Origin of the sequence: Streptomyces sp. F001 (genome assembly GCF_004187715.1) — a bacterium.
GTDB lineage: Bacteria > Actinomycetota > Actinomycetes > Streptomycetales > Streptomycetaceae > Streptomyces > Streptomyces flavusporus.
In genome coordinates this window covers 57,672-115,342 of record NZ_QZWF01000018.1, presented here as the reverse complement: position 1 = coordinate 115,342, position 57,671 = coordinate 57,672, and the positions used below count along the sequence as shown (strand labels likewise).

At 70.6% G+C, this 57,671-nt stretch carries 48 protein-coding genes, 2 tRNA genes and 3 pseudogenes (2 of these 53 cut by a window edge); 15 read left to right on the top strand and 38 right to left on the bottom strand.

Translation table 11 applies throughout. The features are described from left to right. The 6 genes and pseudogenes from StrepF001_RS36000 to leuS all read right to left on the bottom strand — a co-directional run. On the bottom strand, positions 1 to 547 hold the 5' portion of the coding sequence (locus StrepF001_RS36000; protein WP_129802367.1) for an arylamine N-acetyltransferase. It extends 302 nt beyond the left edge of the window; 547 of the gene's 849 nt are visible here — the first part of the coding sequence; it begins with the start codon at positions 545 to 547; the stop codon falls past the left edge of the window. A gap of 4 nt (positions 548 to 551) precedes the next feature. Then, a pseudogene (locus StrepF001_RS35995) lies at positions 552 to 3,043 on the bottom strand (ComEC/Rec2 family competence protein). A 92-nt stretch (positions 3,044 to 3,135) separates the two neighbouring features. Then, positions 3,136 to 3,870, bottom strand: a complete 735-nt coding sequence (locus tag StrepF001_RS35990; RefSeq protein ID WP_240797823.1) for a ComEA family DNA-binding protein — start codon at positions 3,868 to 3,870, stop codon at positions 3,136 to 3,138. 415 nt (positions 3,871 to 4,285) lie between these two features. Continuing rightward, the gene (locus StrepF001_RS35985) at positions 4,286 to 5,131 is read right to left on the bottom strand and encodes a DegV family protein (RefSeq protein WP_129802366.1); all 846 of its coding nucleotides are present in this window, start codon (positions 5,129 to 5,131) and stop codon (positions 4,286 to 4,288) included. Positions 5,132 to 5,236: 105 nt separating this feature from the next. Continuing rightward, positions 5,237 to 5,970: pseudogene (locus tag StrepF001_RS35980) on the bottom strand (hypothetical protein). A gap of 191 nt (positions 5,971 to 6,161) precedes the next feature. Continuing rightward, a complete protein-coding gene (leuS, locus tag StrepF001_RS35975) occupies positions 6,162 to 9,026 on the bottom strand; it encodes a leucine--tRNA ligase (protein ID WP_129802365.1) in 2,865 nt (954 codons plus the stop codon). A 507-nt stretch (positions 9,027 to 9,533) separates the two neighbouring features. On the opposite strand from leuS, the pseudogene StrepF001_RS35970 reads away from it, so the two are divergent. Then, a pseudogene (locus tag StrepF001_RS35970) lies at positions 9,534 to 10,773 on the top strand (cytochrome b/b6 domain-containing protein). Further along, positions 10,770 to 12,383, top strand: coding sequence for an NADH-quinone oxidoreductase subunit NuoF family protein (locus tag StrepF001_RS35965; protein WP_165396473.1), 1,614 nt, complete (start codon positions 10,770 to 10,772; stop codon positions 12,381 to 12,383). The pseudogene StrepF001_RS35970 and the gene StrepF001_RS35965 overlap by 4 nt, the downstream one beginning before the upstream one ends. 207 nt (positions 12,384 to 12,590) lie before the next feature. On the opposite strand, the gene StrepF001_RS35960 is transcribed toward StrepF001_RS35965, so the two are convergent. Then, positions 12,591 to 12,663: transfer RNA gene (locus StrepF001_RS35960), tRNA-Ala, on the bottom strand. Between the two features lie 113 nt (positions 12,664 to 12,776). Here StrepF001_RS35960 and StrepF001_RS35955 point away from each other — a divergent pair. Then, a complete protein-coding gene (locus StrepF001_RS35955; RefSeq protein ID WP_240797822.1) occupies positions 12,777 to 13,985 on the top strand; it encodes a glycosyltransferase 87 family protein in 1,209 nt (402 codons plus the stop codon). On the opposite strand, the gene StrepF001_RS35950 is transcribed toward StrepF001_RS35955, so the two are convergent. The 9 genes from StrepF001_RS35950 to StrepF001_RS45895 form a co-directional block, all read right to left on the bottom strand. Continuing rightward, the gene (locus StrepF001_RS35950; protein ID WP_003976229.1) at positions 13,954 to 14,187 is read right to left on the bottom strand and encodes a hypothetical protein; all 234 of its coding nucleotides are present in this window, start codon (positions 14,185 to 14,187) and stop codon (positions 13,954 to 13,956) included. The two genes, StrepF001_RS35955 and StrepF001_RS35950, sit on opposite strands and share 32 nt — an antisense overlap. A 3-nt stretch (positions 14,188 to 14,190) precedes the next feature. After that, a complete protein-coding gene (locus StrepF001_RS35945; RefSeq protein WP_129802364.1) occupies positions 14,191 to 14,367 on the bottom strand; it encodes a hypothetical protein in 177 nt (58 codons plus the stop codon). A gap of 206 nt (positions 14,368 to 14,573) precedes the next feature. Next, positions 14,574 to 14,646: transfer RNA gene (locus tag StrepF001_RS35940), tRNA-Ala, on the bottom strand. A 117-nt stretch (positions 14,647 to 14,763) separates the two neighbouring features. Beyond that, positions 14,764 to 15,441, bottom strand: coding sequence for a histidine phosphatase family protein (locus StrepF001_RS35935; protein ID WP_206307039.1), 678 nt, complete (start codon positions 15,439 to 15,441; stop codon positions 14,764 to 14,766). Beyond that, positions 15,432 to 15,878, bottom strand: a complete 447-nt coding sequence (rsfS, locus tag StrepF001_RS35930; RefSeq protein WP_129802362.1) for a ribosome silencing factor — start codon at positions 15,876 to 15,878, stop codon at positions 15,432 to 15,434. Before rsfS ends, StrepF001_RS35935 begins: the two co-directional genes overlap by 10 nt. Positions 15,879 to 15,947: 69 nt before the next feature. After that, entirely contained in the window at positions 15,948 to 17,612 is a 1,665-nt protein-coding gene (locus StrepF001_RS35925) for an LCP family protein (RefSeq protein ID WP_129802361.1), read from the bottom strand. A gap of 16 nt (positions 17,613 to 17,628) precedes the next feature. Next, positions 17,629 to 18,264, bottom strand: a complete 636-nt coding sequence (gene nadD, locus StrepF001_RS35920) for a nicotinate-nucleotide adenylyltransferase (RefSeq protein WP_129802360.1) — start codon at positions 18,262 to 18,264, stop codon at positions 17,629 to 17,631. 32 nt (positions 18,265 to 18,296) lie between these two features. Continuing rightward, positions 18,297 to 18,461, bottom strand: coding sequence for a hypothetical protein (locus StrepF001_RS45900; RefSeq protein WP_165396472.1), 165 nt, complete (start codon positions 18,459 to 18,461; stop codon positions 18,297 to 18,299). Positions 18,462 to 18,569: 108 nt separating this feature from the next. Beyond that, positions 18,570 to 18,731 carry a hypothetical protein gene (locus StrepF001_RS45895; protein WP_165396471.1) on the bottom strand — a complete coding sequence of 54 codons (162 nt, stop codon included), beginning with the start codon at positions 18,729 to 18,731 and terminating at the stop codon, positions 18,570 to 18,572. Positions 18,732 to 18,871: 140 nt separating this feature from the next. Between StrepF001_RS45895 and StrepF001_RS35915 the strand changes: the two genes are divergently transcribed. After that, on the top strand, positions 18,872 to 19,969 hold the full coding sequence (locus StrepF001_RS35915) for a M48 family metallopeptidase (RefSeq protein ID WP_165396470.1): 1,098 nt from the start codon (positions 18,872 to 18,874) through the stop codon (positions 19,967 to 19,969). Here StrepF001_RS35915 and StrepF001_RS35910 read toward each other — a convergent pair. The 5 genes from StrepF001_RS35910 to proB all read right to left on the bottom strand — a co-directional run bounded on the left by StrepF001_RS35910 (position 19,966) and on the right by proB (position 24,999). Beyond that, on the bottom strand, positions 19,966 to 21,039 hold the full coding sequence (locus StrepF001_RS35910; RefSeq protein WP_129802359.1) for a hypothetical protein: 1,074 nt from the start codon (positions 21,037 to 21,039) through the stop codon (positions 19,966 to 19,968). The two genes, StrepF001_RS35915 and StrepF001_RS35910, sit on opposite strands and share 4 nt — an antisense overlap. 100 nt (positions 21,040 to 21,139) lie before the next feature. Continuing rightward, positions 21,140 to 21,739, bottom strand: coding sequence for a hypothetical protein (locus StrepF001_RS35905; protein WP_129802358.1), 600 nt, complete (start codon positions 21,737 to 21,739; stop codon positions 21,140 to 21,142). Positions 21,740 to 21,845: 106 nt separating this feature from the next. Further along, positions 21,846 to 23,132 (bottom strand): glutamate-5-semialdehyde dehydrogenase, encoded by a 1,287-nt coding sequence (locus tag StrepF001_RS35900; protein ID WP_129802357.1) that lies wholly within the window; start codon positions 23,130 to 23,132, stop codon positions 21,846 to 21,848. A 71-nt stretch (positions 23,133 to 23,203) separates the two neighbouring features. Further along, a complete protein-coding gene (locus StrepF001_RS35895) occupies positions 23,204 to 23,686 on the bottom strand; it encodes a hypothetical protein (RefSeq protein WP_129802356.1) in 483 nt (160 codons plus the stop codon). Between the two features lie 206 nt (positions 23,687 to 23,892). Further along, positions 23,893 to 24,999: a glutamate 5-kinase gene (gene proB / locus StrepF001_RS35890; protein WP_129802375.1), complete on the bottom strand. Its 1,107-nt coding sequence runs from the start codon at positions 24,997 to 24,999 to the stop codon at positions 23,893 to 23,895. Between the two features lie 243 nt (positions 25,000 to 25,242). Between proB and StrepF001_RS35885 the strand changes: the two genes are divergently transcribed. Beyond that, positions 25,243 to 26,763 carry a polysaccharide pyruvyl transferase family protein gene (locus StrepF001_RS35885; RefSeq protein ID WP_129802355.1) on the top strand — a complete coding sequence of 507 codons (1,521 nt, stop codon included), beginning with the start codon at positions 25,243 to 25,245 and terminating at the stop codon, positions 26,761 to 26,763. Between the two features lie 54 nt (positions 26,764 to 26,817). Here the strand turns inward: StrepF001_RS35885 and StrepF001_RS35880 are convergent, their stop codons facing one another. From StrepF001_RS35880 to StrepF001_RS35830, 10 genes are all read right to left on the bottom strand, one after another. Continuing rightward, positions 26,818 to 28,041, bottom strand: a complete 1,224-nt coding sequence (locus StrepF001_RS35880) for a glycosyltransferase family 2 protein (protein ID WP_129802354.1) — start codon at positions 28,039 to 28,041, stop codon at positions 26,818 to 26,820. A gap of 194 nt (positions 28,042 to 28,235) precedes the next feature. After that, positions 28,236 to 30,332 carry a CDP-glycerol glycerophosphotransferase family protein gene (locus tag StrepF001_RS35875; RefSeq protein WP_240797821.1) on the bottom strand — a complete coding sequence of 699 codons (2,097 nt, stop codon included), beginning with the start codon at positions 30,330 to 30,332 and terminating at the stop codon, positions 28,236 to 28,238. 123 nt (positions 30,333 to 30,455) lie between these two features. Next, the gene (locus StrepF001_RS35870) at positions 30,456 to 31,952 is read right to left on the bottom strand and encodes a bifunctional cytidylyltransferase/SDR family oxidoreductase (protein WP_129802353.1); all 1,497 of its coding nucleotides are present in this window, start codon (positions 31,950 to 31,952) and stop codon (positions 30,456 to 30,458) included. Between the two features lie 525 nt (positions 31,953 to 32,477). After that, on the bottom strand, positions 32,478 to 34,028 hold the full coding sequence (locus StrepF001_RS35860) for an alkaline phosphatase D family protein (RefSeq protein ID WP_129802352.1): 1,551 nt from the start codon (positions 34,026 to 34,028) through the stop codon (positions 32,478 to 32,480). Between the two features lie 213 nt (positions 34,029 to 34,241). After that, positions 34,242 to 35,678, bottom strand: coding sequence for a GTPase ObgE (obgE, locus tag StrepF001_RS35855; RefSeq protein ID WP_129802351.1), 1,437 nt, complete (start codon positions 35,676 to 35,678; stop codon positions 34,242 to 34,244). Positions 35,679 to 35,809: 131 nt separating this feature from the next. Continuing rightward, complete coding sequence (rpmA, locus tag StrepF001_RS35850) at positions 35,810 to 36,064, bottom strand: 50S ribosomal protein L27 (RefSeq protein WP_004988181.1); 255 nt, start codon at positions 36,062 to 36,064, stop codon at positions 35,810 to 35,812. Positions 36,065 to 36,078: 14 nt separating this feature from the next. Further along, entirely contained in the window at positions 36,079 to 36,399 is a 321-nt protein-coding gene (gene rplU / locus StrepF001_RS35845; RefSeq protein WP_004931419.1) for a 50S ribosomal protein L21, read from the bottom strand. Between the two features lie 229 nt (positions 36,400 to 36,628). After that, the gene (locus StrepF001_RS35840) at positions 36,629 to 40,747 is read right to left on the bottom strand and encodes an Rne/Rng family ribonuclease (RefSeq protein ID WP_129802350.1); all 4,119 of its coding nucleotides are present in this window, start codon (positions 40,745 to 40,747) and stop codon (positions 36,629 to 36,631) included. A 265-nt stretch (positions 40,748 to 41,012) separates the two neighbouring features. Next, the gene (locus StrepF001_RS35835) at positions 41,013 to 41,807 is read right to left on the bottom strand and encodes a TIGR03936 family radical SAM-associated protein (RefSeq protein ID WP_129802349.1); all 795 of its coding nucleotides are present in this window, start codon (positions 41,805 to 41,807) and stop codon (positions 41,013 to 41,015) included. Positions 41,808 to 41,855: 48 nt separating this feature from the next. Continuing rightward, positions 41,856 to 42,965: a hypothetical protein gene (locus StrepF001_RS35830; RefSeq protein ID WP_129802373.1), complete on the bottom strand. Its 1,110-nt coding sequence runs from the start codon at positions 42,963 to 42,965 to the stop codon at positions 41,856 to 41,858. A 151-nt stretch (positions 42,966 to 43,116) separates the two neighbouring features. Here StrepF001_RS35830 and StrepF001_RS35825 point away from each other — a divergent pair, with 151 nt between their 5' ends. The 10 genes from StrepF001_RS35825 to StrepF001_RS35780 are packed head-to-tail and all read left to right on the top strand — an operon-like array spanning position 43,117 to position 48,695. After that, on the top strand, positions 43,117 to 43,410 hold the full coding sequence (locus StrepF001_RS35825; RefSeq protein WP_129802348.1) for a gas vesicle protein: 294 nt from the start codon (positions 43,117 to 43,119) through the stop codon (positions 43,408 to 43,410). A gap of 32 nt (positions 43,411 to 43,442) precedes the next feature. Next, a complete protein-coding gene (locus tag StrepF001_RS35820; protein WP_129802347.1) occupies positions 43,443 to 43,913 on the top strand; it encodes a gas vesicle structural protein GvpA in 471 nt (156 codons plus the stop codon). A 3-nt stretch (positions 43,914 to 43,916) separates the two neighbouring features. Next, positions 43,917 to 44,630 (top strand): GvpL/GvpF family gas vesicle protein, encoded by a 714-nt coding sequence (locus StrepF001_RS35815; protein WP_129802346.1) that lies wholly within the window; start codon positions 43,917 to 43,919, stop codon positions 44,628 to 44,630. A 45-nt stretch (positions 44,631 to 44,675) separates the two neighbouring features. Further along, on the top strand, positions 44,676 to 44,930 hold the full coding sequence (locus tag StrepF001_RS35810) for a gas vesicle protein GvpG (protein ID WP_129802345.1): 255 nt from the start codon (positions 44,676 to 44,678) through the stop codon (positions 44,928 to 44,930). Positions 44,931 to 44,967: 37 nt separating this feature from the next. Next, the gene (locus tag StrepF001_RS35805; protein ID WP_129802344.1) at positions 44,968 to 45,456 is read left to right on the top strand and encodes a hypothetical protein; all 489 of its coding nucleotides are present in this window, start codon (positions 44,968 to 44,970) and stop codon (positions 45,454 to 45,456) included. Further along, entirely contained in the window at positions 45,449 to 46,690 is a 1,242-nt protein-coding gene (locus tag StrepF001_RS35800; RefSeq protein WP_129802343.1) for an SRPBCC family protein, read from the top strand. Before StrepF001_RS35805 ends, StrepF001_RS35800 begins: the two co-directional genes overlap by 8 nt. A 42-nt stretch (positions 46,691 to 46,732) precedes the next feature. Next, a complete protein-coding gene (gene gvpJ / locus StrepF001_RS49735) occupies positions 46,733 to 47,233 on the top strand; it encodes a gas vesicle protein (protein ID WP_129802342.1) in 501 nt (166 codons plus the stop codon). Positions 47,234 to 47,237: 4 nt separating this feature from the next. Then, the gene (locus tag StrepF001_RS35790; protein WP_129802341.1) at positions 47,238 to 48,047 is read left to right on the top strand and encodes a GvpL/GvpF family gas vesicle protein; all 810 of its coding nucleotides are present in this window, start codon (positions 47,238 to 47,240) and stop codon (positions 48,045 to 48,047) included. Next, the gene (locus StrepF001_RS35785) at positions 48,044 to 48,301 is read left to right on the top strand and encodes a gas vesicle protein (RefSeq protein ID WP_129802340.1); all 258 of its coding nucleotides are present in this window, start codon (positions 48,044 to 48,046) and stop codon (positions 48,299 to 48,301) included. Before StrepF001_RS35790 ends, StrepF001_RS35785 begins: the two co-directional genes overlap by 4 nt. Next, positions 48,285 to 48,695, top strand: a complete 411-nt coding sequence (locus StrepF001_RS35780) for a gas vesicle protein K (protein WP_129802339.1) — start codon at positions 48,285 to 48,287, stop codon at positions 48,693 to 48,695. Before StrepF001_RS35785 ends, StrepF001_RS35780 begins: the two co-directional genes overlap by 17 nt. Before the next feature lies 1 nt (position 48,696). Here StrepF001_RS35780 and StrepF001_RS35775 read toward each other — a convergent pair whose 3' ends face one another. The 7 genes from StrepF001_RS35775 to StrepF001_RS35745 form a co-directional block, all read right to left on the bottom strand. Further along, entirely contained in the window at positions 48,697 to 50,643 is a 1,947-nt protein-coding gene (locus StrepF001_RS35775; RefSeq protein WP_129802338.1) for a TIGR03960 family B12-binding radical SAM protein, read from the bottom strand. A gap of 69 nt (positions 50,644 to 50,712) precedes the next feature. Then, a complete protein-coding gene (locus tag StrepF001_RS35770; RefSeq protein WP_129802337.1) occupies positions 50,713 to 52,215 on the bottom strand; it encodes a CYTH and CHAD domain-containing protein in 1,503 nt (500 codons plus the stop codon). 66 nt (positions 52,216 to 52,281) lie between these two features. Further along, positions 52,282 to 53,481 carry a rod shape-determining protein RodA gene (gene rodA, locus StrepF001_RS35765; protein ID WP_129802336.1) on the bottom strand — a complete coding sequence of 400 codons (1,200 nt, stop codon included), beginning with the start codon at positions 53,479 to 53,481 and terminating at the stop codon, positions 52,282 to 52,284. After that, positions 53,478 to 55,733, bottom strand: coding sequence for a penicillin-binding protein 2 (gene mrdA, locus StrepF001_RS35760; RefSeq protein ID WP_129802335.1), 2,256 nt, complete (start codon positions 55,731 to 55,733; stop codon positions 53,478 to 53,480). Before mrdA ends, rodA begins: the two co-directional genes overlap by 4 nt. Positions 55,734 to 55,815: 82 nt before the next feature. Then, complete coding sequence (gene mreD, locus StrepF001_RS35755; protein WP_129802334.1) at positions 55,816 to 56,493, bottom strand: rod shape-determining protein MreD; 678 nt, start codon at positions 56,491 to 56,493, stop codon at positions 55,816 to 55,818. A 14-nt stretch (positions 56,494 to 56,507) separates the two neighbouring features. Beyond that, a complete protein-coding gene (gene mreC, locus StrepF001_RS35750) occupies positions 56,508 to 57,470 on the bottom strand; it encodes a rod shape-determining protein MreC (RefSeq protein ID WP_129802333.1) in 963 nt (320 codons plus the stop codon). Between the two features lie 164 nt (positions 57,471 to 57,634). Continuing rightward, on the bottom strand, positions 57,635 to 57,671 hold the 3' portion of the coding sequence (locus tag StrepF001_RS35745) for a rod shape-determining protein (protein WP_129802332.1). Its footprint extends 983 nt past the window's final position; the window shows 37 of its 1,020 coding nt (coding positions 984-1,020); its start codon lies beyond the right edge, outside the window; the stop codon is at positions 57,635 to 57,637.

Below are 57,671 nucleotides of genomic sequence, written 5' to 3'. Positions count from 1 at the left end.
CGTCCCTGACAACGTCCAGGTCGGCCGCCCCGGCCGCACCCGCAGCGCCCGGGCCGCCCAGTACGCCCGCCGCGTCCGGCCCCGCCTCGACGATCCGGAAGATCCCACCGGGATCCGTCTGTTCGCGAGTCTCCTCGAAGGCCAGCGGATAGTGGAAGTGCGCACCGAACCCGACGTCGGCGAGCCACTCGCCCGCATCGACCGTCCGCACCCGCAGCGCGAGGTGGTCGTACGGGATCCCGAGCCGTCTCCCCTCCCCGTACACGCGTCCCGCCAGCAGCGTCACGTCGTACCCCAGCGCGCCGAGCAGCGCGCCGAACGCCCCGTTCAGTTCGTAGCAGAACCCGCCGCGCCGCGCCCCCACCACCTTGTCCAGCAGCCGCTTCTCCTCCAGCACGATCTCCTCGCCGAGGTGGATCGACAGGTTCTCGAAGGGCACGGTCTGCAGATGGCGCAGATGCAGCTCGCGCAGCACGTCAACGGTGGGCCAGGCCGGGTTTGCGACCCCCAGGCGGCGGAGGTAGGCATCAACCTGTGCGGAGTTCATGCCTTCAGTCTCGCGCCACGCGCAACTCCGCGCCCGCACCGACGACCGCCATCGCCCCGTCCAGATCCGTCCGCAGCACCGCCGCGCCCCCGTCCCGCAGCGCAGCGACCGTGCTGGGAGCGGGATGTCCGTAGGCGTTGTCCGCACCGCAGGAGATCAGCGCCAGTCGCGGGGCCGCCCGGCGTATCAGGTCCGGGTCCTGGTAGGCGGAGCCGTGGTGGGCCACCTTGAGCACGTCCACGCCGCCCAGCACCGCGGCCGCCGGTGACCGCAACAAGGCCTGCTGGGCCGGGGGTTCGAGGTCCCCGAGCAGCAGCATCCGCAGCCCTCCCGACCGTACGAGCAGGGCGACACTGGCATCGTTCGGACCGTCCGGGGCCGGTGCCGGACGCGGCGGCCACAGCACCTGCCAGGACAGGTCCCCGGTGCGCCGCTGCTCCCCCGCGAGGGCGTGCCGGACCGGAATCCCCCGGGCAGCCGCCTGTCTTCTGACGAACTCCACCTGGTCCGAGGGTTCTTCGAACTCCGTCGTCTCGACCGCCCCCACCGCACGCCCCCGCAGAACGCCGGGCAGCCCGGCCACATGGTCGGCGTGGAAGTGGGTGAGGACCACCAGGGGGATCCTGGTGATGCCGAGGTCGCGCAGACACCGGTCGACCAGCCTCGGGTCCGGGCCCGCATCCACGACGACCCCGGTTCCCTCGCCCGCCGCGAGCACCGTCGCGTCGCCCTGCCCCACGTCGCACATCGCCAGCCGCCAGCCCGGAGGCGGCCAGCCCGTGATCACCCTGGTCAGCGGCGGCGGCTGCACCACGGCCAGCGCCAGCAGCGCCGCGCAGGCCGCGCACAGCCACGGGTGCCTCAGCAGCCGCCGGCCGGCCACCACGACGCCCACCGTGACCAGGGCGAGCAGTGCCGCCCCGGCCCAGCTGCCCGGCCAGTCCACTCCGGCGCCGGGCAGCGCCGCCCCGGTCCGGGCGACGTCCGCGATCCACCCGGCAGGCCAACTCGCGCCCCACGCCAGCGCCTTGGCCACCGGCATCGCCACGGGCGCTGCCGCGAGTGCCGCGAAGCCCAGTACCGTGGCCGGCGCGATCGCGAACTCCGCGAGCAGGTTGCAGGGCACCGCCACCAGGCTCACCCGCGCCGACAACACCGCGACGACCGGCGCACAGAGCGCCTGCGCTGCGCCCGCCGCGGCCAGCGCCTCGGCGAGCCTGGGCGGCACCCGGCGCCGTTGCAGCGCGGCGCTCCAGCGAGGCGCGAGGGTGAGCAGGGCGCCGGTGGCCAGGACCGACAGCAGGAAGCCGTAACTGCGGGCCAGCCAAGGGTCGTACAGCACCAGCAGCAGCACTGCCGCGGCCAGTGCCGGGATCAGCGATCTGCGGCGACCGGTCGCCAGGGCGAGCAGTGCTACGGCTCCGCATGCCGCGGCCCGCAGCACGCTCGGGTCGGGTCTGCACACGACCACGAAGCCCAGCGTGAGCGCTCCGCCGAGCACCGCGGTCGCCCGGAGCGGGATGCCGAGCCGGGGTGCGAGGCCACGGCGCTCACTGCGCTGCGCCAGGCCGGGCGGCCCCAGGAGCAGGGCGAGAATGATCGTGAGGTTGCTCCCGGACACGGCGAGTGTGTGCGCGAGGTCGGTCTCCTTGAAGGCCTCGTCCAGCTCCGGTGTGATCCGCGAGGTGTCCCCGACGACCAGCCCCGGCAGCAGCGCACGCGCGTCCGCCGGCAGCCCGTCGGTGGCCTCCCGCAGCCCTTGTCGCAACCGCCCCGCGAACCGTTGTGCCCCCGACGGCTCCCCACCTCGGGCACCGGTTGATCCCGGACCCGCAGCACCGCCGCGATCCGGTCGCCGCCCACCGCAGCGGGCGCCAGCCGCCCCGTCACCCTGACCCGCGTGGAGGGCAGCAGTTCGAGCCACTCGCGCCCGGCACCCTGCTCGGCGTCGACGATCACCAGTACCGGTGTCCGCGTCACCGTCGTCGTCCCTGGCGTCACCTCCACGCCTCGCACCTGCACGTTCAGCAGCACGGAGGCCGGAGCCAGGCGATTCCCCGTGACGCGGGGCCGGGTCATCCGGGGATCGGAGATGACCTCCACCTCGGCGGACACCCAGGCGAACTGCCGCGCCAGCCCCGGCACCGGCCCCCGGCGCAGGTCCGCCCCGTGCAGCCCGGCCGCCGCTGCGGCCGCGGCGACACAGAGCAGCACGGCGGCGACCGGGACACGCGGCCGCAGCCGCTCGACCGCCGGACGTCGGTCTCTTGCGCCCCATCGGCCTCTTTCACCCCTTCCGAGCCGCCGCCGGAGCAGCAGCCCACCGGCCACGACCAGGCAGGTGGCCACGACCCCCGTGAGCAGTCCCGGCGCGGCATGCAGCGCCAGCGCCGCGGTCGCCCACGCCGCGAGGGCGGGCGGTACGAGGCGGAGGTCCGTCGGGCCCTCCTGCCGCGGGTGGGCGGCTCCCAGCCGCTTGCCAGAGGCGGCGTGCACGGCTCGGCGGGCGACGAGAGGAACGCCCTGGCCTTGCTCCTGCTCCTGCTCCTGCTCCTGCTCCTGCTCCTGCTCCTGCTCCTGCTCCTGCCTCATGGCCGTACCAGATCCCGCAGGTCGGCGAACCGTCGCTCGCCGATGCCGTTGACCTCCCGCAGTTCGTCCACCGAGCGGAAGCCGCCGGCTTGCGTGCGGTAGTCGATGATGTGCTGCGCGAGCACGGGGCCGACGCCGGGCAGCGTGTCGAGCTGTTCCACCGTGGCGGTGTTCAGGGAGACGGGTCCCGCCGGGATCCCGGGTGCTGCTCCCGCGGGTGCTCCGGCGGGGGCACCCGGTGCCGGGACGGGTGGGGGGCCGCCGACGACCACCTGCTCACCGTCCACGAGGAGGCGTGCGCGGTTGAGGCCGTCGATGTCCGTGCCGGGACGCACCCCACCGGCCGCGCGCAGTGCGTCGGCGACCCGCGAACCGGCCGGCAGCCGGTGAATCCCGGGTTCGCGCACCTTTCCGCCGACGTCCACCACGATCTCGGCGACGGGCGTGCCGGTGGCGCCGGCCGAGCCTGGCGGTGAGCTCGACGCGGCAGGCTCGGCCTCCTGAACTCCGTACGGAGCCGCCGCCTTGACCACCTCGGGCACCTGCACGGACTGCTGCGTCCGCCCCGTCCAGAAGTGCTGCACGGCGAAGCCGGCGGCGACGACGAGCACCACGGTGAGCGCGAGCACGCTCCGCCGCTCCAGGCCACACCTCGCCTGCAACCACAGCGGCATCCGCTCCCGCACGGCAAGCCCGGCCCGCTCCGCCAGGACCCGCCCCTGCCCCGACAAGGCGAGTCGACGTCTCTGTCACCGGGGTTCGCCTCCGGTCCACTGGCTTCCCCAGAACCTGACCGCCCTCAACCGGAGGCCCCGCCCCCGACTCCCGCCATTTCCCGGCCCGTTCGGCGAAGAGCACCTCGGCCCGTCGACGGAGTTCCTCTGCAGACGCATGCCGACTGCGGGCCCGGGCCCGTGCCGGTGGACGGCGATGGTGATGGCGATGGAGGGTGCGGCCGTCGGAGGCGGGACCTCGGCCCGGTCCGCTGGTGACGGATGCTGCGCGAGTGCGTGATCGAAGTGCCATGCGAGGAGGATCCGGCATTGCCGCACCCTCGCGATGATCTTGCTCAATTCCCGGGGACTACCGCCCGGTTGTGGAAAACCTCGCCACCCACACGAGTGAACACAGCGTGCCGACACACCCTCACCGCGGCGACACCACAACGCCCAGCAACCCGGGCCCCGTATGCGCCCCGATCACCGCCCCCACCTCACTCACATGCAGGTCGGCCAGCTCCGGAACCCGCGCCCGCAAGCGGTCCGCCAGGGCCGACGCGCGATCGGCCGCGGCGAGATGGTGGACGGCGATGTCGACCTGTGCATCGCTCGCCCGCTCGGCCGCGATCTCCTCCAGCCGGGCGATCGCCTTCGACGCCGTGCGGACCTTTTCCAGGGGCTCGATACGGCCGCCGTTCAGCTGGAGCAGCGGCTTCACGGCGAGCGCGGAGCCGAAGAGCGCCTGCGCGGTGCCGATCCGGCCGCCGCGGCGCAGATAGTCGAGGGTGTCGACATAGAAGTAGGCGGACGTCCCCGCGGCCCGTTTCTCCGCGGCCGTGACCGCCTCGTCCACCGTGCCACCCGCGTCCGCCGCCTCGGCCGCGGCCAGCGCGCAGAAGCCCAGCGCCATCGCGATCATCCCGGTGTCCACCACACGCACCGGCACCGGAGCCTCCCGCGCCGCCAGGACCGCCGCGTCGTAGGTGCCGGACAGTTCGGCGGACAGGTGCAGGGAGACGATCCCGGTGGCGCCGGCCTCGGCGACCTTGCGGTAGGTCTCGGCGAAGAGCCGGGGGCTGGGGCGTGAGGTGGTGACGGGGCGTCGCTTCTGGAGCGCCTGGGCCAGGGAGCGGGTCGAGATCTCGGTGCCCTCCTCGAGGGCCCGGTCACCGAGGACCACGGTCAGGGGCACCGCGGTGATGCCATGGCGCTCCATCGTCCGTGGCGGCAGGTAGGCCGTTGAATCGGTGACGATCGCGACATGGCGGGACATGAGCTGGAGGTTACCTGGCGTAGCGCCCGGGCGGCAGCCCGGCCCTCTCACCTGTGCCGGGGCCGGCCTCGGCGCGTTGCGGAAAGGCAGACGGGAGCGGGAGCTTCAGGTCGTGCTCTCGGGGCGGGGCTTCTTCTGCCAGGGATAGGTGGGGCGCGGGCCGGCGGGGTGATGGCGGGGCGCGTCGGTTCCTCGGCCGTGTTCGGCTGCGGGGTTTCCGGCCAGGTCTGCTGGGGCGCCGCCGCGTCGGCCGCCGGTGCCTCCGGCCACGGGGGCGGCGTCGCCGAGGTGTCGGAGGTGGTCCAGTGCCGCAGGGCGCCGGCCTCGACGTCGATCTGTGTGCTCAGGGAGTCCAGGTCGTCGTCCGCGAAGCGGTGGGCCCGGTCGCGGGCGGCCCAGCGCAGTGAGTCGGCCGACCGTGTGATGCGCTCGGTGCGCTCGCGCAGCGTGGGCAGCCGCTCGGCGAGTGTCGCCCGGTCCGGTTCCGACTCCAGGCGCCTGAGCTCGTCGTCCAGTTCGTGTCCGTGCGCGCTGAGCCGCTGGAAGAGACCGAGGGCCTCCTTGAGGGATTCGTCCTCGGCCGCACCCGCGTGCAGCGCGTCCTGGGTGGCCCGCATCGATGTCCGCAGTGACAGCCGCAGCTGGGCGATCTCGCCCGCCGGGCCCGGCTGGGCGAAGGACTTGGCTCGCAGCGTGTGGTCCTCGACGGTGCGGCGGGCCTGCGTGATGGTGCGGTCCACGCCGCGCTTGGCGGCGCCGACGACCTTCACGGTGGCATAGGCGCCGAGCACCACAAAGAGCACGAAGAGAAGGGCGAACACTGCGAACACTGCTTCCACGATGCTCCTCCTCCGACCCCGCCGCGGCAGGCACCGCGTCGCTCTTCAACGGTAAACGAGGCGGGCAGGCCCGGAGTTCCAGGAGAACCCCGAACCTGCCCGCACAGAACCCCGAACCTCCCCGCACGGACCAGCGAACCAGCCCTTAGGGGACGACCGTCGCTCCCCAGAAGTCCGTCATCCGCAGGTGCCTACGCCGGAACGATGTTCACCAGCTTCGGCGCCCGCACGATCACCTTGCGGATCCCGGCCCCGCCCAGCGCGGCGACGACCTTCTCGTCGGCCAGTGCCGCCTTCTGCAGCTCCTCCTCGGAGATGGCCGGCGACACCTCCAGCCGCGCCTTGACCTTGCCCTTGACCTGCACGACACAGGTCACGGTCTCGTCGACCACGTACGCCGGGTCGGCGACGGGGAAGTCCTGGTGCACCACCGAATCGGTGTGCCCCAGCTTCCGCCACAGCTCCTCGGCGATGTGCGGCGCCAGCGGCGCGACCATCAGCACCAGCGGCTCGGCGACGGAGCGTGGCACCGCGCCTCCCGCCTTGGTCAGGTGGTTGTTCAGCTCGGTGACCTTGGCGATGGCGGTGTTGAACCGCATGCCCTCCAGGTCCCCGCGCACACCGTCGATCGCCTTGTGCAGCGCCCGCAGCGTCTCCTCGTCGGGCTCCCCGTCGACGACCGTCACCTCACCGGTGGCCTCGTCGACGATGTTGCGCCACAGCCGCTGCAGCAGCCGGAACTGGCCCACCACCGCGCGGGTGTCCCACGGCCGGGAGACGTCCAGCGGGCCCATCGCCATCTCGTACAGCCGCAGCGTGTCGGCACCGTACTCGGCGCAGATCTCGTCCGGAGTGACCGCGTTCTTCAGGGACTTGCCCATCTTGCCCAGCAGCCGGGAGACCTTCTCACCCTGGTAGTAGTACGCGCCGTCGCGCTCCTCCACCTCGGCGGCCGGCACCGCGATACCGCGGCTGTCGCGGTAGACGTAGGCCTGGATCATGCCCTGGTTGAACAGCTTGTGGAACGGCTCCGCCGAGGAGACGTGCCCCAGGTCGTACAGCACCTTGGACCAGAAGCGCGCGTACAGCAGGTGCAGCACGGCGTGCTCGGCACCGCCCACGTACAGGTCGACGCCGCCGTGCGGCTGCCCCTCGCGCGGACCCATCCAGTACCGCTCGATCTCCGGGTCGACCAGCTTCTGGTCGTTGTGCGGGTCCAGGTAGCGCAGCTCGTACCAGCAGGAACCGGCCCAGTTGGGCATGGTGTTGGTCTCGCGCCGGTACTTCTTCGGCCCGTCGCCCAGGTCCAGGGTGACGTTGACCCACTCCTCGTTGCGCGACAGCGGCGTCTCGGGCTGGGTGTCGGCGTCGTCCGGGTCGAAGGTGCGCGGCGAGTAGTCCTCGACCTCCGGCAGCTCCAGCGGCAGCATCGACTCGGGCAGGGCGTGTGCGATGCCCTCCTCGTCGTAGACGATCGGGAAGGGCTCGCCCCAGTAGCGCTGGCGGCTGAACAGCCAGTCACGCAGACGGAAGTTGACGGTGCCCTCGCCGATGCCCTTGCGCTCCAGCCACTCGGTGATGCGCGCCTTGGCGTCGACGACACCCAAGCCGTCCAGGGAGATCTCGTCGTTGGCGGAGTTGACGATCTTGGCGTCGTACGACGAGAAGGCGTCCTCCCATGTCGAGGTGTCGGTGCCCCGACCGTCGGTCGGCTCGACGATGCAGTGGATCGGCAGCTCGAAGGCGCGCGCGAACTCGAAGTCGCGCTGGTCGCCCGCCGGGACGGCCATGATCGCGCCGGTGCCGTAGCCCATCAGGACGTAGTCGGCGATGAAGACGGGCACCTGCTCGCCGTTGACCGGGTTGGTCGCGTACGCGCCGATGAAGACGCCGGTCTTGTCCTTGGCCTCGGCCTGCCGCTCGACGTCGGACTTCGAGGCGGCCTGCGCACGGTAGGCGGCGACGGCCTCGGCCGGGGTCGCGTGGCCGCCGGTCCACACCTGATGCGTGCCCTCGGGCCATTCCTGGGGCGTGAACTTCTCGACCAGCGGGTGCTCGGGCGCCAGCACCATGTAGGTCGCGCCGAACAGGGTGTCCGGGCGCGTGGTGAAGACCGTGATGCGCTCGCCGTCGATCGGGAAGTCGACGCGGGCGCCCTCGGAGCGGCCGATCCAGTTGCGCTGCTGCAGCTTGATGGCCTCGGGCCAGTCCAGCTGCTCCAGGTCGTCCAGCAGCCGGTCGGCGTACGCCGTGATGCGCATGTTCCACTGGCGCAGCTTGGCCTTGAACACGGGGAAGTTGCCGCGCTCGGAGCGGCCGTCGGCGGTGACCTCCTCGTTGGCCAGCACGGTACCCAGGCCGGGGCACCAGTTGACCGGCGCGTCGGAGGCGTACGCCAGGCGGTACTCACTCAGGACGTCGGCGCGCTCGACGGCGCTCAGCTCGTTCCAGGAGCGCCCACCGGGCAGCGCACGCTCGCCGCTGCCGAACTGGGCGATCAGCTCGGAGATCGGGCGGGCCTTGCTCGCCTCGTCGTCGTACCAGGAGTTGAAGATCTGCAGGAAGATCCACTGGGTCCACTTGTAGTAGTCCGGGTCGATCGTCGCGAACGACCGGCGCTTGTCGTGGCCCAGGCCCAGCCGGCGCAGCTGGGACTTCATGTTCTCCATGTTGGCCTCGGTGGACACGGTCTGCACGGCGTACTGCTCGGCGGGCAGGCCGAAGGCGTCGAAGCCCAGGGTGTGCAGGACGTTGTGGCCGGTCATCCGCTGGAACCGGGCGAACACATCGGTGGCGATGTAGCCCAGGGGGTGGCCGACGTGCAGGCCCGCACCGGAGGGGTACGGGAACATGTCCATGATGAACTTCTTGGGCTTGGCGACCGTCTCGGGGTCACCCGCCAGGTCACCCTCCGGGTTCGGTGCCGCGTAGACGCCCTCGGCGTCCCAGAAGTCCTGCCAGCGTGCCTCGATCTCGGCCGCCATGGCGGCCGTGTAGCGGTGCGGTGCGGCCTCCGCCGGCACGGCTGCGGCGGCAGCGGGGTTCGTCTCGCTCATGATCCTCAAAGCTCCATCGATCGTCTCTGCCAGCGGCTGTCACGTCAGGAAACGAAAAATCCCCTCGCACAGGAGGGGACGCCGCGCCGATTCCGGCCCACTCGGTTGACCCGGTGGCCGGGACTGATCAGCGCGGCCCGCTAAGCAGAAGGCGTACGGCACGCATGGCGTCAGGGTACCGCAGCCGTCGAGCGGGCCGCGACGGCCTTTCGGGCACGTCCGGCACCGGGTGCCACCCCGGAATGCTGAACAAAGGTCAAAGGTTACTTCGCGTAACCGTCGCTAAGGGACATCACAACAAGCTCATTGTCCTTTGATAACAGCGCAATAACTCAAACCTCGTACTCATCGGTATGGCGGCGCCTAGAGTGCGGCACGGGACCGCATTCCCATACCGCTCGGAGTCACCCCATGGACCCTTGTCCTCATAGCAGCCCGCTTCCCCGGCCGGGTCGGCCGGCCCTCGAGGCGGCCGCTGCCGTTCTGTTGTTCCCGCCCTTCGTTGTGATGTCGGGAGGAATGTCGTGACCACGGACGACAGCACGGCGGACGACTCGTTCGCTTATTTCCTCGACTTCGGCGCGGGCGTCCTGTCACTGGTCTGCCTCAGCTGCTCGGTGATCTGGGGACTCGTTGCCCAGGACCGGATCCTCCTCGACGCCCGCCGACGGATCCTGGCGCAGGCGGTGCACCGGACCACCGCCGTCGCCTCGATCGTCTTCCTGCTGGTCCACATCGTGACCAAGCTGGCACTGGATCACACCTCGTGGATCGCCGCGGTGATCCCCTTCGGGCTCCTCCTCGCCGACGACGACGAGGTCATGGGCAGGGGCTTCCTCATCGGACTCGGCACCCTGGCCGGTCTGCTCATGATCTTCGTGGCCATCACCGGCATCCTGCGCAACCGCTTCGCGTCCCCGGCGCCCGTCGCGGCACGCTGGCGGGCCATGCACATGCTCGCCTACCCGGCGTGGTGTGCGGCGCTGGTCCACGGCCTCTACGCGGGTCGCTCGGCAAAGCCGTTCTTCGTGTTCCTGTACGTACTGTCCCTGATCGGCGTCGGAGCGGCCCTCGCGCTGCGCGCGGCACCCCGCCCCGTCAAGCGCCAGGTCGCCGACCGGATCACCGCGCTCCTGGGAACCGATCGGGCGCCGGGCCGGGAGCAGCTGGAGGAGAGCCGGGCCCGGGCGGGCGAGTCCGCGCTGCCGGGCTACGAGAACCAGCGAGGCTCCCAGCCGCGTACGGCGGCACCCTCAGGACCGCTGTACGAGACCGCCGAGCGCCCTGCCCGCCCGGAACCCGCAAACGGTTTCTCGGCGGCATACCGCGCCGTCTCGGCACCTCCACGCCCCCAGCAGTCCTTCGCAGCCGACCAGACCGCCCGTATGGAGTTGCCGTTCGACGCACAGCCCACGGAGGCGCTCCCGCGCATGGACTCCGGCGGCAGCACGTCCGGATCCTGGCCGATCCCGTCCCCGCCCCCGGTCGGCGAGGCGCCCCGTCGGCCTACGACCCCCTCCAGGACACGGGATACAACATCCCGGCCTATGGCAATCCGGGCGCCGGCGGGTACGGCGGAAGTGATGTGTACGACACCGGTGAGTCGAACACCCTCAACGACACGTACAACCCGAGTGACACGTACAACAGCGGTCCCACCACTGAAACACTGCCCGGTGCGTCCTACGACTTCGACGCACCGGGTTCGGGCGAAGCTTGGAACACGCCTTCCGGAGGCTATAAGTGAACGAGGCCCTGCCCGACGTCCCAGAAGTCCGCGTGGTCGGTCTTCCCCAGCTCACGTCGGGCTTCGACCTTGTCGAAAGACTCGATCTGCCCATGCACCTGAAGGTGCACGGGCCGCTCGAACCCATGGGCGGCGAGCAGCTCGCGCAGCTCGCCGAACGCATCAACCTCAAGGGCCGCGGCGGCGCGGGCTTCCCCTTCCACAAGAAGCTGCGCTCGGTCGCCGAGTCGGCGATCAAGCGCGGCGTCCGGCCGGTGGTCGTCGTCAACGGCAGTGAGGACGAACCGGCCTGCCGCAAGGACACGGTGCTGATCAACCGTGCCCCGCATCTGATCCTCGACGGCGCGCTGCTGTGCGCCGAGGCACTGGGTGCCCGCACGCTCGTGGTGGGGGTCACCCGTGAGTCCACGCAACGCTCCATGGAGGCCGCGCTCGCCGAACGCGGCCTGAGCAACGGACGCCGATCGGCACTCCGCGCGCGCGTGCAGCGCAATCCGGTCCGTATGGTCACGGGAGCCGCCGCCTCCCTGATCCGCTCCATCGACGGCGGCCCGGCGATCCCGCCCGGCCGCAAGATCAGCGCCTCGCAGAGCGGCGTCGGCGGCGCGCCCACACTCCTGTCCAACGCCGAGACGTTCGCCCAGCTGGCGATCGCCGCCCGCATCGGCCCGGAGCGCTACGGCAACACCGGCCTGTACGACGAGCCGGGCACCGTCATGCTCACGGTCTCCGGCGCGGTCGCCCGCCCCATGGTGATCGAGGTCCCCACGGGCGTGCCGCTGCGCTACGTCCTCCAGCTGGCCGGCGCCCCGCCCGTCCCGCAGGGGGTGCTCACCGGCGGCTACCACGGCAAGTGGATCGACGCGGCGACGGTGAACGAAGCGATCGTCTCCCGCAATTCGCTCGACGCGGTGGGCGGTTCGCTCGGTGCCGGCGCGATCCTGCCGATCAGTCAGGACACCTGCCCGCTCGGCGAGTCGCTGCGGGTGGCGCAGTGGCTGGCGGAGGAGAGCGCGGGCCAGTGCGGTCCCTGCTACCTCGGCCTGCCGGCCGCCGCGCGCGGTATGGAGGACATCCTCAACGGCGGCGGCCCGGCCGCCCTGGAGGCGCTCAAGCAGGTCGCCAAGAACGTGAAGCGGCGCGGCGCATGCTCGCACCCGGACGGCTCGGCGATGTTCCTGGAGTCGACCGTCAAGGCCTTCACCGACGACCTGGCGGCCCATGTCCTCGGAAACGGCTGCGGACGACCCGTGGAGGGCGTTCTGCCGCTCTTCGAGGGCGGCAGGGCCCCGACGGGCATCCCGGGCGGCGGCGAGTCCGGGGAGAACGGCCCCAGCCGTCAGAAGATCTACGTCGACTGGACGCTGTGCCGAGGCCACGGGCTGTGCGCCGACATCCTCCCGGAGGTCTTCGAACTCGGCGCCGACGGTTTCCCGACCGTCGCCCAGGCCCAGGTGCCGCGCCGGGCGGAGGACAAGGCGATGCGCGCGGTCCGCCGCTGCCCGGCCCTCGCCCTGCGCATCGAGGAGGACACCCGCTCCCAGGCGCCCACCCGCAACAACCTCCCGGTCCTCTCCCAGGTCCGCGGCCGCCGCGCCCTCGGCCGCTGAGCACGAAGGAAGGGGCCGTCCCGTCCAGGGGTGGCCCCTTCAACTCCGGTCGGCCGTGCCGCGCTTGCTCCGGGCCGACGGCCGCATGGACAGGCCCGTGGGGGTGCGGGTGGCAGAGCCCCCGCCACACGCGGCGCAGCCGCGCAGAAAACGACGAGGGCGACCTGGTCCGCGCTTTTCAGCGGACGCAGGTCGCCCTCACACTTGTGGAGCTAAGGAGAATTGAACTCCTGACCTCCTGCATGCCATGCAGGCGCTCTACCAACTGAGCTATAGCCCCTTGTATTGTTCCGCCCGGTTTCCCCGGCGGCGACGCCAACTTTACACGGTCTACCCGGGGCATCACCAAATCGTTTCCGTTCTGCGCCGATACGACCGCTATGGTCGATCCCCGTGACCGTGATCGCGTTCTCCGCCGTCCACCGTCGGGCGCCGGTAGCCCTTACGGCGTGCCTCGTTTCCTTCGCGGCGTTCTGGATCGCCCAGCGCGCCGCCCACGTCTCGATGCTCGACCTGATGGTGTACCGGGCCGAGGGCGCGACCGTACGGGCGGGCGGCGATCTGTACGCGCTGCGGGCGACCTGGGCGCAACTGCCCGCCACCTACCCGCCGTTCGCGGCCCTGCTGTTCACCCCGCTGACACTCCCCGACACGGAGAGCCTGCGCACGCTGGCGACAGCCGGGAACCTCGCCCTCCTTGTGGTGCTGGTGCGGCTGTCGCTGCGGCTCGTGGGGCACGCGCGCGTGGCGACGGTCTGGTGGGTCTCGGCGGTCGCCGTGTGGTGCGAGCCGGTGTGGACGACGCTGCGGTACGGGCAGGTCAATCTGCTGCTCGCGGTGCTGGTGCTGTGGGATCTGGCACGGCGTCCCGACCGCTGGGCGGGCCTGGGCATCGGGCTCGCGGCGGCCGTCAAGCTGACACCCGCTCTGTTCGCCGTCTTCCTGCTCGCCACCGGTGTCGTGGCGCACCGGGGGCGTCGCAGCGGCCCTTGGCTGCGGCACGCGCGCGGGGCGGCGGTCACGTTCGCCGGCGCGACCGTCCTCGCGGCGGCCGTCCTGCCGTACGACTCGTGGCGGTTCTGGACCCACATGGTCTTCCGGACGGGCCGGGTCGGGTATGCCGAGGAGACGGCGAACCAGGCCCTGCGCGGCGTCCTCGCCCGGCTGCTGCACACGCCTGATCCCGGCGCCGTCTGGGCTGCCGTCGCGGCCGTCGTGGCCGGGGCGGGGCTGGCGGTGGCGGTGGTGGCGGAGTTGCGGGGCGAGCGGGCGTGGGCGGTGGCCTGCTGTGCGGTGACGGCGCTGCTCGTCTGCCCGGTGTCGTGGTCGCACCACTGGGTGTGGTGCGTGCCCGTGGTGCTCGTTCTGGCAGCGCGCGGACACCGCGCGGTTGCCGTCGGCACGCTGCTGGTGTTCTGCTCGTACGCCCTGTGGTGGGTGCCACATGGCCCGGGGCGGCCCGAACTCGACCAGGGCGGCATCGAGTTCACTCTGTCGGGGCTCTACGCAGCCACGGGCTGCCTCTTCCTCGGGCTCGCCGCGGCCTCGGCGGGCACGGGCGCAGCAGAGGTCAGGCCGTCACGAACGAGTAGAACCGTTTGAGCGTGCAGTGCTCCTCCAGGAGGCGGCCGTAGATCGGCTCGCCCTCCAGTTCGCGGTACGTCTCGATCGGGTCGCCCTTTATGATCAGCGCCCGCGCGCATTCCTCGCACCAGTACTGGTAGTCGGGGTTCACCGGTTCCATGTCGCGGACGATCGGGGTGCCGCTGCCGCACCAGTCGCACTTCCGCCTGTGTGCACCCATCGATCAGCTCCAGCTGTGGCCGCAGGCCGTGCACACGTACGAGATGCCGCCGTTGTCCCCGAGGACCTGGGCGACATGCGCGGAACCGCAGGAAGGGCAGCTGAGGCGGGTGATCGTGTCCCGTATCAACGCCGCTCCGCCGAGGAGGTGGCCGACCTCCTCGAGGATGCTCGCAGGCATCGCTACTCCCTCCCGTCGGGCCGCGCCCCCTTCCGGCCGTTTGATTCTGCCACGACCGGACCAATACGGTCAGCGACGCCTTGGTACCAGTCCGGACACGGCAGCCCGGGCGCGCCTCCCAGAGAGGTATACGCCTCCCGGGCCCGGACCGCTCAAGCGGGCGACAACGAAAAATCCCGCCCCCTGAGGGGGACGGGATTCGTCCGTGGAGCTAAGGAGAATTGAACTCCTGACCTCCTGCATGCCATGCAGGCGCTCTACCAACTGAGCTATAGCCCCTGGTGCCACGCGGCGGAGCCGCATGGTGTTTCGCCCCGCTCGGCGGGGCGAACAAGAAGAACTTTAGCCTGCGACCTGCCGGAAAGTGAAATCCGGGCCCCTGGTGGACTCCGCCGCTCAGTCGTCGTCGCCGAGCACCGGCTCCGGCAGTGTGCCGGCGTTGTGCTCGAGCAGCCGCCAGCCGCGGGCGCCCTCGCCGAGGACGGACCAGCAGCAGTTGGAGAGCCCGCCGAGGCTCTCCCAGTGGCGGGACTCCAGGCCGAGGAGACGGCCGATCGTGGTGCGGATGGTGCCGCCGTGGCTGACCACGACCAGCGTGCCGTCGTCGGGCAGCTTCTCGGCGTGCCGGAGCACGACCGGGGCTGCGCGGTCGGCGACCTCGGTCTCCAGTTCGCCGCCGCCGCGGCGCACCGGCTCACCGCGCTTCCACGCGGCGTACTCCTCGCCGTGCCGGGCGATGATCTCGTCGTGCGTCAGGCCTTGCCAGACGCCCGCGTAGGTCTCGCGCAGGGCCTCGGTGTGGTTGACCTCCAGGCCGGTGAGCGCGGCCAGCTCGGCGGCCGTGTTCGCGGCCCGCTGCAGGTCCGAGGAGACGATCGCGTCGGGCTTGAGGGAGGCCAGCAGCCGGGCGGCGCGGCGGGCCTGGGCCAGGCCGGTCTCGGTCAGCTCGACGTCGGTGGTGCCCTGGAAGCGGCGCTCCACGTTCCAGGAGGTCTGGCCGTGCCGCCAGAGGATGACGCGGCGGCCGCGGCCCGGCTTCGGGCCGGTCACCTCCCCGGTGGCGCTCACCGCCACTCACCACCTGTCTCGGCGGCCTCCTCGGCGGCCTGCAGCTTGGCGTGCTCCTCGGCCTTGCCGCGGGTGGCCTTGGCGTCGGCAGGCAGCTCGAGCTCGGGGCAGTCCTTCCACAGCCGCTCCAGGGCGTAGAAGACCCGCTCCTCGCTGTGCTGGACGTGGACGACGATGTCGACGTAGTCCAGCAGCACCCAGCGGGCCTCGCGGTCGCCCTCGCGGCGCACCGGCTTGGCGCCGAGTTCCTTCTGGAGCCGTTCCTCGATCTCGTCGACGATCGACTTGACCTGGCGGTCGTTGGGCGCGGACGCCAGCAGGAAGGCATCCGTGATCGACAGCACATCGCTCACGTCGTAGGCGATGACGTCGTGCGCGAGCTTGTCGGCGGCCGCCTGGGCGGCGGTGTTGATGAGCTCGAGAGATCGGTCTGTTGCGGTCACTACATGGCTTTCCGTCGGCGGTCACTTGTCCTCAAGGGTCTCACGGACCGCCGACGGCACCCCACGCGATTAACCGCCCGAGGCCGGCTCGTAGTCCTGCCCGAGCACCACCGACACGTTCGCGTTCGCGGAGACCTTGCCCTTGACCACCGCGTCCTCCGGCAGCCCCAGGGTCTTGGCGACCTCGGTGGCGTTCTCCTTGTCGGCGGCGTCCGCGTAGGTGACCTCGGAGGCTGCCTGGGCGCTGCCTGCCGTACCGGCCTCCAGGAAGGTGAAGCCGCCGTTGAGGAGGACCACGCGGGCCTTCTCCGTGTTGTCCTTCACACTGCTGGCGTTCCGCACGGAGACCCGGACGGCCGCGTCCTGGTCGGGGCTCTTCGCGGTGCCGCCGAGGATGTCCTTGACCACGCTGTCACTGGCCTGCGCGCTCAGTGTGCCGTCGGTCTGGACGGGCAGCACGGCCGTCTTGTGGTCGCCGCCCTTGGCGAGGTCGGAGAGGCCCGCGAGGAAGGTCCCGAGGTCCTTGTCGGTGAGCGACGGGTCGAGGATCTGCGCGAGGGTCTGCACGGTGGTCGTCGCGGCCTGGGCGTCGGAGGACATCTTGCGCAGCACGCCCTGCATGACCTGCCCGAACCGCTCCAGCTGGGCGTTCTGGGCCTCCCCGGAGGCGCGGTAGGTGGCGTAGGCGACCGCCATCTTGCCGCTGAGGGTCTGGCTCTCGCCCTTGTTGACGAGGGGTGCCTCGCCCTTCTTCTTGGCCTCGGGGTCGGGCACGTCGGCGTTGGTGTCGATCTCGATGTTGCCGACGAGGTCGACGAGGTTCTGCAGGTAGGGGGTGTCGAGGCGCCAGGTGCCCTGGATCGAGGTGCCGAGGACGGTGTCCAGGGCCTCGCGGGTGCCGGAGGAGCCGTCGTCCTCGACCGACTTGGCCAGGGTCGTCGTGCCGTCGTCGCCGGTCAGGGCGAGAGCGTTGGGCAGCAGGACGGTGGTGCCCTGCTTGGTGGTGGTGTTGTCGACGAGCAGCGCCGTGGTGGTGCCGCCCTTCTTGGTGTCGTGCAGGTGGACGACGATCACGTCGCGTTTCTGCGCGGTCGCGGTCGTCGTACCGCCGGTCTTGTCGTCGGACGACGACAGGCCGGGGAGCTTTCCGGCGTACCAGAGGTAGCCGACGCCGCCGGTCGCGGCCAGCGCCAGGACGACGACCAGGGCGATGAGGCGGCTGCGGGCGCGGCGCCGGGCCTCCTCGCGGCGCTCGGTGCGGTTCTCGGTGAACTTCAGCCAGTCGATGACGTCCTCGGAGTCCCCGTCGGGGTCCTCGACGAAGGCGAACTGTTCGGTGCGGTAGTCCCGGTCGTCCGGGTACTCCTGGTCGTCCTGGTACGCCGGGTCGCCCCGGTGATCCCGGTCGTCCCGTACGGGTTCCTCGACCGGGCCCGCCTGCTGCGGGATGTAGGCGGTCTGCTCGGCGACGCGGGGCTGCCGGCCGGTCCCGTACGGGTCGTACGACGGCACCGGCTGCTGCTGCCCCGTCCCGTAGGGGTCGTACGGGGGCACCGGCTGCTGCTGGCCCGTCGCGTACGGGTCGTAGCCGTAACCCTGCTGTGTGTAAGGGTCGTACGGCTGCTGTGGGGACGGCTGCTGCGGCACCTGCCGGTACACAGGCCGGCCGTACTCGTCGTAGCCGACGAGCTCGTACTGGTCGCCCCCGTGACCAGCGTCGTATCGGTCGTTCACCGGTGCCCCTCTCGGCTCACTCGCCGCGGTACAGCTCTCGTTTGGCGATGTAGCGCACGACTCCGTCCGGCACCAGATACCAGATGGGGTCGCCCTTGGCGACTCTCGCACGGCAGTCCGTGGAGGAGATGGCGAGGGCGGGCACCTCGATCAGGGAGACGCCGCCCTCGGGGAGCCCGGGATCGTTGAGGTGGTGGCCGGGCCGGGTCACGCCGATGAAGTGGGCGAGGGAGAACAGCTCCTCGCTGTCCCGCCAGGTCAGGATCTGGGCGAGGGCGTCGGCGCCGGTGATGAAGAACAGGTCCGTGTCGGGGTTGAGCGCGCGCAGATCGCGCAGCGTGTCCACGGTGTAGGTGGGGCCACCGCGGTCGAGGTCGATACGGCTCACCGAGAACTGCGGGTTCTCGGCGGTCGCGATGACCGTCATCAGGTAGCGGTCCTCGGCCAGGGAGACCTTGCGGTGGGTCTTCTGCCACGGCTGCCCGGTGGGCACGAACACCACCTCGTCGAGGTGGAACTGCGCGGCGACCTCGCTCGCCGCGACCAGGTGTCCGTGGTGGATCGGGTCGAACGTTCCGCCCATGACGCCGAGGCGGCGCTTGCCGCTCGTCGTGTCATGTGCCGGACCGGTAGGCATGTCCTGCTCTCCCATGCGTGCAGACCCTACCGGCCCGGTCTGTGGGCTCAGCGGTCGCGGTTGAAGCGGGTGGTGATCCACAGCAGCAGCATCAGGGCGAGGAACGCGCCGCCGCCGGTGACCAGGGGGTTGATGCTCTCGTGGTTGCCGCCGTGCTCCTGGCCCTCGGCGGCGAGGGTGACCAACTGGGCTGCGGCGCTGTGGAAGCTCATCTTCGGCAGGACCTATCGCGTGTGGGCGGAAGAGACGTCGGCTCATCGTATGCGGGCGCCTCGGCCGCGATCACCCCGACTCCGCCGTCGGGCAACCTTCCGGGGCGCTCAGTCGTCCTTCCGCCTGTAACCCCGAAGCAGGAACCAGGCGGTCAGCACACAGCCGACCACCATCACGATCAGTACGACCCGGAGAAGATTCCCCGCCCCCTGCTGCTGGGCGGCGCTCGCTGCCTCGGTGAGCCAGGCGGCTGCGGGGTGGTGCTCCATGGTGCGGGACTCCTTCGCTGTGCTGCCCGTCCACGGTATCTCCGCCTAGGCTGGGCCTTGCTTCGGGGGCGTACAAGAAAGCGCAAAGACAACCGCGCGCGGACAACAGCGCGCGGAGTACACAGGGCACACCGACGCACATGGGGGAAGACATGTCCGACGACGGCCACCAGCAGGACGGGCACGAGCACGTGCCGAGCCGGCAGCGCAGGCGCTTCCCGGGAATCTCCTCGCGTGCGTACGAGCATCCGGCGGACCGCTCCGCCCTGGTCGCGCTGCGCAAGCTGAGCGGCTTCGACACGGCCTTCAAGGCGCTCAGCGGGCTGCTGCCCGAGCGGAGCCTGAGGCTGCTGTTCCTGTCCGACTCGGTGCGCGTCTCGGACCGGCAGTTCGCCCACCTCAACGACATGCTGCGGGACGCCTGCTACATCCTGGACCTGGAGAAGGTCCCGCCGATGTACGTCAACCAGGATCCGCAGCCCAACGCGATGTGCATCGGCATGGACGAGCCGATCATCGTCGTCACGACCGGGCTCGTCGAGCTGCTCGACGAGGAGGAGATGCGGGCGGTCATCGGCCACGAGGTCGGCCACGCCCTGTCCGGGCACTCCGTCTACCGCACCATCCTGCTGTTCCTGACCAACCTCGCCCTGCGGGTGGCCTGGATCCCGCTGGGCGGCGTCGCGATCATGGCGATCGTGACCGCGCTGCGCGAGTGGTTCCGCAAGTCGGAGCTGTCCGCCGACCGCGCGGGACTGCTGGTCGGCCAGGACCTCCAGGCCTCGATGCGCGGCCTGATGAAGCTCGCGGGCGGCAACCACCTGCACGAGATGAACGTGGACGCGTTCCTGGAGCAGGCCGAGGAGTACGAGGCCGGCGGCGACCTGCGCGACTCCGTGCTGAAGATCCTCAACACGCTGCCCCGCAGCCACCCCTTCACCACCGTGCGCGCGGCCGAGCTGAAGAAGTGGGCGGCCTCCCGCGACTACCAGCGGATCATGGACGGCCACTACCCGCGGCGCGACGAGGACAAGGACACCTCGGTCTCGGACTCCTTCCGCGATTCGGCCTCGCACTATGCGGACCATGTGCGCGCCTCGAAGGACCCGCTGATGAAGCTGGTCACCGACATCGCGGGCGGCGCCGGCGACCTGGGCAGCCGGGTGCGGCGCGGCTTCGGCGGCTTCACGGGCGGCTCTGCCGACGCACCGCCCAAGGACCAGCCGCCGCGCGACTAGTTCACCTTGGGCTGGGCACTGTCCGCCAAGGTCCCGCACAGGGCCGTCGCGCCGTGCGGGGCGTACGGGTCCGTGCCGGCCGGGCCGCCGGCCTTCGGGGTCTGGCCGGCGAGCAGCGGGCGCAGGTGGTCGGCGGTGTCCTCGGCGCAGGACAGCGGGCCTGCCTGGACGTGCGAGCCGACCAGCTGGGCCTGGTGCAGGCGCAGGTCGTCGCGGTCGAAGCGGAAGTGCAGCTCGCGCCGGACCGTGAACAGCGACGCCTCGGCCTTCGCACCGGCGTCGGCCGGTCGCAGCGCGTACACGAAGGTGTGGTCCGCGGTGACCTCGAGGGTGGCCGAGTCGGCCTCGGTGACCTGCAGGCTGCCCTGCACACGGATCTCGCGGTCGGCCAGTTCGGCGTGGGCGGGGTCGAAGCGCACCAGCCAGCCGGTGGGAGCGTGCCGGCCGTCGGCGGAGGGCACCTCGAAACTGCGGTCGAACTGGGTGAGTTGGCCGGGGTCGAGCAGGACCCGCACGGGCCGGACCTGCTCGCCGGTGAGCACCTCGGGGTAGAGCGAGGAGCGGACGATGTAGTCCTTGGCGGTGGTCAGGGCGGTGACGACCTGGCCGTCCGAGAAGTTCGCGGTGCGCCGGGCAGCGGGCAGCGGGATGCCCTCGGCGCCGGTGCGGAACTGCGCGGCGGGACTGTTGACGTACAGCTGTTCGGGGTCGGTGGCGCCGGGCACGCTGCCCTGCGGGGCGAGCGGGATGACGGTCATCCGCAGGGGCTCGACGGGCTGGCGGGCCTGCGGGGTCTGGTAGGGGTGCCGTACGCCCATGTAGATCGCGGTGCCGAAGGCGAGGGCGATCAGCACGACCAGCACGAACGCCTGCCGGGACAGCCCCCGGCGCAGGGGCGGCCGGCGGCGTACGGCGGGCGCGTGGTCGGTCAGGCGCTCCTGTGCGGAGAACTCCTGGAGGCGGGCAGCGCGGACGAACGACTCGTCGAAGACGACGGATCGGTACTCGTCTTCCGCACCGTTGGAGGCGCCGTCGGGTGTCCCCTCGGGTGGTTCTCCAGGCCCGCCCATAACTTCAGAGTAGGTCTCCCGGAGCTCCGGTAAACGCCCTGCTCCATCACAACTTCTGACAGGTACTCACCAGAACGGCGCATACCTGCGCAGGGCCGGTTCAGGGCGTGCGCGGAACCGCGGAGACGGCCGGCTGGGAGTAGTCGGCGGAGGCGGAGGGGGCGGCCGAGGTGCCCTGCTCCAGGCCGGTGGAGGCGGGCGGCGGGACCTGGTCCTGGCGGCCCGAGGAGGCGCCCCGGTAGACCGCGGCGAAGGCCAGGGCGACCATGCCGATACCCATCACCAGGGCGAGCAGCCAGGCGACCGGGCGGTGCCAGCGGACCTGCTTTCCGTACGGTCCCGGCATGCCGTCGCGGCTGTCGAGGAGCTCGGGGTCGTCCAGGTCGTCGAAGTCCGGGTCGCGGCGGAAACCGGGGTCCTCGGCGCCGTATCCGTCGTCGTACCGCTCGCCTCTGCCGTGTGCCCGGCGGGCCTCCGCCTCGGAGGCCTCGGCTCTGGCCTGCGCGGCGGCCAGGAGGCGTTCGACGGCGGTCGGCTCGTGCACCACGGCCGCCTGCACGAAGGCCTCGTCGAAGACCACGGAGGCGAACTCTTCGTCCGACACCCCGCGGTCGTGGTCGTCGTCGGGCTCCCAGCCGTCAGGGAACGGCGTGCCCCCCACGTCCTCCGGCACGGATCCAGAGTAGACCTGGGGGGTCAATTTGGGCAGACAGTATGGAAATTCATCCGCTTGCTGAGACGTCTCCGCCGGGGCACGGACGCGAGTCGGGGGCGCGTGTCCGCCGCATATGCCGGTGCCGTGCTCCTCAGCGCCTTACGTGTCCGTCCCCGGTGACGATGTACTTGGTGCTGGTCAGTTCGGGCAGCCCCATCGGGCCGCGGGCGTGCAGCTTCTGCGTCGAGATGCCGATCTCCGCGCCGAAGCCGAACTGGCCGCCGTCCGTGAAGCGGGTAGAGGCGTTCACGGCGACCGTGGTGGAGTCGACCAGCTGGGTGAAGCGGCGGGCGGCCTGCTGGGAGGTCGTCACGATGGCCTCGGTGTGACCGGAGGTCCACAGCCGGATGTGCTCCACGGCCTTGTCGAGGGAGTCGACGACGGCTGCGGCGATGTCGTACGACAGGTACTCGGCCTCCCAGTCCTCCGGGGTGGCCTCGACGACGGTCGCCTTGGTGTCCTTGGCGTACGCCAGCACCCGCTCGTCGGCGTGCACGGTGACCCCTGCCTCGGCGAGGGCGTCCAGCGCGCGCGGCAGGAACTCGGCGGCGATGGCCCGGTGGACCAGCAGCGTCTCGGCGGCGTTGCACACACTGACCCGCTGCGCCTTGGAGTTGATCAGGATCTCGAGGGCCATGTCGAGGTCGGCGTGGGCGTCGACGTAGACGTGGCAGTTGCCGGTGCCGGTCTCGATGACCGGGACCGTCGACTCCTGGACGACCGTCTGGATCAGCGAGGCGCCGCCGCGCGGGATCAGCACGTCGACCAGTCCGCGGGCCCGCATCAGCTCGCGCACGCTCTCGCGGCTCTCGCCGGGCACCAGTTGTACGGCGTCGGCGGGCAGCCCGGACCCGCCCACGGCGTCGCGGATGACCCGGACGAGGGCGGTGTTCGACTCGTACGCGGAGCCCGAGCCGCGCAGCAGTACCGCGTTGCCGGACTTCAGGCACAGGGCGGCGGCATCCACGGTGACGTTCGGCCGGGCCTCGTAGATGATCCCGACGACGCCGAGCGGGACGCGGACCTGGCGCAGGTCGATGCCGTTGGGAAGGGTGGAGCCGCGGACGACCTCGCCGACCGGGTCGGGCAGCGCGACGACGTCCCGCACGTCGGAGGCGATGACCCGGACGCGCTCCGGGGTCAGGGTCAGCCGGTCGACGATGGCCTCGCTGGTGCCGGACTCGCGGGCCTTGGTGACGTCCTTGGCGTTGGCCTCGACGATTTCGCTCGCACGGACCTCGAGCGCGTCCGCGATGGCGAGCAGCGCGTCGTCCTTCACGGCCCGGGGCAGCGGCGCGAGGTCGGCGGCGGCAGCCTTGGCACGGTAGGCGGCCTGGATGACCGGGGTCATGGAGTCGTACGGCGAGAGCGTGGTCATGAGGGAAGGGTAGTGCGCCGGACGGGACCGTCCATCGAGCGTTCCACACCCCGAGACAGGCCCGAATGCCCTCAAAAGGGGTGGATGCCCACTGGGCTGGCCGGTGGCGGGCCGTAGCCCTCGGAGATTCGCTGGTGGTAAGTGGCGCGGTCGATGACCTCCAGGCCGACGATCTCCCAGGGCGGGAGCCCCGCGGTCTGCCGGTGCTCGCCCCACAGGCGCAGCGCGACGGCGGCCGCGTCGTGCAGATCGCGGGCCTCCTCCCAGTACCGGATCTCGGCGTGGTCGTCGGCGTATCGGCTGGTCAGCAGGAAGGGGTGGTCGTGGGCAAGCTGTTCCAGGGCACGCCGCAGCTCTTCGACGGGGGCGGCCTCGCCGGAGACGCTGAGGGTGATGTGCCACAGGCGGGGGATGTCCGCGGGCTCCTCGCCCGCGTACCGCTCCCCGGCTGCGACGCTGGTGAGGGCGCGCTCCTCGCCGGTGGTGCGGCGGCCGGTGTCGCGGGAGGGGGAACCGCCGCGGGACGCCGCTGCCCCAGGGCGTACTCGTCTCACGACGGCCTCCTTTGCGCGGTGTCGAGCCGGGGTCGAGCCGTGCTCGTGCGGGATGTGCCTGAGACAAAGTTGAGCAGGCCGCCAGGGTTCGCGGGGCGGTTTTGCGCAACGTCCACCTCAGGGCGGGCGCATTTTGCGGGGCGTTCCCCCCGTTTTCGGCCTGCGCCGCGCGCTTCACCGGCCGAGGATCACCCGGTCGTCGTTCCTCACCGGTGGAGGAGCACCAGATCGTCCCGGTGGACGACCTCCCGCTCGTAGGCCGGTCCCAGCTCCCGCGCCAGTTCCCGGGTCGAGCGGCCTATCAACCGGGGGATTTCCTTGGCATCGAAGTTGACGAGCCCGCGGGCCACCGCGCGCCCGGCGCCGTCACGCAGTTCGACGGGGTCGCCCGCACTGAACTCGCCCTCGACGGCGGCGATTCCGGCCGGCAGCAGTGACGTGCGACGCTCGACGACCGCGCGCACCGCGCCGTCGTCGAGGGTGAGCGAGCCCTGCGGCGCGGAGGCGTGCTGGAGCCAGAGCAGCCGGTCCGCGGAGCGCTTGCCGGTGGGGTGGAAGTAGGTGCCGGTGTCCTGGCCGGTCAGCGCGTCGGCCGCATGGATCGCGCTGGTGAGCACCACGGGGATGCCGGCGGCGGCAGCGATCCGGGCCGCCTCGACCTTGGTGACCATGCCGCCGGTGCCGACGCCGGCCTTGCCGGCGCTGCCGATCTCGACCTGCGCGAGGTCGGCCGGTCCCGTCACCTCCGCTATCCGCGAGGTGCCGGGCTTGGTGGGGTCGCCGTCGTAGACGCCGTCCACGTCGGAGAGCAGCACCAGCAGGTCGGCCCGGACGAGGTGGGCGACGAGCGCGGCGAGCCGGTCGTTGTCGCCGAAGCGGATCTCGTCGGTGGCGACCGTGTCGTTCTCGTTGACGATCGGCAGGGCACCCATGGCGAGGAGCTTGTCGAGGGTGCGGGAGGCGTTGCGGTGGTGGGCGCGGCGGCTCATGTCGTCGGAGGTGAGCAGGATCTGGCCGACACGGGTGCCGTAGCGGGCGAAGGAGGCGGTGTAGCGGGCGACCAGGAGCCCCTGGCCGACACTGGCGGCGGCCTGCTGGCGGGCGAGGTCCCTGGGGCGGCGGCGCAGGCCCAGCGGAGCGAGTCCGGCGGCGATGGCGCCGGAGGAGACCAGCACGATCTCCTTCTCTCCCCCGCTGCGCACCTTGGCGAGGACGTCGACGAGTGCGTCGACCCGGTCGGCGTCCAGACCGCCGGACGCGGTGGTCAGCGAGGAGGAACCCACCTTGACGACGATCCTGTGGGCCTCGTGCACATCCTGCCTTGCCGCTGCCACCTTGCTGTCTGTCCCCTCGCGTAGGTTCGGCTGCCCCGCCCGCAATCTACGCGAAGGGGAACGGGAGCCGCGCATCGGTCCAGTACGCGGACGTACGGTCGGCGACGCAGCGTGATCACCTGCTCACGGGCCACACATGGCGAAAAGGTTGTACAGGTCGGCTATAGGATTTAAAGCTCCTGCAAATTTAAGTTGAAGAACGTGTCACCGATAGATCACCACATGCAGCGCACCAAGCGCATCCTCCTTCGGTCCGGGAAGAGTCCTTATGACGTCGTCCCGATCGAAGAGGCCCTTCACCGGGACGTCATCGCCACCAACGCCGGAAACCTGATCTTCAGTGACGCGGCGCACAAGATCCTTGAGACACCGCACACCGAGGTGGTCTCGAACGGCATCCGCACCCAGGTGTCGGCGGCCGACCGGATCAACGAGGAGTACGACGCCTTCGTCGTCCCGCTCGCCAACGCGTTCCGGCCGTCCTTCGAGGCCTCGCTGAACCGCCTGACCCAGCTCATCCGCAAGCTGCGGATCCCGGTGGTGGTCCTGGGCGTCGGCGCGCAGAGCGGACTGGACTACGACCTCGCACGGCTGAAGGCCCTGGAGCCCGCCGTTCGGGACTTCGTGTCCGCCGTGCTCGACCGGAGCGCGTCGATCGGCGTGCGGGGCGAGTTCACCGAGGAGTACCTGAAGCAGATGGGGTTCAGGGACGTCGAGGTCATCGGCTGTCCGTCCCTGTTCATGTACGGCAAGGAACTCGACGTCCGCAAGCGCGCGGCGGCGCTGACCGCCGACTCGCGGATCGCGATCAACGGCTCGCACAACGCGGTGCGCAGCCTGGGCCTCGACCGGATCATCGCTCGCGCACACGAGCGCTATCCGAACCTGCGCTTCATCGGCCAGAACCTCACCGACGCACAGCAGCTGCACTGGCGCCATGTGTCGGGAGCGAACGGCCGGGTGACGGCGATGCCGACTCATCCGGACCACCCGATGTACCAGGAGGGCAAGGCCCGGATCTACGTCGATCCCGTCACCTGGATCGACGACCTGCGCGAGTTCGACTTCTCCTTCGGCTCCCGTATCCACGGCAACATCGCCGCGCTGCTGGCGGGTACGCCGGCGACCGTGCTGTGCAGTGACTCGCGGACGCTGGAGCTGTGCCGCTACTTCGGCATCCCGCACCGCCCGCTCGACCAGCTGTCCGAGGACGTGGACCCTGCACGGCTGTACGAGGAGGCGGACTTCGGGGCGCTGCTGGGCGGCCACGAGGAGCGGTTCGAGCGGTTCACCGCCTTCCTGGACAAGAACGGGCTGGAGAACACCTTCACGCACGGCGACGGCGGCGCGGCCTTCGAGGAGCGCCTGCGGTCACTGTCGTTCCCCCCTGGCATCCGGCCGTGGATCGACAGCGACCCCGCCTCGCTGGGCCCGCGCTTCGGCTGGCTACAGACCCGGATCACCGAACTTGCCTCGGAGAACGCCAAGTTGAAGCGGGAGCTGGCCCATTCCCGGGCCGCCGCCGCGAAGTCGGCCCCGGCGGGCCCGCTCCCGGGCGGTCCGGCTGCGACCAAGCGCGTTGCGGTGAAGCCCGCAGCCAAGGCCGCCGCGATCACCCCCGCTGCGTCGAAGGCCGCTTCGGCCAAGGCGGCTCCGGCCGTGCCGACCATCTCGGTCTATCGCCGCGCCCGCCGCGCGGTGGGCCGCCCGCTCCGGCGGGCGCTGCAGCCGGGTCAGAAGTAAGGCACCAAGAACGCGGGACGAGGCGGAGGGATCCCCCCGCCTCGTCCCGCGTTCTCATGCCGCAGCCGCCCGTCCACCGGGCGTGGACGAGCGTGACGTCAGCATCCGCCGTGCCTTGCGCGCCGCCCTGCGCAGCAGGGACTCGGCGCCCCCCTTGCGGTACCCCGGGAAGGGGCGGGCCTCGTGCGGCTCGGCGAGATAGACGGAGTCGGGGACGCCGGCCGCGCGGTCGCGGAAGTGGGGGTAGGCCAGGTACAGGCGGCGGCCCTTCTTCTCTAGGAGAGCCGTCGGCTGCTTCTTGGCCTTGAGGAACTGCAGGACGTCCACGAGGAGTTCGGGCCGCTGCTCGGCGACCAGATGCAGCCGCAGCCGCTCCTGGACCTTGATACGGCGTCCGATCCCGTCCCGCCAGTACGTCTCCATCAGCGGTTTCGCCAGCTCCATCTTGTGCCGCCGCACCTCCTCGCTGTCCGTGAGGAACTTCGGCCCGAACTGCGGCAGCAGCGTGACCAGGAAGGGGCGGACCATCAGCGCCTCGCGCCGCTCACCCGCCGGGACCAGGTCGGCGATCAGCTGCATCAGGGCGCGCGCGGAGTCGAAGCGCAGGGTGTAACTGCCGCTCTTCGTCACGTGCTTGCCGTCCTCGCGGCCCACCAGGTAGTAGCAGGTGTAGTCGGCGACCACGGAGACGCCGTTCGCCCGCAGATACGCCTCCATCGTGAACAGCGCATCCTCGCCGGTCCACAGGGACTCGTCGAACCGCATCCCGTGCCGCTCCAGCAACTCGCGACGGAACAGCTTCTGCGCACTGAGCGTGAACTTGATCTTGGACGAGAAGACGTCCGTACGCTCCAGCGTCCTGCCCCACATCGACTTGGGCGCCGAGCGGTTGACGCCCTCGACCCGGCCGAGGACCACATCGGTGCCGTTGCGGTCGGCCATGGCGACCATCCGCTCCAGTGCCTCGGCGCCCAGCCGGTCGTCGGCGTCGAGAAAGAACACGTACCGCCCGGCCGCCTTGCCCAGGCCGACATTGCGCGGGCCGCTGGGCCCGCCGGAGTTCTCCTGCCGGATCACCGTGACCGGCATGGGCGCGCGGGCCGCGAACTCCTCCAGGTACTCCCCCGTACCGTCGGTCGACCCGTCGTCGACCGCGATGACCTCGATGCGCTCCGGGTCGATGGTCTGTGCCTCGACCGACGCCAGGCACTCGACCAGATACGGCATCGCTTCGTACGCCCCGATGATCACACTGACATCAGGTTGCGTCACGGTCACGTTTCCCCCTCATTAACGGAAGATTCCTCCCGTATCTCCTCTATCGCTACTTAATAGACGGGGTACCGGAGCAAGCGGTTGCCCGAGTCGGTCACATTGGTGACCCACATCACAGTACGAGCAGCAGGGTCAAAACGTTCGGCCCCCGAGAAGCAGGTGCTTCTCGGGGGCCGACAGGGGTTGCGGGTGGCCGGTCAGCGCGCCGGTTGTTCGGCGTCCTCCGGCTCGACCTCCTCCACGGCACCGGCCGCGGCCCGGGACTCCTGGCCGAGGTTGCGGGTCTCGGCCTTCAGTGTGAGGTTCGCCACGGCGGTGTTGAACTGGTCGATGGACTTCGGCTCGTCCGGTCCGAGCAGGTACCGCTTCAGCTCCCCCCGGTCCTCGGCCAGCGGGTCGGCCGCGGGGTCGCGCACCGCCGCCAGCAGCTCGCCCAGTTCGGCGGCGCTGTTGGACAGGATCGTGGCGGCGCGCACCGCGGTGTTCTGCCGCTTGAACTCCTCCACGCCCAGCTCGGCCGAGTCCGTGACCGCGTACGGCTTGCCGCTCGCGATGAAGTCGGAGACCACGCTGGAGATGTCGGAGACCATCGCGTCGGAGACGTTGAAGCAGTCGTACAGACGCGGCTCGGCGCCCGTGATGACCCGGTGCTCGTACGCCGGGAAGGAACGCCAGTAGGCGTCGTTCCACTCGGCGCGCAGCCGGGCGATCTCCTCGTGCTTGCGTACGTCGATCAGGCCGTCGCGGGTCGCCTCGGCCTCGTCGCCCTTCTCGCCGCCGGCGCCGGACAGTTCGGCGAGCCGGGCCTCGATCCGGGCCAGCTCGGCCCTGGCGGCGGCCTGCGCGGCTGCGTCGGCGGTGAAGCGCGGGTCGGCGGCGCGCTCGGCGGCGGCCTGCTCGACCAGCGCCGTGATGCGCCGGTGGGCGGCGCCGGCCTCCTTGCTGACGGTGCCGGTGAAGGGGTGCGGCTTGTACAGGACACGGACCGGCGGGTCGGCCTTCACCAGCTTCTTCACGATGTTCTCGCCGGCGAGCACGAGCGAGGTGTTGCCCGGGTTGCCGTCCCAGCCCTCCCAGGTGGGCGCATAGAGCACCGTGGGGCAGCGTCCATCAGCGGCTCCGCCGCGGGGTCCTTCCGGCACGCCCTGCCAGGTCTCGATCGGCGCCAGCTGCGGGCGGCCGACCTCCACGATGTCGTCGTCGCGGACGCCGACATCGGCGATGGCGTACCGGTCGCGGCCCGCCCGGCCTGCCGTCCACACCTCGTCGTACACCTTGCTGAACGGGTTGACGCTGGCCAGCTTGTCGCTGTCGCCGTGGCCGATGAAGACGTGCTTCATCGTCGGGACGCGCAGCATGTGGATGTTCTTGCCGACGTTCGCCGCGTACAGCGCGACCCGCACCGTGGACAGGTCCATGTTCATCAGGTGCACCCCTCCGGGCACGCAGATGACCGGGACGGTGGTGGGCGCCATGCGGTCCAGGATGGCCCGCTCGCGCAGGATGATCAGCGGCCTGGAGTCCAACTGCTCCATGGTCTCCAGCCACATGTTGACCTGGTACGCCGAGTCCTTGGAGCCGGAGAAGTACAGCACCGTCTCGGGCCGGTACTCGCGCAGCCAGTCGTCGACGGCGGCCAGGACGACTTCGGCGCACGGCGGGATCCGGCGGCCGCGGACGTACGGCATCAGGGCGAGGACGTACGCGCAGCCCAGGGCCAGTGTCACACCGATGCCGACGAATCCGGCCACGGCCGAGTCGACGGCGGCCGAGACCAGCACGCCGACGACCGCGGCGAGGTCGAGGTGGAGCATCTTCTCGGCCGAGCGGTGCAGCAGTCGGCGCGACGGGGCGTCCGGGATGCGGACGCGGGAGGCCAGGTCGACATTGCGGGTGGCGACCGGCATCCGGCGGCGGTTGCGGATCAGGGTGACCAGGGCGCCGTGCGGGGCCTGGAGGCCGTAGAAGGCGATGAAGCAGGCGATCGCGCCGTAGAAGATCAGGTCGTCCGAGAGGGACAGCCGGGCCAGCAGCAGCACCAGGAGCAGCTGCCGGATCAGGAAGCGGATCGACAGACCGGCCCGGACCTTGCTGAGCCGGTTGATCAGGTAGCTGCCCTTGCGGTGCAGATAGTGGTCCGCCAGATACGTCGCGGCGGCCGCGGCCGCGAAGGCGGGAACGCTCGGGACGAGCGCGGCCAGCATGAGCACCGGGAAGCCCAGCATCATGAGGGCCGCCGCGGCCAGCTCGGCCGCGCTGCCCACCCGGGCGACGCGTATAGCGGTGGAAATCACTTGGGAAACCTGCTCTTGAGGGGGATGCCGGTTTTGTTCGCCTACGGTTCAGGCCTCTGCGAACAACCCGTGAACGGGCGCACGCAGAGGCCTGAATTACCGAAATCTAATGGGCGTCAATTATTACACGCCGTCCTGACGGTCCAGGACGCCGGCCAACGCCGCCTCGAAGCCGGAGGCCCTGCTCGCGCCGGCCGTCGGGTCCTGCTGGCGGACGTCGATGACATGGCCGGTCAGCTCGGACAGCAGCACGTCCAGCGAGGTGCGGGCCACGGCCTCGGAGGACAGCAGCGAGCCCGCCGGCTCCTGGCCGAACGCCTTGGTGCGCATCGGGGTGGCGGTGCGCTCCGGGTTGATGCAGTTGACGCGGATGCCGTCGCCGGCCCACTCGTCGGACAGGGCCTGGGTGAGGTTCACCATGGCGGCCTTGGTCGAGGAGTAGAGGCTGTACTCGGCGCGGCCTCGGGTGTAGCTGCTGGAGGTGTACAGCAGCAACTGGCCCTTGGTCTCGGCGAGGTACTTGTACGCGGAACGGGCGATCTGCACCGGCGCCAGGTAGTTGACCTTCAGCGCCTCCTCGATGGTGGCGTTGTCGGTCTCGGCCAGCTTGCCGATGCGCAGCACGCCGGCGGTGTTGACGACGTAGTCGATGCGCCCGGTCTCGGCGTACGCCTTGGACAGCGCGTCGTCGACCTCCTCCGGGTTCTCGACGTGCGTGCCGGTGGTGGAGCGGCCCAGCGCGTAGACGTTCGCGCCGTAGGACCCGGCGAGTTCGCAGATGTCCTTGCCGATGCCGTACGAACCGCCGAAGACGACCACGGTCTTGCCGGTGAGCAGCTCGCGGTAGGCCTCCTCGCCGTTCTGCTCCGGCGCGGCCGTGGAGGCGAGCTGGAACAGCTTGTCGGCGATGAAGACGTCGACGGGCTGGGTGACCTTCATGTTGTACTCGTCGCCCGCGACGACGTGGATCGGCACGTCCGGCAGGTACTTGAGCACGACCGTGCAGTCGTCCGTGGCCTGGAAGTTGGGGTCGCCGGCCGCGACCTCGTAGGCCCGCTTGATCGTGGACAGCTTGAAGGCCTGCGGGGTCTGGCCGCGGCGCAGCCGGGAGCGGTCCGGGATCTCGGTGATGAACTCGCCGTCCTCGCCGTGCGTGCGGGTCACGATGATGGTGTCGGCGGACGGGATGGCGACGTCGACCGCCTGGTAGCGCTCGAGTGCGGCCACGCAGTCGTCGATGACGCGCTGCGACAGCAGCGGGCGGACGGCGTCGTGGAAGAGGACGTTGAGGTCCTCGCCCTCGGCCAGGCCCTCACCGAGAGCGGAGATGGCGCGCTCGGTCGTCTCGTTCCGCGTCGAGCCGCCCTCGATGATCCTGGAGACCTTCGTGAACCCGGCCTTGGCGACGATCTTCTCCACGTCGGGCACATAACCCGGCGCCATCAGCACGATGATGTCGTCGATCGAGTCGGCCTTCTCGAAGGTGGTCAGCGTGTGCTCGATGACTGCCTTGCCGGCGATCTTCAGCAGCTGCTTCGGGATCGACAGACCCACGCGCTGACCGGTACCGCCGGCCAGGATCACTGCGGTGGTACGGGGCTTGGCTATGTGCTGTGACACAGGTGACCTACCTTGGGGCGACTGGGAACTTGCAAATGGTCCCACTCCGGGTAACCGCGATGCAAGGTGAGCGATGACTACCGCATATGTGCGCGCAACCTGTCATTCACCTTGCAGGCCTGGTGAAGCGGAGAGACCTTCCGTGGACGCCCGGGAATTGCTGTGAGTAACTCCACAGGGAGTTGGCGATCACCGAGAGCGACCTGGTGACGGCTCAGCGGTGACCGAGGACCTTCACCAGTTCCTTGGAAGACGTCTGGTGAACGGTACGCGACGTGACGGGTGCCGTGTGCCGCACGGGTGCCGCGACCTTCGGGTGCAGATCTTCACGTCCTGCGGCGACGGGCTGCACGTGTTCTTCATGTGCGTCACAGCGCCATTGCGTATCAGCCGCGAATACAGCCCGTCCGGCAGCTCATTGGCGCGGAATTCCCGGTCAAGATTCCGCAGCATTTCGGTCTCGGCGAGGGTAAGGGAAACGCCCTGGGACTCCGGTGAGGCCCAGGGCGTATCCCGTACGGGGCGTCAGACCAGCCGCACTCCGGGCCGGCCCGCCTCGACCCGCAGCCGGGCCAGCGTGCTCGGTGTCGCCTTCGGCTGCCGTACCGTGTCGACGACCCGGACCCGTGCGTCGATGCCGTCGCGGCGGATGTCGAAGAGGTGGTAGCCGCGGTGGGCATCGAGCAGCTTCCAGTGCGGGTTGTCCGGCATGCGCGGGTCCCACTCCTTGCGGAAGGCGGCCTGGTCCTGGTCGCCGTTGCTGGAGATGGAGGTGCCGACGAACTCGGCGCCGACGACGGCGGAGCGCGGGTCGGCGAAGTCCTCCTTCAGGTCGCTGATCATCGTCAGGTGCCGGTCACCGGTCAGCACGACCGGGTTGCGCACGCTCCTGAACTCCTTGAGGAACTGGTTGCGTTCGGCCTGGTAGCCGTCCCAGGCGTCGTAGAACCACTGCTTGCCCTCGCCGACCAGCAGATCGGTCTCGGCCATCATGATCTGCGAGGCGATCAGGTTCCAGCGGGCGGGCGAGTCGTGCAGGTTGTTCAGCAGCCACTGCTTCTGGTCCGCGCCGAGCATGGTGAGCGACGGGTCCATGGCGCCGGCCTGGCTGGTCGCCTGGTCGCTGCGGTACTGCCGGGTGTCCAGCACGTTGAGCCGGGCCAGGCGGCCGAACTCCAGGTGGCGGTACATCCGGATGTGGGGGCCGTTCGGGATGGCGCTCGCCCGGACCGGCATGTGCTCGTAGTACGCCTGGTAGGCCGCGGTCAGCCGGGCCACGAACGCGTCGTGCGGCTGCTTGTCGGGGTCCTGCGGGATGTCGCCGGCGAAGTCGTTGTCGACCTCGTGGTCGTCGAAGGTGACCACGAACGGGGCACCGGCGTGCATCGCCTTGAGGTCCGGGTCGGTGCGGTACTGGGCGTACCGGTTGCGGTACTGGGTGAGGCTGTACGGCTCACCGGTCCCCTCGTGCCGGCGCAGGGCCGTCGCCGACGGTACGGACTCGTAGATGTAGTCGCCGACGAACACCACGACGTCCGGATCCTGGGCCAGCATGTCGGCGTACGGCGTGAAGTAGCCGTGCTGCCAGTTCTGGCAGGAGGCGAGCGCGACGCGCAGGGTGCCGCCGGAGCTCTGCCGGCTCGGTGCGGTGCGGGTGCGGCCGGTGGGCGAGAGCTGACCGCCGGTGCGGAAGCGGTACCAGTGGTCACGCCCCGGACGCAGCCCCCGTACATCCACATGAACGCTGTGCCCGTACTCGGGCCGCGCCTGGGCGACTCCGCGCCGCACGCCCCTGCTGAACCGCGCGTCCTCGGCGATCTCCCACTCCACCGACACCGTGCGCTCGGGCATGCCGCCGCCGTTCAGCGGGTCGGGGGCGAGCCGGGTCCACAGCACGATGCCGTCGGGCAGCGGATCGCCGGAGGCCACACCGAGGCTGAACACCCCGTCGGGCAGCGGGGTTTCGGCCGCTCTGGCGGCGGACGGCAGCCACAGCTGGGCGGAGGCGGCGGCGCCGAGCACGGCGGCTGATGCGGTCAGAAAGCGGCGTCGGTCGGGCGATACGGCACCGGTCATCGGCGAACTCCCTTGCCTCGCTGGCCTCTTGGACAAGGGGAAGCTCACGCGCCCGGGCGGTCCGCCCGCTGAACTCAGGGATGCGGGTGCATGACAAACAGGGGGACGCGAGAAGACCCGTTGCGGGCACGGAAACGCGTGCTTGCCGCAACGGGTCTGTCGGGTGTTCAGCGGGGTCCTTGCGACGAACCCCGGCCGTTCACCTGAGAACGGCTAGAACGGCTCGAAGTCGTCGAACTCCCGCTGTACCTCGTCCCGTTCCGCCTCCCGGTCCCGGCGCCGCTGCACCGCGGGCCGCTGCGCCTCCAGGCGGTGGTCCTCGCCACGCCGGCCCAGCATCTCGGCGCCGGCCATGACGGTCGGCTCCCAGTCGAAGACGACGGCGTTCTCCTCGGGCCCGATGGCCACGCCGTCCCCGGCGCGGGCGCCGGCCTTGACCAGCTCCTCCTCGACACCGAGCCGGTTGAGCCGGTCGGCGAGATAGCCGACGGCCTCGTCGTTGTTGAAGTCGGTCTGCCGCACCCAGCGCTCCGGCTTCTCACCGCGCACCCGGAACAGGCCGTCGTCCTCGCGTACGACGGTGAAGCCCGCGTCGTCCACGGCCTTCGGACGGATGACGATCCGCGTCGCCTCCTCCTTCGGCCGGGCCGCGCGCGCCTTGGCGACCAGCTCGGCGATCGCGTACGACAGCTCCTTGAGTCCCGTGTGCGCCACCGCCGACACCTCGAAGACGCGGTAGCCACGCGCCTCCAGGTCCGGCCGCACCATCTCGGCGAGGTCCTTGCCGTCCGGGACGTCGATCTTGTTCAGCACGACCATCCGCGGCCGGTTGCCGAGCCCGCCGTACTCGCGCAGCTCGGCCTCGATGACGTCGAGGTCGGAGACGGGGTCGCGGTCGGCCTCCAGCGTCGCCGTGTCCAGCACGTGCACGAGCACGCTGCACCGTTCCACGTGCCGCAGGAACTCCAGGCCGAGCCCCTTGCCCTGGCTGGCGCCAGGGATGAGCCCCGGCACGTCGGCGATGGTGTACACCGTCGAACCGGCGGTCACGACACCGAGGTTGGGCACCAGCGTGGTGAACGGGTAGTCCGCGATCTTCGGCTTGGCGGCGCTCAGCACGGAGATCAGCGACGACTTGCCGGCGCTCGGATAGCCGACGAGCGCCACATCGGCGACCGTCTTCAGCTCCAGGACGACGTCCTGCACATCCCCCGGCTCACCGAGCAGCGCGAACCCGGGCGCCTTGCGCCGCGCCGAGGCCAGCGCCGCGTTGCCGAGCCCGCCCCGGCCGCCCTGCGCGGCGACGTACGACGTCCCCTGCCCGACCAGGTCGGCGAGGACATTGCCCGCCTTGTCGAGCACGACGGTTCCGTCCGGCACCGGCAGGATCAGGTCCTGGCCATCCTTGCCGGAGCGGTTGCCGCCCTCACCGGGCTTGCCGTTGGTGGCCTTGCGGTGCGGGGAGTGGTGGTAGTCGAGCAGGGTGGTGACCGACTGCTCGACGGTGAGGATGACGTCGCCGCCACGCCCGCCGTTGCCACCGTCGGGCCCGCCCAGCGGCTTGAACTTCTCACGGTGGACGGAGGCACAGCCGTGGCCTCCGTTACCCGCGGCGACATGCAGTTCGACGCGGTCCACGAAGGTGGTCATGGGATGTGCCTCCTGGGGGTCCCCCCGGCCGAAGGCTGGGGGAGTACGAAAAAGTCTTACCGAATGAAACACGCGAAAGGCGGACCCTCTTCCCCGGAGGGAAGTGAGGTCCGCCTCGCGAAAGTTTCCGATCAGGCGACCGGAACGATGTTCACGACCTTGCGGCCACGGCTGGTGCCGAACTCCACCGCACCGGCCTGCAGCGCGAACAGCGTGTCGTCGCCGCCACGGCCGACGCCCGCACCGGGGTGGAAGTGGGTACCGCGCTGGCGGACCAGGATCTCGCCCGCGCTCACGACCTGACCGCCGAAGCGCTTCACGCCGAGGCGCTGAGCGTTGGAGTCACGACCGTTACGGGTGGACGATGCGCCCTTCTTGTGTGCCATCTCTCCTCAGTCCCTTACTTCGCAGCCGCGGGGATCTCAGTGACCTTGATCGCCGTGTACTGCTGGCGGTGGCCCTGACGACGGCGGTAGCCGGTCTTGTTCTTGTAGCGCAGAATGTCGATCTTCTGCCCCTTGTGGTGGTCCACGACCTCGGCCTGGACCTTGATGCCGGCCAGCACCCACGGGTCGCTGGTCACAGCGTCGCCGTCGACAACGAGCAGGGTCGAGAGCTCGACCGTGTCGCCAACCTTGGCAGTGGAAATCTTGTCAACCTCAACGATGTCGCCGACAGCAACCTTGTGCTGGCGACCACCGCTGCGCACGATGGCGTACACGCGGATCTCACTCTCTCGCTCGGGAACGGCACCCCCGCAGTCCAGCCGCCCGGCAGGCGAGCGGCCTCTCCCGGTCACGCCGTGCCCGGGAGGAAGAGGTTTACGGGGATGTGGCGCGTCTGTGGACACGCCGACGGTCAAGGTTACGGGGCCGTGGCCGAAGGGGTCAAACCGGGCCGGGCCCGTGCGGTGTGCGGCCGGTCACCCGGCAGCACACCGCACACGGACGTCAGTCCTCGTCGGTGGAGGCCGTGACGGAGGACAGCGTCTGCTGCGCCGCCGCGGTCTTCTTCGACGCCGACTTCGCGGCCGTCTTGGCGGTGGTCTTCGCCGCCTTCTTGGCCGTCGCCTTCTTCGCGGCCGTCTTCTTGGCCGCGGTCTTCTTGGTGGCGGCCTTCTTCGCGGTCGCCTTCTTGGCCGTCTTACGAGCCGTCTTCTTGGCCGGGGCCGTCTCCTCGCCCTCGGCCTCGACGGCTTCCTCCGCCGCCGGTGCCGCGGGGACGACCACGACGGCCGCCTCCTCGGACGCGGTCGGCGCGGTGGCCTTGCGCACCGCACGGCGCCGCGGACGGGCCGGGGCGGCGGGCTCGGCGGGCGCCTCGGCCTGCGCCGGCTCGGTCTGCGCCGGCTCCGGCGTCACCGGGGCTTGAAGCACCTCCGGCGCCGTCTCGGGGACCGTCACCACAGCCGACTCCGCCGACGCCGACGCGGGCGAGCCGGCCGGCGCGGACACCTTGCGGGTGGCCCGACGACGGGTACGGCCCTTGGGCGCGGCCTCCTCGGCGGCCGGCGGCGCCTCGACGACCGGGTCCTCGACGGCCACGGGCTCGGCGTGCGCCTCGGTGGCCGGCTCCACCTGCACCGGACGCGCGATCTCCTCAGCGGCCGTCACGTCCTGAGCCGTCGGGGCCTGGGCAGGGCCACCGTCCACCTCACTCCTCGGCGCACCCGCCGGAGCCGACACCCGCCGGCTCGCCCGGCGTCGCGAACGACCGCGGGTGGCCGCGGCCTCCGCCTCGGCGACGCTGCTGTACAGCTCCTCGTCCGGCGCGAACTCAGGAGCGGGCAGGGCGACCGGCTCGGCGGCCTCGGCCGCGACCTCGGCCTCGGTCTCCGCCTCCTGCTCGGCGGTCTCGCCGACCTCGACCATCCCGCCGACGATGACCTCGTGCGGCTGCTCCGGCTGCTCGGCACCGGCCCGCGCACGCTTCTTGCGCTTGCCGCCGCCACCGGTGGTGGCCGCGTGGTCCAGGTGCACGATGACACCGCGGCCGTTGCAGTGGACGCAGGTCTCGGAGAACGACTCCAGCAGCCCCTGCCCGACCCGCTTACGGGTCATCTGCACCAGCCCCAGCGAGGTCACCTCGGCCACCTGGTGCTTGGTCCGGTCCCGGCCCAGGCACTCCAGCAGGCGGCGCAGCACCAGATCGCGGTTGGACTCCAGCACCATGTCGATGAAGTCGATGACGATGATGCCGCCGAGGTCGCGCAGCCGCAGCTGGCGGACGATCTCCTCGGCCGCCTCCAGGTTGTTCCTGGTGACGGTCTCCTCGAGGTTGCCGCCCTGGCCGGTGAACTTGCCGGTGTTGACGTCGATGACGACCATCGCCTCGGTCCGGTCGATCACCAGCGAACCGCCGCTGGGCAGCCAGACCTTGCGGTCCAGCGCCTTGGCGAGCTGCTCGTCGATCCGGTACGTGGCGAACACGTCGACCTCACTGGTCCACTTCTGCAGCCGCTCGGCCAGATCCGGCGCGACGTGCGAGACATAGCCGTGGACGGTCTGCCAGGCGTCGCCTCCGCTGACGATGACCTTGGAGAAGTCCTCGTTGAAGATGTCGCGCACGACGCGGACGGTCATGTCCGGCTCGCCGTACAGCAGAGTCGGCGCGTTGCCGTTCTTCGCCTTCTTCTGGATCTCCTCCCACTGCGCCTGCAGCCGCTCGACGTCCCGGCGCAGCTCGTCCTCGCTCGCGCCCTCGGCGGCGGTGCGCACGATGACGCCCGCGTCCTCGGGGACGATCTTCTTGAGGATGGTCTTCAGCCGGGCTCGCTCGGTGTCGGGCAGCTTGCGGCTGATACCGGTCATCGAGCCCTCGGGCACGTACACGAGGTAGCGGCCCGGGAGGGAGACCTGGCTGGTGAGGCGGGCGCCCTTGTGGCCGATCGGGTCCTTCGTCACCTGGACGAGGACCGACTGGCCCGACTTCAGGGCGGATTCGATGCGCCGCGGCCCGTTGGCCATGCCCAGCGCCTCGAAGTTCACCTCGCCCGCGTAGAGAACCGCGTTGCGGCCCTTGCCGATGTCGATGAAGGCGGCCTCCATCGACGGCAGGACGTTCTGCACCTTGCCGAGGTAGACGTTGCCGACGTACGAGGTCGACTGCTCCTTGTTGACGTAGTGCTCGACGAGCACGCCGTCCTCCAGGACGCCGATCTGCGTACGGTCGCCGTTCTGCCGGACGACCATGACGCGCTCGACGGCCTCGCGGCGGGCCAGGAACTCGGCCTCGGTGATGATCGGAACGCGGCGGCGGCCCTGCTCACGCCCCTCACGGCGGCGCTGCTTCTTGGCCTCCAGACGCGTCGAGCCCTTGATGGACTGCACCTCGTCGGACGGCTCGGCCTTCGGGCGGGGCTCGCGGACCTTGACGACGGTGCGCTCGGGGTCGTCGGAGGACAGCTCGGTGTCGGGGGTGGAGTCACCGGCGCGACGACGCCGGCGACGGCGACGCCGGCTGCTGGTGGACGAACCACCGGCCTCCGCGGCCCGGTCGTCCTCCTCGGCGTCCTCCTCGACCTGCTCGGCGGTGTCCTCGGCGTCCTGCGCGGCCTGCTCGGCGGCGAGCTCCTCGGCCTCGTCGCCCTCACCGGCCTCGCCCTCGGCGGACTCGCCCCGGCGACGGCGCCGGCCACCGCGACGACGTCGGCGACGCGCTGCGGTCTCCTCGCCCTCGTCACCCTCGGCGGCCTCCTCGGCCTCCTCGGCCTCCTCGGCCTCCTCCTCGACGGCGGTCTCGGCGGCCTGCGCCTCGGGCTCTTCGGCACCCCGACGACGGCGGCGACGCCGCGGCCCGGGCTGCTCCTCGGGGAGTTCCTCGGTGAGTTCCTCGGCCTCGGGGGCCTCCTCCGCCGCCTCGGCGGCGGCCTCGGCGGCGGCCCGCTGGGGCGTCTGGAACTGCGGCTCGGTGAACACGGGCGCCTGGAACACGGCGACCGCGGGCCGCGCGGGCCGACGCGGCGACTCGGCCTCGCCCTCGGCGACGTCCTGCTGCGCGGGGGCGGCGAACCCGGTGGCGGCCTTGCGTACGACCCGACGCCGGGCACGGCGCGACGTACCGCCCTCGCCGCCCTGGTCAGCGACGGCTTCGGGGGCGGCGACGGCGGGGGCCGCGGTCACCGGCACCTCGACGGCGGCAGGCGTCTCGGGCCCGGCGGGAACCTCGGCAGCGGCGGGTGCCTCGGCTTCCTCGGCACCGGACGGCGTCCGCTCGCTCGTGGGCTCCCCGGCCGGTGCGGCGGCCCTGCGGGTGGTACGCCGACGGGTGCGGCGCGGAGCCGCCTCCTCGGCGGCCTCCGGTGCGGGTGCGGCGGCCTCGGTCTGCGGTACGGCAGCGGGCTCCTCGACGGTTTCTGCCGCAGCAGGGGACGCGACGGGCGCGGACACGCGACGGGTCGCACGCCGACGGGTACGGCCGGCCGGCGCAGCCTCCTCAGCGGGCTCGGCCTCGGCGGCAGGCGCCTCGACGGCCTCGCTCACCGGTGTGGCGGACGGAGCGGTCGCGGGCACCACCGTCTCGGTGGCCTCGGCGCCCTCCGGGGACACCACCGGCGCCGACACACGACGTGTGGCCCGGCGCCGGGCCCGCGGCGGAGCGGGCTCCTCGGTGACTTCGGTGACTTCGGCAGCCGCGCTCTCCTCGGGAGCCTCGGCAGGGGCCGGAGCCGCGGCCGTCACCGGCACCACGGTCTCGGCGGCCTCCGCGGCTGCGGGGGACGCGGCAGGCGCGGAGACCCGGCGAGTCGCACGCCGACGCGTACGACCGGCAGGCGCGGCGGCCTCATCAACGGCGGCAGCCTCAGGGGTCTCGACAGTCTCAGCGGCGGCCTCGGTCTCCTGGGCCTCGATGACCTCGACCGCCTCCTCGGCCTCCGCCGAAGCAATCTCGGTGGACTCCGCAGCCGGTATGGCCGGCGTGACGGTCTCGGCCGGGGTGTCGGCGGTGGCGGCCGGCGGTCCCGCCGGGCGGGAAGCGGCACGGCGCCGACGACGCGGCGGCAGGGTGTCGCTGGGGGTGTTCAGTTCGGGGCCCGTGGTGGGCTCAGTGGGTTCGATCGGCTCGAGCATGCGGGCGTTTCTCCCGTCAGGCTCCCGGGCGCCGCACCTGGTCCGGCGGGTATGCCGGTGACGTCCGCGGCTCGCGCGATGCGCGACTGCCGCCGTCCGGGGCGCGGGCGCCGCACGGGAGCTCTCTGTAGTCCTGTCTCGCCGGTTCCGTATGCCGTGTTGCGTACGGCCTGGCGAAAGTCTTGTGGTCGGTGCGCTGCCCGACCCAGGTGGCTCCCGAGTACGAGGGCGGCGCTACGACGTGCGTCCCTGCGCGGAACCTTCCTTACGCCGACGCCTTCGCGGCGGCAGGATCGGCGGCTCCCGGAGTGGTGGCCGGGGCGGCCGTGACTGCCTCGCGGTCGGGCGCGAGCGGGTCGGTCACCGTGCCGGTCTCTTCATCGAACAGCCCCTGCGCCAGCCTGGTCACCGCTGCGGGGACCGGCGGCGCCAGGTCGGCCACGGCGCGGAGACCGGACAGGACGTCGTCGGGTCGTACGGCAGGCGTCACGTGCCGAACAACCAGCCGCAGTATCGCACAGGGCTGGTCGGTCGGCCTATCAGCAGGCGAACTGTGCATTTCAGAGCTTGCCGCGCTGTCCAGGCTCGCGACGGCCGGGCGGGCGTCGAAGGTGCGGACGCCGTTCTTGGTCAGCCGCTGCACCTCGACGGTCTCGGCCGCGTTGAAGGCGGCCACCGCGCGGGCGGCGTCGGCCGGGTCCACGCCGTCCAGCCGCAGCTCCCAGACGGAGGCCGTCAGCCGGTCGGCGAGCCCCGAGGTGCGGGCCTCGACCGCCTCGACGATGTCGAGCCCGTCGGGCAGCGACTCGTCGAGGAGCGCGCGCAGGGTCTGCGGATCACGCGGTTCGGTGAGGGCGATCTCCAGGTACTCCGCCTCACTGCCCGTGCCGGTGGGTGCGGCATTGGCGTACGACACCTTCGGGTGCGGGGTGAACCCCGCCGAGTACGCCATGGGCACCTCGGCGCGGCGCAGCGCACGCTCGAAGGCGCGCTGGAAGTCACGGTGGCTGGTGAACCGGAGGCGGCCGCGCTTGGTGTAGCGCAGTCGGACGCGCTGCACCGCGGGTGCCGGCGGCGGGCCTTCGGGCTGTCGCTTGCCCAGTGTCGTTCAGTCCTTAGTGAGTGCGGTCGTACTGCTACCAAGAGTACGTGTGCCGGCGGCCGCAGGTTCCCGTCGGGCCACCGCCTCCCGCTGCCGGGGCTCGCCGAACAGCATGCGCCGGACGTCGGCCCGCGCCTGCCGTACGGATGCCCGGGCCGAGGCCAGCGCCTGCCGCGTCGTCCGCCCCACGGCACGCGCGGCCTCGGCGGCGGGCCGTAGAACCGTGTCCCGTACGACGTGCCCGAGGGGCGTCAGCACGCTGCGGTACACCCAGCGCACCGGCTCCACGAAAATCCACCGGAAGAGAGTCCCGAGGAACCGCCCGACGGCGAGCGAGATGTGCCCGGCGACCCGCCAGGCGTGCCCGAGCGCCGCCCCGACCTCCCGCCCGATGACGGCGAGCACCCGCCCGACCGGCACCAGTACCCAGCGCCACAACGCGAGCGCGGGCAGGACGAGGAGAATCCGGGCCGTCCAGTACAGGGCCACACCGATCCCGGTGACGATCACGCCCAGAAGCCGCACGAGCCCCTTCGCACACCAGGCGACCGCCCGCCCGACGGGCGCGAGGACCCACTCGTACAGCCACCGCGCGGGAACGACGACGAGGTGGCGCACGAGCCACGCCACGGCGGTGTACACACCGATCCCGAGGGCGGCGAACACGGCTCCGATGCCCTTGAGCAGCCACATGATCCCGTGCCCGACAGGTGTCAGCACGCGCGCGTACACCCATGCCAGCCCGGCCCCGATCCCCCGTGCCACCCACGCGATCCCCTGTCCGACCGGCGTCAGGACGTACCGGTACAGCCAGCCGCACGGCACCACGACGAGCACGTTCCCCAGCCGGGCGAGCGCCCTGCCGACCGGCACGACGACGTACCGCCACAGGGCGACGAACGGCCAGACGAACACCGCCCGCCCGAGCCACAGCAGCGCCCGCCCCAGCGGCCTGAACACCGTGTCGTCGAGGAACCGCCCCGCGACGGCCAGCGCGTCCCAGACCATCCGTACCGGGAGGACGAGCACGAGCACGACGATCCGCACCGGAATGCGGATCGCGACGGCGAGACACCCCTCGGGCGGCTGCTGAACCGGCGGCTTTTCCAGATCCATACCGTCGTAGACGCCACAGCCACCGATCCGGATGCCCTCGCGCCGATCCGGATCCACTCGAAAACTCTGCCGCCCGAGAAGATACAGACGCATGTTTCGGGAGACACGGGTTACTTGAAGACGTTTGGTGGCGATATGCCCGAGAAGGTGAATGATCACGAACGACAGTGAGCAGCCAGAGCGGGTGTCGGCCGCCGAAGCGATGCGGCAGGCCACCGAGCAGCTCACCGAGCTGCTGGGGCGGCCCCCGGAGTCCGTTTCGGCGCTGAAGCCGACGGATCAGGGCTGGGAGGCCGAGATCGAGGTCGTGGAGCTGGAGCGCATCCCGGAGACCACGAGTGTGCTGGCCAGCTACGAGGTCGTCATGGACCCGGCCGGCCAGCTGTTGGCATACGAACGCGGGCGCCGCTACACACGCGCCCAGATCGACCGGGGCGACCACTGACGTGGCCGGCCCTCCCCCGAAGGGAGAACACCGTGACCATCACACCGGGCGGCGGCGCTGTACCCGCCCCCACCCAGGGCTCCGGAAACCTGTACGACGTACTGGAGTTGGTCCTGGACCGCGGGCTGGTGATCGACGCCTTCGTGCGGGTGTCCCTCGTCGGCATCGAGATCGCCAAGGTGGACGCGCGCGTCGTCGTGGCCAGCGTCGACACGTATCTGCGCTTCGCCGAGGCGTGCAACCGGCTGGACCTCGAAGCGGGCCGCAAGGCCCCCGCACAGTTGCCTGACGTGATGGAGCGCGTCACCGAGGGCGGCGCCAAGGGCAAGAGCAAGGGCGCTCTGAGCGGAGCCGTCGAAGCATTCACGGAGTCCCTTCAGAAGGGCCGCCACGACGAGATCGAAAGCGGGGAACGACCTCGGCGAGGCAAGGAGGAGCGGCGAGAGCGCGAGCCCGTCGAGCGCGGCTCGGAACGCCGTTCCTCGAGGGAGCGCGAGGAGTGAGCGATGTCGCTGTACGTGTACGCCATCACCAAGCCGTCCCATCCCCTGCGGCTCGACGACCTCAAGGGCGTCGGCGAGTCGCCCTCCGAGCTGCGCGTGGTGCACGGCGACTCGCTGTGCGCCGTCGTCAGTGAGGCCCCGGACGACCTGTCGATCGCACGCCGGGACCTCGAGGCGCACAGCGCGGTGCAGGAGCGGCTGTGGTCCGAGGGCACCTCGCTGCCGCTGAGCTTCGGATTCGTCGCCCAGGACGAGGACGCCGTACGCGCCGTTCTGGAACAGGGCGCCGAGCAATACTCCCAGCGACTGGCGGAGCTCACCGACCGTGTGGAGTTCAACGTCAAGGGCGTACAGGACGAGGACGCGTTGCTGCAGCAGATCGTCGAAGAGTCCCCGCGGGTACGCGAGTTGAACGAGGCGACCCGCGAGGGCCGCGGCAGCTACGAGCAGCGGCTGGAACTCGGCCAGCTCGTGGCCCAGGAGGTGCAGAGCCGCCATGAGGCGCTCGCCGCGCAGATCGTCGCCGCTCTGCGACCGCTCGTGTACGCGGAGAACCTGTCGCCGCCCTCCGAGCAGTACTTCGTCAACGCCTCGTTCCTCGTGGACCGCGAGAAGTCCGAGGCCTTCACGGAGGCCTCCCGGGAGCTGGGCGAGCAGCTGCCCGAGGGAGTCGAGCTCCGGCTCAACGGCCCGCTGCCGCCCTACAGCTTCGCGTGACGGCAGCCGGCGGGCACAGGACCGAACGACACAAGGAGGCACACCGTGGGACTGGTCTTGGAGATCCTGACCCTCCCCCTCGCTCCCGTACGGGGCGTGACCTGGGTGCTGGACAAGGTCGTGCTCGCGGCCGAGCAGGAAGCCTACGACCCTGCACCTGTGCAGGCGGAGCTCGCCGACCTGGAGCGGGCGCGGACCGAGGGCCGTATCGACGAGGAGAAGTTCGCACAGCGCGAGCAGGAGCTGCTGCAGCGGCTGGAGGAGATCAGGGTGTATCAGCTCCGGCAAGCGCAGCCATGACGGGGGAAGGCGGTCACCGGGCGAGGAGAACGGCATCATGAACAACGCCAAGATCGGAACTGCCCTCATCGGCGGCTATGTGCTGGGCCGTAGGAGGAAGGCCGGGGCCGCCCTGGGACTCGCCCTGGCGATGGCCGCCAGGCGGGCCAAGGGCGGCGACCTCGCCAAGGCCTTCAGCCCCGTGCTCGGCAACCTCAACCGACAGGTCCGCACCGAGTTGACGAGCGCGAGCAAGGCCGCGGCGAGCTCAGTGCTGAGCGCCCAGGCCGACCATCTCGCCGACGCCCTGCACGAACGCACGCTCGGTCTCCAGGGAAAGCAGGACAGGGAGGAACCGCGCGAGGAGCGCGAGGACGTCGAGCGGGACGAGAAGGAACCGCGCGAGGAGGAACCACGCGAGGAGGAACCGCGCGAGAAGAAACCGCGCAGGGACCGCGAAGACGACGAGCGGGACGAGGAAGAGGGCAGGAAGTCCTCTGCGAAGTCGCGCGGCAGCGCGCGAGCGAGGAGGTCGGACAATGGCTGACGGCGGCAAGGCCGAACGCGGCTCGTCGGCCGGTACCGGAACCCTGAAGACCCCGGGCGCGAACCGGTTGGTGGAGGAGCTGGGGTCCTACGCCGAGGCCCGCCTGGAACACATGCTGACCGGCGTGGGACACAAGATGGGCGAAGCGGCGAGCCGGCTCGGCTCCGCCCACATAGGTCCCGGCGATCTCGTCCACGCGGTCGGCAAGGGCGGCAAGAAGCTCGGCGGGCAACTCGGCGCGCAGGTCGCGTCCCAGACCAAGGAGACCGCGGCGCACGCCAAGGACGCGGTGGCGGAGAAGGTCAAGGACGTCGCCGGAGCCGGCAAGAGGCACGGGCCGCCGTCCGGCGGCGGCCCCAAGAGCCTCACCATCATCGAGGACATCGACATCGGCGTCCCGGTGCGCGAGGCATACGACCAGTGGACGCAGTTCACGGAGTTCGGCCGGTTCACCAAGGGTGTGGTCGACGTCGAGCAGCAGGACGACACCACGACCCAGTGGCAGGTCAAGATCGCCAAGGCGAGCCGTACGTGGACCGGGACGATCACGGAGCAGGTGCCCGACGAGCGGATCGCCTGGACGTCCGAGGGGGCCAAGGCAACCACCAGGGGCGTGGTCACCTTCCATCCGCTGGCCGAGAACCTCACCAAGGTGCTGCTGGTCCTCGAGTACTTCCCCAAGGGCGTCGTCGAGAGGACCGGGAGCCTGCTGCGGGCCCAGGGCCGCCGTACCCGGCTCGATCTGAAGCTCTTCCGCAAGTTCGTGATGATGCGCGGCGAGGCCACGGGCGCCTGGCGCGGCGAGATCCGCGAGGGCGAGGTGGTCCGCGGCCCGGAGGAGGAGGCCGAGGAGGAGCACCGTGAGGCCCGTGGGGAGGAGAAAGAGCGGCCCCGCGACAAGGAGGAGGCCGAGCGGGACGAGGAGGAGGAGCAGCCCGAGGACCGCTACGACGAGCGGGACAAGGACGAGGAGGAGGAAGACGAGGAGCAGCCCGAGGACCGCTACGACGAGCGGGACAAGGACGAGGAGGAGGAAGACGAGGAGCAGCCCGAGGACCGCTACGACGAGCGGGACAAGGACGAGGAGGAGGAAGACGAGGAGCAGCCCGAGGACCGCTACGACGAGCGGGACAAGGACGAGGAGGAGGAAGACGAGGAGGAGAACGAAGAGCCCGAAGACCGCTACGACGACGAAGAAGCACCCGCCGATGAGAGCCCTCGGCGCCGCAGGTAGCCGAAGGCACCGAGCACTCTCAGGAACGAGGTCGAAGACGCCGTGACCGAGCCCCACTCCGCCGGCCCTTCCCCCGCGCGCACGCTCCAGCCGTACGGCCAGGCGCAGGGCGCGAACCTTGCCGACATACTCGAGCGCGTGCTCGACAAGGGCATCGTCATCGTCGGCGACATCAAGATCGACCTGCTCGACATCGAACTGCTCACCATCCGGCTCCGCCTGCTGGTCGCCTCCGTGGACAAGGCCAAGGAGATCGGCATCGACTGGTGGGAGCGCGACCCTGCCCTGTCGTCACGAGCCGACGGCGCGCGCGACCTCGAGGAACAGAACGCCCGGCTGCGCGACGAGATCAAGCAGCTGCGCAAACAGGTGGCCGAGTCGCAGGCGGAGCTGCCCGAAGGCGCCTCGAGCAGCCGCCGCCGTCCTCACGACCGCGACCGGGAGCGGGAGCGGGAGCGTGAACAGGAGCGGGAGCGGGAGACCACGGCGGAGCCGCGGCGCAAGAGCCGCAGAACCGCAGAGGACGACGACCGCCGGAGTTGACGCCATGGACGACCAGCTCAGCTACGCGTACGCCGTCGTACGGCCCGTCGCTGCCCTGGAGCGGGACGCACTCCCCGGCGTGCGCGGGGTCGCGGACGCGCCCGTCACACTGGTTCACCACGGCGATGTGGCGGCAGCGGTCAGCCCGGTCCCACCGGCCGACTTCTCCGAGGCCGCCCTCAAGGCCCACCTGGAGGACCTGGACTGGCTGGAGAGCGTGGCCCGGGCCCACCACCACATCATCGAAACCCTGGGCGCTCACACCACGGTGCTCCCGCTCCGCCTGGCGACGGTGTACCTCGACGACGCCCGGGTCCGCGACATGCTCGGCGAACAGGAGAAGACCTTCACCGCGCTGCTGGACCGGCTCGCCGACCATGTCGAGTGGGGTGTGAAGGTCTACGCCGACACCTCCCCTGCAGCCGCTCGGCCGCAGGCGGCCACCCCGGCCGACGAACCCGACCCCGGCCGCGCCTACCTGCGGCAACGCCGACACCAGCAGCACGCACGCGACGACGCCTGGTCGTCCGCCGCCCAGGCCGTCCGCCGTATCGAGGACCAGGTCTGGAACCTCGCCGTGGCACACGCCCGGCACCGGCCCCAGCAGGGCAGGCTGGCCGGCGAAACCGGGGAGAACGTCGCCAACGACGCCTATCTCGTCCCTCGCCGCCTCGCCGAGGAGTTCCGCGACCGGGTCCTGCACGCCGTCGAGGAATTCCCGGGCGTACGGGTGGAGGTCACCGGCCCGTGGGTGCCGTACTCGTTCGCCCAGGCGCCGGAACCCAAGGCCCCGGAAGGAGCGCAACAGCAGTGACCGCGTACGAGGACCCGCCGCTCGCCCGGCGCCAGGTGGCCCTGATCGACCTGCTCGACCGGCTGCTGAGCGGCGGCGCGGTGCTCACCGGCGACATCGTCCTGTCCATCGCGGACATCGACCTGGTCAGGGTCTCGCTGCGCGCGGTGATCGTCGCCGTGAACGAGCAGCAGTGGGGAGCCTTCGTTCCAGAAGCGCCCCTGCCCGGAGCGACCCTCGTAGAAGGCGACGACCGGCATGACGAACCCCGCTGACCGCCCGCACGCCGACCGCCTGGAGGAAGTCGCCGACGCCGCACAGCGCGCCTTCGCACTCCTCCCCGCCCGACCGGACGAGGTGCCGCCCCTCGGCAACCAGGACCACCGTTCGTCGGTCGCCCGCCGCCTCCGCACCGATCCGGAGACGGTGGAACGCGACCTGGTCAAGCTCGTCCTCACCATTGTCGAACTGCTCCGCCAGCTCATGGAACGCCAGGCCCTGCACCGCGTCGACCAGGGCAACCTCACCGAGGAGCAGGAGGAACGACTGGGCCTGACCCTGATGATCCTCCACGACCGCATGACGGAACTCTGCCGCCGCTACGACCTCACGATGGACGACCTCAACCTCGACCTGGGCCCACTCGGCCCGCTCCTGCCGCCGCCCTGACCTACCGCCCTGACATGGTCGGCCCGTTGACCACACTCAACGGCAGCAGCTTCTTGCCCGTCGGGCCGATTTGTATGGCCGTATCCATCTGCGGACACACCCCACAGTCGAAGCAGGGCGTCCACCGGCAGTCCTCGACCTCTGTCTCGTCGAGGGCGTCCTGCCAGTCCTCCCACAGCCAGTCCTTGTCCAGCCCCGAGTCCAGGTGGTCCCAGGGCAGGACCTCCTCGTAGGTGCGCTCGCGCGTGGTGTACCAGTCGACGTCGACGCCGAAGGGGGCCAGCGCCTTCTCCGCGCAGTTCATCCAGCGGTCGTAGGAGAAGTGCTCGCGCCAGCCGTCGAAGCGGCCGCCGTCGTCGTAGACGGCGCGGATGATCGCGCCCACCCGCCGGTCGCCCCGCGACAGCAGGCCCTCGATGATGCCGGGCTTGCCGTCGTGGTAGCGGAATCCGATGGAGCGGCCGTACTTCTTGTCGCCGCGGATCTTGTCGCGGAGCTTCTCCAGGCGGGCGTCGGTCTCCTCCGCGGACAGCTGCGGCGCCCACTGGAACGGCGTGTGCGGCTTCGGGACGAAGCCGCCGATCGACACCGTGCAGCGGATGTCGTTCGAGCGGGAGACCTCGCGGCCCTTCGCGATCACCTTCGTCGCCATGTCGGCGATCTGCAGCACGTCCTCGTCGGACTCCGTCGGCAGACCGCACATGAAGTACAGCTTCACCTGGCGCCAGCCGTTGCCGTACGCCGTGGCGACGGTCCGGATGAGGTCCTCTTCCGAGACCATCTTGTTGATGACCTTGCGGATGCGTTCCGAGCCGCCCTCCGGCGCGAAGGTCAGACCGGAGCGGCGGCCGTTGCGCGTCAGCTCGTTCGCCAGGTCGATGTTGAAGGCGTCCACGCGGGTCGACGGGAGGGACAGGCCGATCTTGTCCTCCTCGTAGCGGTCGGCGAGGCCCTTGGCGATGTCGCCGATCTCGCTGTGGTCCGCGGAGGACAGCGACAGCAGGCCGACCTCCTCGAAGCCGGTCGCCTTCAGGCCCTTGTCGACCATCTCGCCGATGCCGGTGATGGAGCGCTCGCGCACCGGGCGGGTGATCATGCCGGCCTGGCAGAAGCGGCAGCCGCGGGTGCAGCCGCGGAAGATCTCGACCGACATGCGCTCGTGGACCGTCTCGGCCAGGGGGACGAGGGGCTGCTTCGGGTACGGCCACTCGTCCAGGTCCATCACCGTGTGCTTGGACACGCGCCACGGCACACCCGACTTGTTCGGTACGACGCGGGCGATCCGGCCGTCGGGGAGGTACTCGACGTCGTAGAAGCCGGGAACGTACACCCCGCCGGTCTTCGCCAGCCGGAACAGCAGCTCCTCGCGGCCGCCGGGGCGGCCCTCGGCCTTCCAGGCGCGGACGAGCTCGGTGACCTCCAGGACGGCCTGCTCGCCGTCGCCGATGACCGCGCAGTCGATGAAGTCGGCGATCGGCTCGGGGTTGAAGGCCGCGTGGCCGCCGGCCATGACGATCGGGTCGTCGACGGTGCGGTCCTTCGCCTCCAGCGGGATGCCGGCGAGGTCCAGGGCGGTGAGCATGTTCGTGTAGCCCAGCTCCGTGGAGAAGCTGATGCCGAACACGTCGAAGGCCTTCACCGGCCGGTGGCTGTCCACGGTGAACTGCGGGACGCCGTGCTCACGCATCAGCGCCTCGAGGTCCGGCCACACGCTGTAGGTCCGCTCGGCGAGGACGCCCTCACGTTCGTTGAGGACCTCGTAAAGAATCATGACGCCCTGGTTGGGCAGGCCGACCTCGTACGCGTCCGGGTACATGAGCGCCCAGCGGACATCACAGGCGTCCCAGTCCTTGACGGTGGAGTTGAGCTCTCCACCGACGTACTGGATCGGCTTCTGCACATGCGGGAGCAGGGCTTCGAGCTGCGGGAAAACCGACTCGACAGACATCGTGGGACTTTCGTGAGCTGACAGGGGTGACCATCAAGCGTAACGCGGCCGGACCCGTCGCCCGTACGCTCAGACCCCCGCCCCGCCCTTCATCCGCTCCCACGCTCCCGGCAGCTCCTCCTCCACCGCCGTGGCCCGCTGCTCCTCCCTGCCGTACAGCACGCCGTACGTGAAGGAGCTCTCCCCGGCGGAGTGTGCCTGCTCGGCCAGTTCCTTCAGGGCCTCCCGGCTCATCACGCTGTCCTGGTGCTCCCCGAGCAGGGTCTGCAGCTCCTTCATGGACGAGACCAGCAGGGACGCCGGCTTGCCGAGTGCGGGGGCCGCCGCCTCCGCCGCGTACCGGGCCCGCTTGGTCTTCTTGCGGGCTTCGTGCAGCGCCAGGTCGCGCTCGTGTCCGGGAGGTGTGGCGAGGCCCTGCTCGACCAGCGTGGACACCGCGTCGAAGGCCTCGTGCACGGCGTCGGCGACCACTTTCGACGGCTTTCCGGCCGCCCCCTTGCGCAGCGGGGGGTCGGTGATCAGGGCGTCCAGCGAGGCCAGCAGCGCCAGATATCGCGGGCCGTCGAGGACATCGATGATCTGCCGCCGGGAGTCTCCGCTCCGGGACTGTGACCAGGTGTGCAGCCGGTTGCGCACCGGTGCGGTGATCAGGACGGGCGGCAGTTCCTCGACGATGGCGGTGAGGCGCTCGGCGAGCACCTCCTGGTCACGGCCGGCGCCCAGTTCGCCCGCGAGCCACTTCAGTTCCTCGCCGATGGGGTCGGTGACGGCACGGTCGAGAACTTTCCGGTACGTCCTGAAGGTGCTGCGCATCCGCCGGGTGGCGACCCGCATACGGTGCACCGAGTCCTCCACGTCCCGGCGTACGGCCGGATCGAGCTCGAGGACGGCGTCCCGCTGGGCCCGCAGGTACGTCAGGACATGGTCACCGGAGGTGACGGGCTCGGCGCGGTCCGCTGTCCGGCGCTTCTTCTTCCCGCCGGTCTCCTCCAGGGCCCGGGCCAGCTTCGACGCCGACCGGGAGGGCCGCACGCCGGCCTTGCGGAGCCGTTTGTCGACCTTGTCGAGGAACGCCGGGTCACCCCCGTCGGCGAGCTCGACCTCGATCTCGGTCCACTCGGCCGCGCCGCCGCGTGCGGTGAGCCGTTCGGCTCGTACGGCGTCCACGCTGACCTCGGCGAGCAGTCCTCCGTCGGCGTCCACGAGATGGCGTATGTCCCGGGCCGACCGCAACCGCACCAGCGGCTCCAGCTCTGCGTCGCGTACCCGGGAGCGGACGAGCCCGGCCAGGGCGGAGGGCACCTGGTCGGAGAGCGGCGCCTGGATCTCGTCCCGTACCCCGGCCGCGACGGGGAACTTCAGATGCCAGCCGGCGTCCGAGCCGCCGGTGCGGCGGCGCAGGGTGATCGAGGAGGCGGCCAGGCGCTGGTCGGCGGTGTCGTAGTAGGTGGCGTCGAGTTCGGCGAGGCCCTTGTCGATGACGGCCGCCACCCCGGCGACACCGGTCAGGTCGGGCAGCCCGCTGTCGTCGGACTCGTACTTGCGCTCGATCTCACGCTTCGTATCCGCCATGACCTGACTCTAGTGGCCGTCAGGGTCTGACGGCAGGGCAAGCCCTGGGTTAATACGGGAGAAACGTCACGCGGACAGCGGGCGTTGCACACGGATCGACTGCAGCAGTCCGACCGCCACCCACACCGCGAACATCGACGAACCGCCGTACGACACGAACGGCAGGGGCAGACCGGTGACCGGCATGATGCCGAGCGTCATGCCGATGTTCTCGAAGGACTGGAAGGCGAACCAGGCCACGATCCCGGCGGCGACGGTGGTGCCGTACAACTCGGTGGAGTCGAGGGCGATCCGGCATGCCCGCCACAGCACCACACCGAGCAGCAGGATGATGAGCCCGCCGCCGAGGAAGCCCAGTTCCTCGCCCGCGACCGTGAAGACGAAGTCGGTCTGCTGTTCCGGCACGAACTGTCCGGTCGTCTGCGAGCCCTGGAACAGGCCCGAGCCGGTCAGCCCGCCCGAACCGATCGCGATGCGCGCCTGGTTGGTGTTGTAGCCGACGCCCGCGGGGTCGAGGTCCGGGTTGGCGAAGGCCGCGAAGCGGTTGATCTGGTAGTCGTCGAGGATGTGCAGCTGCCAGACGGCGATCGCACCGATCGTGCCCGCGCCCAGCAGCCCGAACACCCACCGGTTGGATGCGCCGGACGCGAGCAGGACACCGAGCACGATCACGGCCATGACCATGACCGACCCGAGGTCGGGCATCAGCATCACGATCAGCATCGGCACGATGGCCAGGCCCAGTGCCTGGACGACCGTGCGGTGGTCGGGGTGTTGCCGGTCGCCCGCGTCCACCCGGACCGCCAGCAGCATCGCCATGCCGAGGATGATCGTGACCTTCACGAACTCCGACGGCTGGAGCGAGAAGCCGCCGCCGATCTGGATCCACGAGTGGGCGCCGTTGACCGTGGTGCCCAGCGGAGTGAGCACCAGCAGCACCAGGAAGACCGACGCCCCGTACAGGATCGGCACTGCGGTGCGCAGCGTGCGGTGGCCGAGCCAGACCGTGCCGATCATCAGCGCGAAGCCGATGCCGGTGTTCAGCAGGTGCCGGATCAGGAAGTAGTACGGGTCGCCTTGGTTGATCTCGGTGCGGTTGCGGGTCGCCGAGTACACCAGGACCGAGCCGATCAGCGACAGCGCGATCGCGGCCAGCAGTATCGGCCAGTCGAGCCGCCGGGCCAGCGAGTCACGGGCGAACAGGCGTGTCCAGCCGGCCCGTTCGGGCCCGTACCCGGAGACCTGGAAGCTGTTCGCGCCCGTCATGTGAGCATCCTCCGGCGTCCCCTGCGGCCCTGCCGCCTGCGCGTGTCGCGATTGCCCGTGGCCGGCGTCTGCACGGTCGCCGCTGTCTCCACCTGCCCGTCGGCGTCCTCGGGCGCCTTCTGGCTGGCCTGCTGTTCCTTCGCCGGGTCCTTGGAGATCTTCGGCGCGGTGATCGAGCCGTCGGTGCGGATCTTCGGCAGGCTCTTCTGCGGGGTGGGCAGCAGGGCGTTCTTCTTGTTGATGGTGCCGTCGTCGGAGACGCCGTACAGCGCGTCGTAGATGTTGCGCACGGCCGGGCCGGAGGCGCCGGAACCCGTACCACCCTGGGAGATGGTCATGACGATCGCGTAGTCGTCGGTGTACGTGGCGAACCACGAGGTCGTCTGCTTGCCGTAGACCTCGGCGGTACCGGTCTTGGCGTGCATCGGGATCTTGTCCTGAGGCCAGCCGACATCCGCGAACCGCCACGCGGCCGTACCGCGGGTGGCGACGCCCTCGAGGGCTTTGTCCATCTGCGCCAGTGCCTGCCGGCTGACCGGCAGCTTGCCGTGCGACTCGGGTGCGATCTCCGAGACCTGCTTGCCGTCGGCGCTGACGATGGCCTTGCCGACGGTCGGGTCGTACAGGGTGCCGCCGTTGGCGATGGCCGCGTAGATCGTGGCCATCTGAATCGGTGTCACCAGGGTGTCACCCTGGCCGATCGAGTAGTTGATCTCGTCACCGGCGCGCATCTTGTTGCCCTCGAGGCAGTTCTCGTAGGCGATCCGCTCGACGTAGTCGCCGTCCTTCTTGCCCGTCTTGCACCAGGCGTCCTTGTTGGCCTCCCAGTACTGCTGCTTCCACTGGCGGTCGGGGACCCGGCCGGTGACCTCGTTGGGCAGGTCGATGCCGGTCTCCTTGCCGAGGCCGAACTGGTGGGCGGCCTTGTAGAACCAGTCCTTCGGCTTGCCCTTGGGGTTGATGCCGCCGTCCTTCTTCCACTCGCTGTGCGCGAGCTGGTAGTAGACGGTGTCGCAGGAGACCTCGAGGGCGCGGCCGAGGTCGATCGGGCCGTGGTTCTGGGACTCGAAGTTCTTGAAGACCTGGCCACCGACCGAGTACGAGCTGGAGCAGTTGTAGCGGCCGTCGAAGGCGTAGCCGGCCTGGACGGCGGCCGCGGTGGAGACCACCTTGAAGATCGAGCCGGGTGCGGCCTGACCCTGTATGGCCCGGTTGAGCAGCGGGTAGTTGGACTTCTTCCCGGTGAGGGCCGCGTAGTCCTTGGCGGAGATGCCGCCGACCCAGGCATTGGGGTCGTACGTCGGGTTGGAGGCCATGGCGACGACCCGGCCGGTCTTCGCCTCCATCACCACGACCGCGCCGGAGTCGGCCTTGTAGCGCTCGTTGGTGTTGCGGTCCCACTCCTTGCGGGCGGCCTTCATCGCCTCGTTCAACTCGTACTCGGCGACCCGCTGCACGCGTGCGTCGATGCTGGTGACCAGGTTGGAGCCGGGCTCGGCGGCGTCGGACTCGGCCTGCCCGATGACCCGGCCGAGGTTGTCGACCTCGTAGCGGGTGACGCCGGCCTTGCCGCGCAACTCCTTGTCGTACTGCCGCTCCAGGCCGGACCGGCCGACCTGGTCGGAGCGCAGATACGGCGATTCGCTGTCCTTGGCCTGCTGGAGCTCGTCGTCGGTGACCGGGGAGAGGTAGCCGAGGACCTGGGCGGTGTTGGCCTCGCCGGGGCTCGCGTAGCGGCGTACGGCCTGCGGTTCGGCGGTGATGCCGGGGAAGTCCTCGGCGCGTTCACGGATCTGCAGGGCCTGGCGCGGGGTGGCCTCGTCGGTGATGGGGATCGGCTGGTACGGCGAGCCGTTCCAGCACGGCTGCGGCGTCTGCGCGTCGCACAGCCGCACCTTCTCCATGACCTCCTTGGGCTGCATGCCCAGCACACCGGCCAGCTTGGTGAGGACGCCCTGGCCGTCGTCCTTCATCTTCAGCAGTTCGGTACGGGAGGCGGAGACCACGAGCCGGGTCTCGTTGTCGGCGAGCGGCACGCCGCGCGCGTCCAGGATCGAGCCGCGTACGGCGGGCTGGACGACCTGCTGGACGTGGTTGCCGGACGCCTCCTTGGCGTAGGCCTCGCCTTCGCGGATCTGGAGGTACCACAGGCGGCCGCCGAGCGTGACGAGGAGAGAGAGGACGAGGACCTGGATGACGATGAGCCTGGTCTGGACCCGTGGGGTCCGGCCGGTCTCGGGGATATTGGTCACTGCGGCTGCTCCCCCTCTCCCTGTGTGTACGAGTGATATACGACGAAGCTGTGAGCCCCGGCGGTCGCCGACTCCCGTGCGTTCACAGCCGTTTGACCCCCTTGATGCGCCCGGCCCGGGCCACCCGTGACCGGGCCGCCTTCACCTTCAGCCCACCGAGTCCGCCGCGTTGGCTGCCGATACGCAGGCCGGTGCCGGAGGAGAGCCAGCCGGAGGAGATGTCGGTCGCCTTGGACGCCGAGCCGGACTCCAGCGGGTCGTTCTCGGCGCGCCGGGCCAGCGCCATGATGCCGGGGACGACGAACGGGGCGAGCAGCAGGTCGTACAGGGCGGCCGTGAACAGCAGGCCGGTCAGGCCGACATGGCGGGCGGCGGTGTCGCCGACGAGGGCGCCCACCCCGGCGTACAGCAGCGTGCTGCCGATCGCGGCGGCGACCACGACCGCCATGGGTGCGGTGGCCGACTTCACCTGGCCGCTCTCCGGCTTCACCAGGCCGGCCAGATAGCCGATGACGCACAGCACCAGCGCATAGCGGCCGGCGGCATGGTCGGCGGGCGGGGCCAGATCGGCGAGGAGCCCGGCGCCGAAGCCGATGAGGGCGCCGCCGACATGGCCGTAGACCAGGGCGAGACCCAGCACGGTGAGCAGCATCAGGTCGGGGACGGCGCCCGGCAGATGGAGGCGGGCGAGGACGCTCACCTGGAGCACCAGGGCGACGACGACCAGGGTGGAGGAGAGCAGGATCCTGTTGAAGCGCATGAGTTCAGCTCCCCCTACTGGTCTTGCTCTTGCTGGGACTGCCCGTCGGTGGGCTCCTCGGAGCCTTCCGCGCCCGGCGTCACGGTCACCGTCACGGTGGGCGTCGGCGTGGGCTTGGGCTTGGCCGGGAGCACCGTGTCGCGCGGGTCCTTCTGGGGTGCCTGGACGACAACGCCGACGACGTCGAGCTTGGTGAAGTTGACGTACGGCGTGACGTACAGGGTGCGGGTCAGGTCGCCGCCGGAGGGGTCGACGCGGGAGACGACGCCCACGGGCACCCCGGGCACGAACGGCTTGTCGGCCTGCGAGCCGAAGGTGACCAGCCGGTCACCCTTCTTGATCCGGGCCTTGCCGTTGAGGAGTTCGACGCGCAGCGGGCGGTCGCCCTGCCCGGAGGCGAAGCCGAGTTCGTCGTTGCCCTCCATCCGCGTGCCGACGGTGAAGTCGGGGTCGCTGGCGAGCAGGACGGTCGCGGTGTTCGGGCCGACGGTGGTGACCCGGCCGACCAGGCCGTCGCCGTTGAGGACGGTCATGTCGCGCTGGATGCCGTCGTTCGCGCCGACGTCGATGGTGATGGTCCAGGAAAAGCCCTGCGCGGCTCCTATGGCGATGACTTCGGCGCCCTTGATGCCGTACTGGCCGGCGCCCGCGACCTTCAGCATCTTGTCGAGCTGTTGCAGCCGGCTGCGATTGCGGTCGTCGCTGCCGAGTCTGGCCTTGAGGGCCGCGTTCTCCCGCTCCAACTCGGCGAGCCGGTCGTGCCGCTCGCCGGAGTCACGGATCGCGGCGATCGCGTTGCCCACCGGGTCGACCGCGGAGGACACCCCGTTCTCGATCGGGCCGAAGACCGTGGCCGCGGCCTGTCGGGCACCGTCGACCGGAGAGTCCTCCCCGCCGCGGATGTCCACCGTGATCAGTGCGAACGCAATGGCGATCAGCAGCACCAGGAGCAGCCGGCTCTCTCGTGTGTCCCTCACGTGCGGCGGCCGTGCCCTTCCTCATAGGAATCCGGGAAATCGGGTGAGCCCGAAGGGAATCCCCAGGGAAACCCGCGGGCTGTTTTGTGGCAGCTTATGCCTCGATATCAACGATCCGCCGTACGAGAGGGAATCACCTCGTACGGCGGAGTCGAAGAGTTACATCATCTGCGCGGCTGGGCGTCCAGGACCTGCTGGAGC

Bases quoted from the DNA above. Each gene is read 5' to 3' on its own strand.
- StrepF001_RS35985 (WP_129802366.1), bottom strand. From the start codon at position 5,131: ATGTCCCGCCATGTCGCGATCGTCACCGATTCAACGGCCTACCTGCCG.
- leuS (WP_129802365.1), bottom strand. From the start codon at position 9,026: ATGAGCGAGACGAACCCCGCTGCCGCCGCAGCCGTGCCGGCGGAGGCC.
- StrepF001_RS35950 (WP_003976229.1), bottom strand. From the start codon at position 14,187: ATGGGTGCACACAGGCGGAAGTGCGACTGGTGCGGCAGCGGCACCCCG.
- StrepF001_RS35945 (WP_129802364.1), bottom strand. From the start codon at position 14,367: ATGCCTGCGAGCATCCTCGAGGAGGTCGGCCACCTCCTCGGCGGAGCG.
- nadD (WP_129802360.1), bottom strand. From the start codon at position 18,264: ATGGGAGAGCAGGACATGCCTACCGGTCCGGCACATGACACGACGAGC.
- StrepF001_RS45900 (WP_165396472.1), bottom strand. From the start codon at position 18,461: ATGAGCTTCCACAGCGCCGCAGCCCAGTTGGTCACCCTCGCCGCCGAG.
- StrepF001_RS45895 (WP_165396471.1), bottom strand. From the start codon at position 18,731: ATGGAGCACCACCCCGCAGCCGCCTGGCTCACCGAGGCAGCGAGCGCC.
- StrepF001_RS35915 (WP_165396470.1), top strand. From the start codon at position 18,872: ATGGGGGAAGACATGTCCGACGACGGCCACCAGCAGGACGGGCACGAG.
- StrepF001_RS35910 (WP_129802359.1), bottom strand. From the start codon at position 21,039: ATGGGCGGGCCTGGAGAACCACCCGAGGGGACACCCGACGGCGCCTCC.
- StrepF001_RS35900 (WP_129802357.1), bottom strand. From the start codon at position 23,132: ATGACCACGCTCTCGCCGTACGACTCCATGACCCCGGTCATCCAGGCC.
- StrepF001_RS35885 (WP_129802355.1), top strand. From the start codon at position 25,243: ATGCAGCGCACCAAGCGCATCCTCCTTCGGTCCGGGAAGAGTCCTTAT.
- StrepF001_RS35860 (WP_129802352.1), bottom strand. From the start codon at position 34,028: ATGACCGGTGCCGTATCGCCCGACCGACGCCGCTTTCTGACCGCATCA.
- obgE (WP_129802351.1), bottom strand. From the start codon at position 35,678: ATGACCACCTTCGTGGACCGCGTCGAACTGCATGTCGCCGCGGGTAAC.
- rpmA (WP_004988181.1), bottom strand. From the start codon at position 36,064: ATGGCACACAAGAAGGGCGCATCGTCCACCCGTAACGGTCGTGACTCC.
- StrepF001_RS35840 (WP_129802350.1), bottom strand. From the start codon at position 40,747: ATGCTCGAGCCGATCGAACCCACTGAGCCCACCACGGGCCCCGAACTG.
- StrepF001_RS35830 (WP_129802373.1), bottom strand. From the start codon at position 42,965: ATGGATCTGGAAAAGCCGCCGGTTCAGCAGCCGCCCGAGGGGTGTCTC.
- StrepF001_RS35825 (WP_129802348.1), top strand. From the start codon at position 43,117: ATGATCACGAACGACAGTGAGCAGCCAGAGCGGGTGTCGGCCGCCGAA.
- StrepF001_RS35815 (WP_129802346.1), top strand. From the start codon at position 43,917: ATGTCGCTGTACGTGTACGCCATCACCAAGCCGTCCCATCCCCTGCGG.
- StrepF001_RS35805 (WP_129802344.1), top strand. From the start codon at position 44,968: ATGAACAACGCCAAGATCGGAACTGCCCTCATCGGCGGCTATGTGCTG.
- StrepF001_RS35800 (WP_129802343.1), top strand. From the start codon at position 45,449: ATGGCTGACGGCGGCAAGGCCGAACGCGGCTCGTCGGCCGGTACCGGA.
- StrepF001_RS35790 (WP_129802341.1), top strand. From the start codon at position 47,238: ATGGACGACCAGCTCAGCTACGCGTACGCCGTCGTACGGCCCGTCGCT.
- StrepF001_RS35780 (WP_129802339.1), top strand. From the start codon at position 48,285: ATGACGAACCCCGCTGACCGCCCGCACGCCGACCGCCTGGAGGAAGTC.
- StrepF001_RS35775 (WP_129802338.1), bottom strand. From the start codon at position 50,643: ATGTCTGTCGAGTCGGTTTTCCCGCAGCTCGAAGCCCTGCTCCCGCAT.
- StrepF001_RS35770 (WP_129802337.1), bottom strand. From the start codon at position 52,215: ATGGCGGATACGAAGCGTGAGATCGAGCGCAAGTACGAGTCCGACGAC.
- rodA (WP_129802336.1), bottom strand. From the start codon at position 53,481: ATGACGGGCGCGAACAGCTTCCAGGTCTCCGGGTACGGGCCCGAACGG.
- mreD (WP_129802334.1), bottom strand. From the start codon at position 56,493: ATGCGCTTCAACAGGATCCTGCTCTCCTCCACCCTGGTCGTCGTCGCC.